A 47,667-nucleotide genomic window follows, 5' to 3' on the forward strand; every position below is an offset into this window, starting at 1 on the left:
CCCCTGTAGCTCAGCTGGTTAGAGCGGTGGACTGTTAATCCATGTGTCGTCTGTTCAAATCAGACCAGGGGAGCCACTTATTTAGATGTAATGGCACTTAGTTATAATTGCGGTTACTAGGCGAAAGCCAAAAGAATTATTCCCCTGTAGCTCAGCTGGTTAGAGCGGTGGACTGTTAATCCATGTGTCGTCTGTTCAAATCAGACCAGGGGAGCCACACAAAGAAAAGCCGCATTGTATTGCGGCTTTTTTTATGTCTAAATTTCTTTATTTTTTTCAACGTTGAAAGTTACCGCTAAAGCGGTGGACTGTACTGTTATTTAATTCGCATGTGCCCTCTGTTCAAATCAGACTAAGGAAGCCACATAAAAAAAAAGCCGCATTGTATTCAAGCCGTTCAGTTAACGTGGTGCTGACATAAGCTGCATTTAAAATAGCAACTGCATTTTAAAATATTTAATTTTAACTTGTAGTTGCTTCCTTACAAATGAAAGTATTTTAGGCTAATAGTGAATATATGAAGATCCATATTCACCCTTTTTAGCTTTACGAAATATGTAAAATGCAGCAAAGATCATAAATGGTCCTAAGAATAGGCCAACTTTGTTATCGCCTTCCCAAGCCTTTCTCACTTGCTCATAAGATCTAATAGTTTTGTCATCCACAACCACCTGATATACATCTATAAATTTCTTCCCTGTTACATAATTAGTATTAAAGTCATCTAAAACTGCCAGAATTGCTATAGTCTCATGGCCTGCGTTTGACAAAGCTGAATTGACTGCTGTAGATGAATTAGCTTTTGAAGGGTAATTAAACGTATTTTCTTTGTCAGCCAACTTAAACTTAACCCCGTATTTATGCTTTTTTACCCATTCAATTGTTCCCCTTATTTCCGTTAATTCATCTTTTTCTGGTAGACCGTTAACAGGATCGAGTAATGGTGTAACCAAAAAATAAATCCCCCCCACTAAGCCAAAAATTGCTAACCCAATATTTCTGTAATACAAAAAACCTTTTCTCAAAACTTCACCCTACTTGCTAATTATATTTCCCAAAGTAAATAATCTTTTCAAGAGTTACTGGCCCTTGCGCCATGCCAAGCCGCACTGCAGGCGTATCACCTTTGTCGTTTTTATTAACGTAATTGTAATATACACGATATATGTCAGCCATTTTAGTCAACATAGCTGGGTTATATGCTGAATAACCATGCCATGTTCTGGATTTGTTTGTCGCTGATGTAAAAGACCGCTCTAAAAGGCTTACACCTCTTCTACCACTCATAAAGAATCGGTCTACAGCGTGCACACAAGAGCGGCTTCATTTTTGCCAGTTCCTGTAGTGCCAAACAGAGGATGGTGTTTAGTTGTTTGACGAAGTGAATATTCAGCGTTAAGATTTTCGCGTAATGGTGCTCGTTGCGTAGCATCTTCAGGGGAAAATTCCAAAGTTCTCACATCTAGTAAATTTACAACAATTTACTTGCAATCCATTAAATGCTTCAGGGAAGGAAGGCCAATCTTTCTGGCAAGATTTCTTTCTCAAAAAAATACACCATAACTAAGTTAACCAACTCAATTATAGTGCTTTTTAAATTATTAAGCCGTTAGCACCACGTTAACTGAACGGCTTGCATTTTATTGCGGCTTTTTTTTATGTCTAAATTTCTTTATTTTTTCAACGTTGAAAGTTACCGCTAAAGCGGTGGCCTGCACTATTTTAAATAGTAAGTTACCAACCTAACTGATACAAAGGTAACGTTTCTAATCGTGTATCTATCTCCTTTAACATCTGCTGATAATCTTGATTATTGATATCACGATACGTTTGTTCAAATTCAGTTTGCGAAATTCCTTCATTAAGGCCTTGAATACTTGGCAATAACGCTTCATCGGTTATCGTTAATAATAATGACTGTGCGCGCTTAGCTTTATTTTCATTTGCAACGACTATCTGGGCAAAGCGAGTACCTGCCCTATCTGCCATTAAATCGGCAAAACTAAAGCCTGAACCACCTCGATTACTGTCTAAAAATTCTTTGTATTCACCAATAGCATCACTAGCACCTAGAGTACTAAACATTTGAATAGCCATCGAGTAAATGAAGTGTTTTTGTAAATCATTTCGTCCCCGCAATGTTGCGTTACTTCTCAACTTATTACGAACAACAAGCTGATCAAAATCATCATCGATGATATCTCCCACGAGCAATTCAAAACGATCAGCACCAAAATAAACAATGAGTGCCATTGCTGCAGATTGGTTTTGTACAGTGGCATTGGTATTAGCTATAGAATTAGAGCGCTTATTAGCTAGCGTAAACACTTCTCTAACGTAACCCGCCAATGAAGTATTTGACTGTTGTTGAGCTGCGTATTGAGCAATCGATTGATAATAAATAGCAATTTCCTTTGCGTTACCAAATAGTGCTAAATCATCTCTTAAACGCATTAGTAATGATTTATCATTATTTCTTTCAAGTAAACGAGTATCTAAGTACATCTCAAACTCAACAAATGATTCACTGATAGAGACACGTTTAACAATCGCCAACATATCATCAACTAAGTTTGGCTGAATAAAGAAATCAGACATCAAACTTACCAAGGTAATAAAATGATGTCCGGCTAGTGAAAGGTGACCTATATTTACTTGTTCAATCTTCAACCCACGTTCAGAAGGCAACACCTTTATAGATACATTTAGGTATTTGATTAATTCAGGTAATGGCAATGTCACTGACAATGAAGCATTTAATGCTTTGGGGGTAAGCGTTACATTAGCGGCAGATTGTGGCACCGCACGATGAAGCAGTGCAGCTAAACCGTCTAGTTCATCTTTAGTTATTCGAATTTTTTGCTGTCCCTGCTGTTTAGCGCTAGCAATTAATTTTTTAACTAATTTTTGGCTTTGCTTAGCTTTTTGTGCAGAAATTTGATGAAGTTGTACCGTTTTAGGCTGGGTTTGCAAAGACAACAAAACGAGTGCACAAAGGGCAAAAATAAAAATAAACGTAAAAATAACGAAACAACGAAAGAGAATTTTCAAAATACAATAATAGCTTGTTAAAAGTTAAGTGCTAGTGTACTAAAAACACAACAACATTAAAGGTTAAACATCTAGTAAATCCCAATAAATAACGCGATCAAATTTATGAGCAAGTTGGCGGTTCAGTGATTTAAACGTTGAAACTTTACCTGTGCTTGGTGCGAAACATTGCCAAATAAATTGATGACAATTATTTTCAATCAAATGATAATTTCGATACTGGTAAATTTGCTCAATTGCTCTTTGCGCAGCTTGTTCACTTGCTATTGGTTTAGCTGTAGAGTCGCACGCTATAAATACATTTTTTCCCGAACGTTCTTTCGTAAAGCGAGCCACTGAAACAGGTTTGATTAACCCCTCACCGCCAAGTTCAATAATAGTATCGTCGTCTACCCAAATACCAGTGTGATCAAGTACCCCACCAATTCCACAACATATTAGCGCACCAACAACTGGTTTCACTAGTTGCTCTGTCGCCATTAACTCAGATGGATATATAGCAATAGGCGATTCGTGCCGCTTTAAATCACGAATACGTTGTGGCAATAAATATTTTCGTCGGTGTTGTTGTTGCTTTTTTCGATCGTTTGACAGCTCATTTAATGTTAACGCAGAAACTGCTGCCGCACCTAACCAAACTAAGGGTAATGGCATACTCCCTCCAAAATACGCAGTGTTTAATAACAAGATGACGACCTTTTAATGAAAAGGCTATAAAAAAAATGCAAGTAACTGTTTCATTGCTGGAAATAGTTGGCACAATAGAGTGTAAATTCACACTAAATCAATTAATAAAAGTAGTAAATAATGCAGAGCGTCAAAAAATCTTCCAAACTCAATAATGTCTGTTATGAAATTAGAGGACAAATAGCGGCCGAAGCCCGTCGTTTGGAAGATGAAGGTCATAAAATTTTAAAGCTTAATATTGGCAACCCTGCTCCCTTTGGTTTTGAAGCTCCTGATGACATTTTAAAAGACGTTATTCATAATTTACCTACCGCACAAGGGTATTGTGATTCAAAAGGTATTTATTCTGCGCGAGTTGCGGTCATGCAATATTTTCAACAAAATGGTATTTTAGGCCTTAATGTTGATGATATTTTCATAGGCAACGGTGTCAGCGAATTGATTGTTATGTCGATGCAGGGCTTATTAAATGATGGTGATGAAGTATTGATTCCTGCACCTGACTACCCTTTATGGACGGCTGCCGTTTCACTATCAGGTGGAACTCCAGTACATTATCAATGTGATGAAGAAAATCACTGGTATCCTAACCTAGAAGATATAGAAAATAAAATCACTGAAAACACAAAAGCGCTGGTATTAATTAATCCAAATAACCCTACAGGCTCTGTTTACTCAGAAGAAGTATTACAAGGCCTTTTAGCGCTAGCAAGAAAGCATCAATTGATTGTTTTTAGCGATGAAATCTACGACAAAATTTTATATGACGGCGCTAAACATATTCCAACAGCCAGTTTAGCCAACGACGTTTTAATTATTACTATGGGTGGCTTATCAAAAAACTATCGTATCGCAGGGTTTAGAGCCGGCTGGATGGTGATAACGGGCCCTAAATTACATGCAGAAGATTTTTTAGAAGGGTTGAACATACTTGCCTCTATGCGATTATGTGCAAATGTTCCTTGTCAGCACGCTATTCAAACGGCATTAGGTGGCTATCAAAGTATCAATGAATTGATCAGCGATAATGGCCGACTAATTAAGCAGCGTAATATTGCCCATAAGATGATAAATGATATTGATGGGCTTTCATGTAATAACGCCATGGGGGCCCTGTATTTATTTGTTAAAGTTGATGCGGAAAAATTCAACATAACCAATGATGAGAAAATGGTACTTGATCTGCTTAAACAAGAAAAAATATTGGTAGTTCATGGTAGTGCTTTCAATATTCCGCAAAAAAATTATTTTCGTTTAGTTTTCTTACCGCATAAAGATGAATTAATTCCAGCTTTAGAGCGAATAAAAGACTTTTTTTCTACCTATAAACAAGCATAAATTGGAGTCAATATGGCTACGCTAAAACCGAAAAAACAAAGTACGTTTTTAGCATGGATGTTCCGCATGCCATTGATCAAACGATGGGCATTAATGTTTTGTGTTAAACCTGAAAACGTTGCTGAACATTCTCACCAAGTAGCCATTGTGGCGCACCTACTTGCGGTGATAAAAAATAAAAAATTCGGTGGTAATATCAATCCTGACAGAGCCGCAACGATTGCGCTTTATCACGAGGCAAGTGAAACCCGATATGGCGATATAGTGTCCCCTACTAAGTATGCAAATCCTGAAATTGCCCGAGAGTTTAAAAAAATTGAATCACATGCTGAACGCGAATGTTTGCAATCGTTACCTGAAGAATTTCAGTCCGTATTTTACGACATTATTGTTCAAGATCATGTTGAACCTGCTTACAAGGCACTAGTAAAAGCTGCCGACATACTTGTGGCGTATATTAAAGCCGTTGATGAGCTGAATCATAACAATCATGAATTTGATCATGTAGAGGAACGCCTAGGTCGTAAGCTTGATGACTTGAAAAAAGATTTGCCTGAGGTTGAGTACTTCTTGGCAACCTTTTTACCCGCATGTTCTGCTACGGTTGATAAGCTCGCAAAAGACGGTTAGCACACGTTGAAATAAAGCATACAAAATAGCCTTGCTAAGCACCTTCATTACTTCATCTAATCAAAGTAAAGGTTAGTTAAGCGGTTAGTGTTTGAAAAGGCGAATTGACCACAGTATTTTGCAAGGATTGTAACCACGCTTTAGCATCAAACTCTTTACGCTGTTTCGGTATAGCGTCTGATTTTTGATGCTTCAATTGACAATATAAGCTAGTGTTTTCAAGCACATTACTGGGAATATGACATTTATCATTTTTAAAAGCGATTGGCTTTTCCTTCAACATATTAGTCAAATGTATACTAGAAAATAAACCTTTTTCAGCCAACTCTGCTTGGCCATATTGGGAAATTTGCGCAAGCTGCGTTAGCGCAAGGGGTGCTTTATCGGGCAATGAAAAATGACGCCTTAAGCTATCATCACTTATCTCTGGTTCGGTAATTTCATCATGGGGTAGATGAAACTGACTATGCATTCGAACATCATCAACGAGCATTGCCAACATCAAAGAAAAGTCACTGTGCATAGGAACACGTACTGATTCATTCAGTCGCTGACCTAGCTGTGCTTCTTCTAAAAGTGGTTTAGTTATGCGTTCGGTGATAGTCAAAGTAAGTTCACTGCAATAATGTTGACAACTTACTATCGGCTAATGAACGAATAACTTTAGCGATATTTCAAATATTTAGTAAAAACAAGCATGCGCTAAAAACACATGCTTGTATAATATCAGCCCTAAACAATATGCTGATAGATTAGCGTTTGTTCTGGTGCACTTTCTGAAATAGTTACAGCATCAAGATAACCTTGGCTAGCTATCGCAAGAGCTTGTTTACTACTGGCATGACAACGAGCAATAACATCCCCTACATTAACTTTTGAGCCTATAGGTTTTATGGCGTTAAACCCTACACTATGGTCTATTTGTTGACCATTTGCAGTGCGCCCACCTTTCATTCCTACCACTTGCATACCTATTTCACGGGTATTCATTTCACTAATGTAGCCACTTTTATCTGCCACAATATCACCAACCTGTTCGGCCTTTTGCATTGTTTTCCAGGGGTATTCGATAAAGTCAGTAGGACCGCCCAACTGTGAAATCATCCGATCAAATCGTTCAGCAGCTTGGCCTGAAGACAGCGCTTTATTAACTAAGACTTCAGCGGTACCTTTATCTTGTGTAACACCAGCACTTATTAGCATTGAACACGCAAGTTCAACAGTTACGCCATGTAACCTAGGGCACCGACTTTTACCCGTTAAATAATCTACCGTTTCGATCATTTCTAAGGCATTACCTGCCGAAAAACCTAACACTTGATTCATGTCAGTAATAATAGCTTGTGTACGTACACCAGCACCATTGGCAACACTTACAATAGACTTGGCAAGTGCTTGTGCTCCTGCAAGATCTGCCATCATGGCACCATTGCCCACTTTAATATCCATCACTAATGAATCTAAACCTGCCGCTAGTTTTTTGGATAAAATAGAAGCAGTGATCAACGGAATGGACTCAACAGTAGAGGTAACATCTCGAATGGAATAGAGTCTTTTATCAGCTGGTGCTAAACGCTCTGTTTGGGTAATAATCGCCATATTATTTTGTTTAACTAGCTGCTTAAAGCGATCGACACTTGGCTGAACATCAACACCTGAAATACTTTCAAGCTTATCAGAAGTACCGCCGGTATGGCCCAAGCCTCTCCCTGCAATCATAGGTACATAAACACCACATGAAGCTACAATGGCTGCCAGCATAAAGCTCACTTTATCTCCGACGCCACCTGTTGAGTGTTTATCAACTATTGGACCATCTAATTCTGGCCATGACAAAACATCACCTGAACGCATCATATTATCTGTTAATGCAATCACCTCTTCTGTGGCCATTCCTTGTTGAAAGATCGCCATCGCCATCGCCCCAACCTGCGCATCATTAAAGGTGTTGTCTACTAACCCGGTGGCAAAAGCATTTATTTGAGCATTATTAAGCGGTTTTCCATCTCGTTTAAGGCGTATAATTTCTTGTGGTAGCATGTGTAATGTCCTTAGGTTAAGTCTTTCGATAAAAAGGCATCGGGTAACAGATCCGCTACCGACCAGTGTTTTTGTTGATTCAAGTGGTTCACTGAGGTAACTTTTCCATCCTCAGGCATGAACTCTGCTATCACTTGTCTACATGCACCGCAAGGAGGCGTGAGCTTCTCTTGCTCGGTATAAACAACAAGATGCTCAAACGTTTGATTACCGGTAACTACTGCATTCGCAATGCAATTGCGTTCAGCACACACACCTAAGCCATAAGAAGCGTTTTCAACATTACAGCCATTGAATATTTGCTGATCTTTGGTCAGTAAGCTTGCACCTACATGAAATTGGCTATAGGGCGCGTATGCATTCTTGTAAGCAACTTTTGCCGCAGCCACTAACTTATCAATGTTTTTTGTTTTGTTATTCTCTTGCATGTACAACCTTAAAATAAATTAACCATTTGGTCAGGTTTTATCTTAACGAATTCCATAAAAAAAGCCAACAGATAATCTGTTGGCTTTTTAGAAAGAGTTAACTCAATTTAGAATACGTACTTAATACCAATTTTCATTGACCAAGTAGACTCACGGTCTTTCCATTCAACTGGAGATTCACCTTGGCTGACATTAGCACTTTCATACACATATTGACCTGCGTCATTAATGCTGTAATCAAGTATTTCAGTTGCTGATTGACCATAAGGTAATTGATAAATTCGACCCGCATCTTCATCAAAGATAGCTAGCGCGTTTTTAATATCAAAGTAAATTAAACCTTTATGACCTTCCATAAACCCTGGAATTTCTTGCTCTAAACGTAAGTCCATCGATGTTGTCCATGGCGCACGATATTCATTCTTAGGTAAATAACCACCCGTTGAAGAAATACCTACTGTGTTTAACTCTGCCATAATTTCGTCATAGCTTAAGCCGTTAACAAAATCTACTGCGGCATCGTCTGCACCTGTTGGAATGTAAGGCAAGTTTGCACTGGTTAAGTCAAGTTCGCCTGAAATACCGTTTCTGTTGTTCCAACCCAATAAGTAACTGTATGGTCGACCTGATTTACGCTCCCAGAACATATGAAACGCAGTGTTGTAACCATCAAATATTTCAGTGTTATATGAAAGGTTTAACGTTAATCTGTGTTTTACTTCGTATGCAGAAGTACCCACTTCAGGGCTTTCTGGATCAATCACTGGGTTATAATTATACGCAGTATTGGTAGAAGTACCTGTTGCATCAATTTTATTACGAATTGATGAATGCGTATAAGAGAAGTTAGCTTTAAAGCCAGTATCCCAGCTTTTCGCTAAGCTTAATGTTTCAATTAATGAATGGCCACCAGAGGTGTTTGTTAGTAATACATCACGGTTATCACGATTAGGATCAGCTAATGTGTATATTGGGCGACCTTCTACAGTATAACCATTATTACCTTTAGACGTATCTAATGTGCGTGATAAATCAGACCACGTCATGTCTTTTTCATTGTCTTTATAAAGTATTTCCGCACTGATACGCCAATCATCACCAAGGCCGTAATCTGAAAGATCCGCAATATAATCTGCCGCTAAGCTATATTGCCAAGTTGTTGGTATTTCAAAATTCGGGTCTATGGCATCAATATTTGTATTAGGACCGCCAAGCACGGTATTAGCAACTTGATCTTGCGCATGCTGAGGAACACTATTTAAATCAGCATTTTGTAAAAAGGTATTTTCTGCAATGACATCATTAAAACTTTTATATGATGCGATTCGTGAACCGTCATTCGTGAAGGCATTTGAGATAAATACATTTGGACGACCACCACTAAAGCGACCAACACCACCACGAATTGTTAATTCATCCGTTGCATCCCATGTAAAACCAACACGTGGCATAAACACGTCTAAACCATCAAGGTTTTCATTGTTGCTATAACCGTAACGGTCAATAAAACCTTGGTTTGCATTTGGCTTATCATCATTAATAGTTAGCTCATATCGTAAGCCGTAAGTAACGTTTAATGTATCGGTTACATCCCAGCTATCTTCAATATATAATGCATGATTACCTAAACTAAATGCCGCTGCTGCGTCATCACGATTTAAGCTTGGGTTATTTTGATATTCAAACCAGTTTGCATTACCGTTTTCAAAGTCATCAATGCTGTCAAAATACCAAGAACCTAGATAATGCTGCATGAAAATGTTGTACACATCTACTTTCTCGTATTCCCAACCAAATGAAATGGCGTGATCTTCGTGAAGATATTCACCGCTAATTCTAAATTGGAATGTTTCATTAGTTAATTCGTTGGCATGACGACTGTCATCTGGACCAATCATGATTTGACCACCATTAACGGTGTCAATTTTCGCTTCACCAAATGCTAAGCCGCCTAATGGAATTTGACCATTGACTGATTCTTTATGAGAAATTTTTACTTCTGTTGAAAAGTTTTCACTCCAGTTAGAGAATACCTGCCCAACATACGTATCGAACTCATTTGAGCGATTATACCAGTGAGATGATAAATACAGCTGATCTGAGTAGCCAGAACCTTGGTTACCCGCACTGTTACTAAAACCGTGTGAATAAGTTAATGAAGCACGATGATCATCATTAATGTTCCAGTCAAGTTTTAAAGAATATTTTTCATCTTCCAATGGAATTGAATCATTCCAGCTACCTGCATCATAACCATATTTTGATTGAGCAATGTTTACTACACGATCAACCTCTGCTTGAGATATTTGGCTAACCCTATTTGCCACACTAGCATCTGATGGACCTTTATCAACGGAGCTTGGTGATTCAAAGGTTTCATATGATGCGAAAAAGAACAAAGTATCTTTGATGATTGGGCCACCTAATGTAGCGCCCCAAGTTTCTTCGTCAAAACTTAAATCAATATCCTCACCCGTTTCAGGATGCTCAGGAGTTCCAGCCCATGAATCTTTTGCTTGTTCAATGAACATTGAACCATGAAATTCATTGGTACCAGACTTAGTTACAACACTAATTTTACCACCAGAAAAACCACCTTCTTTTGCAGTAAAAGGTGCAATTGCCACACTTATTTGATCAATTGAATCAAAAGAGATTGGTGAACGTTCAGTTGGGTAGCCATTGCCTGCTAAACCAAAATCATCATTAAGGTTAACACCGTCAACTGCTAAGCTATTATATCTAGGGTTAGAACCGGCAAGAGATAATGACACACCGTCATTACCTACTACAGCCATAGGGTTTTGACGGACAATATCTTTCAAGTCACGATTAAACGCTGCAGACTTTGTTAAATCATCACCACTAAAAATACTTGAAGAACCTTTTGAAGGGTCAAAAAATTCACCTGCTCCTGTCACAGCAATTCGCTCGATATTTTCACTAGACAATGTTTCATTAATACGGAAAACATCCCCTAACGTAATATAAATACCTTCAAGTTTTTTATCTTTATGGGTATCAGAATCAATTGTGACACTGTATGGACCACCTACACGTAGCCCTCTAGCAGAAAAGGCACCTGCATCGTTTACTGTTAGTACTTTGGTAGTACCTGATGGTTCATGCACGATAGTAATAGTCGCGTCTTTAACTGCTGAACCTTGCGAAGTAAGTACATTACCACGCATAGAAGATGACGTATCATCAGCCATAGCCGGCGAGGACAATCCAAGCGCAAGAATTACTGCACCAGATATAAGCGAGAGGCGTTGGGTTTTCATGTTGTTAATTTCCCTTGGTGTATGTTTTATTTTATTAGTCATACATTTTGTTGACCAGTTGTTCAAAAAGCACAACAAAGATGTACGGTTCAAAGTCTTTATTTATTATAAATTAGAGCAGACTTTTTTTACACTTTTATTACACTATTTCACAAACATGATAAATACAAGTTAAAAAACAATTAAGTATCAAGGTTAAAAAACCAACTACCAAGATAAAAGATAATACAATACAACAACTTAAACAAACGCAAACTGAGTATCATTTATTTTGAATTTTTATCTATTTTAATATGATTTTTTTCTAAAGAATTACCACCTTATAATATAACCATTTAGTCAAGATATTCATAAATTATAATAAAAACCATATAAAACAGAAACTTATACTGATAAACTTAAATAACCAAATAATCATGTAATATTTAATTCACGATACCAATTATTCATTTCATGTCAAATAACTTAGCTTTTGTAAAAGTATGATTATAAGCGTTATAATCATCACTTTATTAACGCTATTTATTGCGATAAAAGCGAACTATCGCATTGTGATTGCATGCAGAATACAATCTCTGCTAGTGTAAGCTGCATTAAAATAGTCGACCGATTAGACAACCATAATAATAAGTAAACATATGACTGATACTTCAAACAAAAAGCAAGGAAAGATCCGCATCAAAAGCGAGCAAAAAATTTTAATTGCTGCGCAAGATGAATTCATAACCCATGGCTATAAAGGTGCTACCGTTCAATCAATCGCAGACCAAGCTGGATTGCCAAAAGCAAACGTATTGTACTATTTTAAAAATAAAGAAAATATTTACCATGCAGTATTAGAACAAACATTAGACATGTGGGATGAGGGAATTGGTGATATTATTTATGAAGATGGCCCAAAAGTCGCCATCGAAAAGTTTGTTGCTGCTAAAGTTAACATGTCATTTAAAGCGCCTAAAGCGTCTAAAATATATGCCATGGAGATTATTCAGGGCGCACAACATTTAAAAGAATTTGCTCGAACATATCTAAGAAAATGGGTTAGAGAAAAATCAAAAGTGTTTCAACAGTGGATCAACGAAGGAAGGATGACAGAGGTAGACCCCGTCAACTTAATTTTCTTAATTTGGTCAACAACACAACACTATGCTGATTTTGAAACACAAATTCTAACGATAATGAACCGTGCAGATTATGAGGAAGAGGATATAGAGCATGTTACGCAGTTTCTAACAGGCTTTATTTTAAAAGGACTAGGAATAGAATAAACATGAAACTACTTATTACAATTACGAGCTTTTTACTGCTAATGTCTACTCACGTACAAGCGAAAAAACCGATACGCGTTGCAACCTTTAATGTCAGTATGGAAGCGTTAAATTATATTCAACAAAACGATAACAGTAAGGTCACAGGTACAGAACTTCTTGATGCAATGAAAAATAAGCATCAACAAATCAAAAATATTGCCGAAATTATTCAACGTGTGAACCCTGATATATTATTAATCAATGAAATTGATAACTATGGAAATGTTGGCCGAGAAGCCATGCTAACTTTCATGGATAACTTTTTGTCGGTTGGTCAAAATGGACAACAACCAATCCATTACTCTTTTTCGTACCAATCGCCAGTAAACACAGGTGTATTATTACCAGCAGATGCTAATGGTGATGGAAAAATAACCCATCCTAGCGACACGCACGGTTTTGGATATTTTCCAGGCCAATATTCAATGGCTATTATGTCGCGCTACCCCATTGATGCTCAATATATTCGAACCTTTCAAAAGTTTAAATGGAGTGATATGCCTGGCGCATTAAAGCCAGTAGACCCTAAAACCGGTGAAGACTACTACTCTGAAGAAGTATGGCAAGCATTAAGGTTATCTTCTAAAACACATTGGGATATCCCTATTCGGATATACGATACCACGCTACACGTACTTGCCAGCCACCCTACCCCACCTGTATTTGATGGACCAGAAGACAGAAATGGTAAGCGTAATCACGATGAAATACGTTTTTGGCACGATTATATAACACCCGGTAAAAGTGATTATATCTATGATGACAACAAAAAATCTGGTGGCTTAAAGAAAGGCGATCTATTTGTCGTTGCTGGCGACTTAAATGCATCCGCTGTTGAAGGCGACGCTATCAATAGTAGTATAAGTGCGCTTATTAATCACCCTAATGTTCAAGATCCTAAGCCCAGTAGCAAAGCCGCAGCAAAGCATTCGCCAGACAACAAACATGCCGCTAGTCATACAGCCTATTGGCGTATGAGAGCAGATTATCTATTACCTTCTAAGCATGGTTTTAAAGTAGTTGATTCAGGTGTTTTCTGGCCAGAAAAAAATGATGAGAATTACCGGTTAATAGATTCTAGAAAGGCGTCTTCAGATCATCGTTTAGTCTGGGTTGATATTTTATTAACCGATTATTAATTTTATGGAAAAGCAAATGAAAAAACTTTTACTCTCTCTTGCCGTTGCCTCATTCACGTTAGGTTGTAATGCGACAAGTGAAACCACTAAACAGCCTGTTACAAAAACACCTGTAACTAATGTGATCATGATTGTTGCAGATGGCATGGGCCCAGCTTTCCCTACAGCTTACCGTTATTATGCTGACAACCCATTAACACCCAATATAGAGCAAACTATTTTTGACAAACACCTTGTTGGCATGAGCAGTACCTACCCCGCTCAAGAGTCTGGCCGAGTTACTGACTCTGCCGCTGGTGCAACTGCCCTAGCAGCAGGTGTTAAAACATATAATTCAGCCATCAGTGTTGATGTTAACAAACAACCCGTTGAAACTGTGTTACAGCGTGCTAAAGCATTAGGTAAAAAAACGGGTGTAGTGGTAACTTCACAAGTTAATCATGCAACACCAGCGGCATACATCACTCACAATGAAAGTCGAAAAAACTATAATGCTATTGCTGATAGCTATATTGATAATGGCATAAATGTCGATGTGTTACTTGGTGGTGGCTGGCAGTATTTCATTCGAGAAGATAGAAATTTAGTTAATGAGTTCAAACAAGCAGGTTTTGATTATATCGACAACTTCGAATTACTTTCGCAAACCAACTCACACAATAAACTACTTGGTTTATTTGCTGATGTTGGTTTACCTCCTGCTTTAGATAATGGCGGTGGTAAGTTATTAGAAATGACGAAAACCGCGTTGTCACATTTAGAAAACCCTAATGGCTTTTTTATGCTAGTTGAAGCAAGCCAAGTGGATTGGGCCGCACACAGTAATGACATTAATAGTGCAATGGCTGAAATGCATGATTTAGCACAAACATTAGCCTACTTAGAAAGTTATGTCGCTTCTAATCCAAACACGCAAGTTGTGTTAACCGCAGATCATAGCACCGGAGGCTTAACATTAGCGGCTAAAGGTGAATACCGATGGTCACCTGAAATGCTACGAGAAATGAAAACATCAACTTCTGCTGCCGCTCAAGCTTTAGCTGACAGTGAAATTACAGAAACAAGCTTAAGCGCTGCACTGGCAAATATAACGCTAGAAAATAAAGATATTACTAACGTTATTGAAGCGAAAGAAAAAGCGTTATCTAAGTTACAAGCATATTTACAGTTAACCCCTGAGCAACAAAAGAAGCAACGTAAACCAAGTGTTAAGTACGCGCTGTACCGTGCATTAAATAGTATTATTGATCACAACACCAATACAGGCTGGACAACCTCCGGCCATACGGCAGTAGATGTACCTGTTTACGCCATTGGTGCCCAAAGTGCTATTTTTGAAGGATTAATAGATAACACTGATGTTGCAAAAGGTGTATTTACCTTGATTGAAAAAAACTAAATAGTTGTGGTTTGAATGTTATCTAAATGATGATGTTCAATACTACGCTACGAAAATAATGCACTGATATTCAGCCAGCAAATACAACTGCTGGCTTTTTTACGCAAGTTTTATCAAGCACGCTTGGGTTCAACGCTTTAAAGTTGCTAAAAAATCATTCAGGATTACCAATGTCGCAATATTTTATCAAGATAAAAGCATTAATTAACTATATTGAAGAAAACCTCGCAGAGCCTCTTACACTTTCTGCGTTAAGTAAGAAATCGGCTATTTCACCTTTTCATTTACACCGATTATTTAGCGCGCAAGTAAAGCAACCACTTCGTCAGTACGTGCAAACAAGACGATTAATTCGCGCGGCTCATCAAGTGTATTTACGCGATCAAGATATTACCGATATTGCTTTTGATGCTGGCTATCAATCTTTAGAGGCATTTAGTAGAGCCTTTAAAAATAAATTTAAACAATCTCCTCGTGATTTTCGATTAAAACCGAACAGTCAGCCATGGCTAACTAACCCAACATTCGCTTCAGAGGAAACTCACATGACCCAATATAATCACAATGACGTATCCATTATCGATTTTCCACGTACCCTTGTTGCCACTTACAGACATCAAGGTGATCCCGCAAACATAATGGCAAGTGTGCAACACTTTATTCAATGGCGAAAAACACATCACACACCTCCTGATCAGTCTAAAACTTTTAATTTACTTTACAGCGATCCAGAACAAGCTGAACCAAATACGTTTATTTTTGACATTTGCGCAGAAACTAAACATGAGCTTTCTAATGAACAATATCAAATTTTCAGTCAAATAATTCCTAAAATGAAATGTGCAAAATTACATTATCAAGGGCCCGATCAAGGGCTAGCTGCTGCGCTTAATTTTCTTTACGGTGAGTGGTTAAATCATACTGATGAAACCCTTGCTGACTTTCCTTGTATTATTGAGCGATTAACAATGTACCCTGATGTAGCCCCGCATCAAGCAACACTCAATATATATTTACCTTTACAATAAGACCAATTCTATATATTTATTTGAGTTGGTATAACGCATAAAAAAACCGATAAACAACGTTTATCGGTTTTATATACCATTAAATTTAACGAATATTATTTATGCTCTACCGCGATAATTTCATATTCGACCAAACCTGATGGCGTTGTAATTTCAACCTCGGAATCAACCGTTTTACCAATTAGCCCGCGAGCAATCGGTGAATTAACTGAAATGCGATTATTTTTAATATCGGCTTCGTCATCACCAACAATTTGGTAAGTCATTTCTTCTTCCGTATCTATGTTTAATAGCGTTACCGTTACGCCAAAAATCACTTTACCATTATTAGGAATTTTAGTTACGTCAATAACTTGTGCGTTACCGAGTTTACCTTCGATATCTTGAATACGACCTTCACAAAAACCCTGCTGTTCACGGGCTGCATGATATTCTGCATTTTCCTTTAAATCACCGTGTTCACGAGCTTCAGCAATTGCCTCAATGATTTCGGGGCGCTTTTCTGATTTCAAATAGTTCAATTCATCACGCAAGGCTTCAGCGCCTTTAAGCGTCATAGGGTATTGATTCATTATTTCCTTTTCCTAAAAGATAAAGGTGGTCAAAACCACCTTTATATCAAACTTTAATATCAATGATGACTAGCTTAACAGAACTGTCATCATTCGACAAAGAATACTCTACACTAGCGTTTAGCACATAATGCATGTAATTCTTGAATAGAGTTAACCGTTTTAAGTGCATCTGCTGCATGTGCTTGACATGATGCATAAGCGGCATTCAATGTAGTAGTATAAGGTACTTTATAACGTAATGCTCCACCTCGCAATACCTTCGAGTCTTCAATGGCTTTACGCCCTTCAGTGGTATTAATGATGTAGTTATATTCGCTATTTTTAATTCTATCAAGAATATGTGGGCGACCTTCATGTACCTTATTTACAAGACGACAAGGTACATTGGCTTCACCTAATACAACAGCAGTACCGTGCGTAGCATCGATTTCATAGCCAAGCTCCACCATTTTTCTACCCAATTCAACAACACGTTCTTTGTCACTGTTTCTAACAGAAATAAGGGCTCTTCCTGATTTAGGCACCGAAACACCTGCACCAAGATTAGCTTTAGCGTATGCATCCTCAAAGGTTTTCCCTACGCCCATCACTTCACCTGTAGAGCGCATTTCAGGGCCAACAAGAGGATCACTACCATGGAACTTATTAAACGGAATAACCACTTCTTTTACAGAGAAATAAGGTGGAATGACTTCCTCAGTAATACCTAGCTCAGCGAGTTTTTTACCTGCCATTACTCGTGCACCAATTTTTGCTAAAGGCACTGATGTTGCTTTCGAAACAAACGGCACTGTACGTGCTGCACGCGGGTTAACTTCAATCAGGTAAACCTGACCATCTTTTACCGCCATTTGCGTATTCATTAAGCCAACAACGCCTAATTCAAAAGCAAGATCTGATACTTGCTTACGCATGACATCTTGCACTTCTTGATTCAAGCTATACGCAGGTAATGAACATGCAGAGTCACCAGAGTGAACCCCAGCTTGTTCGATGTGTTGCATAATTCCGCCAACAACAACGCTTTCACCATCGCATAACACATCAATATCTACTTCAATCGCGTCATCTAAGAAATGATCAAGCAATACCGGCGCTTCATTAGATACACTCACCGCCTCATTCATATATCGACGTAAGTCTTCTAGGTCATATACAATTTCCATTGCACGACCACCTAGAACATATGACGGACGAACCACTAAAGGAAATCCGATTGCTTCTGCTTTTACCAGTGCCTCTTCTACAGAGGTTACCGTTGCATTTTCTGGCTGTAACAACTCTAAACGTTCAACCGCTTGTTGAAAACGTTCCCTATCTTCTGCACGGTCAATAGCATCAGGAGAAGTACCAATAATCGGTACGCCTGCCGCTTCTAACGCTCGTGCTAATTTCAACGGTGTTTGACCGCCATACTGCACAATAACGCCAACAGGTTTTTCTACACGTACAATTTCTAATACGTCTTCAAAAGTGATGGGTTCAAAGTATAAACGATCTGAGGTGTCATAATCGGTAGACACGGTTTCAGGGTTACAGTTAACCATTATTGTTTCAAAACCATCTTCACGTAATGCTAAAGCAGCATGTACACAACAGTAATCAAACTCTATACCTTGGCCAATTCGGTTAGGACCACCACCTAAAATAATAATTTTCTTATTATCAGTAGGCGCAGATTCACACTCTTCATCGTAACTTGAATACATGTAAGCAGTGTCTGATTTAAATTCTGCGGCACAAGTATCAACACGCTTGTATACAGGGAATATTTCAGCACTATGACGTTTTTTACGTATCTCTGTTTCACTAACACCAATGAGGGAAGCTAAGCGTAAATCCGCAAACCCTTTACGTTTTAATTTACGCAAGTACTCAGGAGTTAATCCTGCCATACCGTTTTCAGCAACATTTTGTTCTTCAAGTACAATATCTTCAATTTGAACAAGGAACCAGCGATCAATTTTGGTTAATCTAAATACATCATCAACGGTAAGACCTAAACGGAAAGCGTCAGCAACGTACCAAATTCGATCTGCACCGGCTTCTTGAAGCTCATGCATGATCTTTGTTTTAGCACCTGGTTGGGTTACATCAACTTGAGGGTCAAAACCAGAAGCACCCACTTCTAAACCGCGCAATGCTTTTTGCATCGATTCTTGTTGGTTACGGCCAATCGCCATTACTTCACCCACAGACTTCATTTGCGTGGTCAAACGGTCTTCAGAGCCAGCAAACTTTTCAAAGTTAAACCGTGGTATTTTTGTAACAACGTAATCAATGGTAGGTTCGAATGATGCGGGTGTTGCACCACCGGTAATATCATTTGAAAGTTCATCAAGGGTATAACCAACTGCAAGCTTGGCAGCAATTTTAGCAATTGGGAAGCCTGTCGCTTTAGACGCTAGTGCAGACGAACGAGAAACACGAGGGTTCATTTCAATAATAACCATTCGGCCAGTATCTGGGCAAACGCCAAACTGTACGTTTGAACCACCTGTTTCAACACCAATTTCACGTAATACCGCCAAAGAGGCGTTACGCATTATTTGATATTCTTTATCCGTTAACGTTTGAGCAGGCGCTACTGTGATTGAGTCACCTGTGTGTATACCCATCGGGTCAAAATTTTCAATGGAACAGATAATAATACAGTTATCATTTTTGTCGCGAACCACTTCCATTTCATATTCTTTCCAACCAATTAATGATTCATCTATTAATAATTCGTTGGTAGGAGAAAGGTCTAAGCCTCGTGTACAAATGGTTTCAAATTCTTCTTGGTTGTAAGCAATACCACCGCCTGTGCCACCCATTGTGAACGAAGGACGAATGATACAAGGAAAACCAATACGCTTAGCCGTTGCTTTAGCTTCTTCCATTGAGTGAACAATTTCAGCACGTGGCGTTTCAAGGCCAATGCTTTTCATTGCTTTATCGAAACGACTGCGATCTTCGGCTTTGTCAATAGCGTCAGCTGTTGCGCCAATCATTTCAACATCAAATTCTTTTAAAACACCGTTTGCTTCTAATTCTAGCGCGCAGTTCAATGCCGTCTGGCCACCCATTGTTGGTAGCACAGCATCAGGGCGTTCTTTTTCAATGATATTACGTACAACTTCCCAATGAATAGGTTCAATATACGTTGCATCGGCCATATCAGGATCTGTCATGATCGTTGCAGGGTTAGAGTTCACTAAAATAACTCGAAAACCTTCTTCACGCAAAGCTTTACACGCTTGAGCGCCTGAATAGTCAAACTCACAGGCTTGACCGATTACAATAGGACCAGCACCTAAGATTAGGATACTTTTTATGTCATTACGTTTTGGCATAGTGTTTAAATCTCCACAATCTTATGAGTTACGAGCGTTGATAAGGTCAATAAAGTGATCAAATAACGGTGCTGCGTCGTGTGGGCCTGGGCTTGCTTCAGGGTGACCCTGAAAACTAAATGCAGGCTTGTCAGTACGGTGTATCCCTTGTAGTGAACCATCAAATAGTGATTTGTGCGTTATTTTTAAATTTTCAGGTAGGTTTTCTTCGTCGACAGCAAAACCATGATTTTGCGAAGTGATCATCACAACATCGCGATCAAAATCTTTTACCGGATGGTTTGCACCATGATGACCAAACTTCATTTTGGTTGTTTTTGCACCACTCGCTAAACCAAGTAATTGATGCCCTAAGCAAATACCAAAAATTGGAATGTCGGTTGCTAAAAAAGCATTAATTGCATCAATCGCATAGTCACACGGTTCAGGGTCGCCAGGGCCATTTGATAGGAATATGCCATCTGGGTTTAGTGCTAGTACTTCTTCGGCTGTTGTTTGCGCAGGCACGACCGTAAGCTTGCAGCCTCGGTCCACTAACATACGTAAAATGTTACGTTTCGCACCAAAATCATAGGCAACCACGTGAAAATCAAACTTTTCAGGTGTTACATGACCAGTACCTAATTGCCAACTTCCTTCCGTCCATTGGTAAGATTCTTTTACCGAAACCACTTTCGCTAAATCCATTCCTTTTAGACCAGGAAATGCTTTTGCTTTTTCTAAAGCGGTTGCTTCATCAATGTTTTCACCAGCAACGATGCAACCATTTTGAGCACCTTTTTCTCGTAAAATACGGGTTAATTTACGAGTATCGATGTCAGCAATTCCAACGATGTTATTACGAATAAGATATTCAGTAAGCGTTTCTTCGTTTCTGAAGTTACTAGCAAGTAATGGTAAATCCCGAATAACAAGGCCTTTAGCCCAAATAGTCTCTGACTCTTCGTCTTCTTTATTTGTGCCAGTATTGCCAATATGGGGATAAGTGAGGGTAATAATTTGTTCTGCGTATGAGGGATCAGTTAATATTTCTTGGTAACCAGTCATTGAAGTATTAAATACTACTTCACCAACGGCGGCCCCTTCTGCACCAATAGCGGTGCCCTTAAATGTTGTGCCGTCTTCTAGCACTAAAATTGCAGATTTAGTCAATTTAACCTCCGAAAAGAAGAAATAAATCTTAATATTTTACACCATCAAAACATGGTGATATTAAGCGCGAAAGTTGCGTTATTAATCTGCCAATCAGTTCACAAAAAACAAATTTTTGACAAATTCCGCGCATTCTACGCTGATTTAATAATTACGTCCAGCTTAAAATGTAAAAATTAGCCTTTAATCGCATAATTGTAACTAAAGGGTTAAAAAATACATTTTACTTAGTTAATACTCAACAATAAGTCGAATCTAAACGTCTTTTAATCCTAGAACATCTTGCATGTCATAAAAGCCGGGTTTTGCTGTGTTAAGCCATGTAGCAGCACGCATAGCACCTAAAGCAAAAGTCATGCGTGTGGTTGCTTTATGAGTAATTTCTAATCGTTCACCCAAATCAGCAAAAAAAGCGGTATGCTCACCAACAATGTCACCTGCTCTGACGGTAGCAAAACCAATAGTATCTGGTTTACGTTCGTCGGTAATACCTTCTCGGCCATAAACTGCAACTTGATTAAGATCACGGCCTAACGTATCCGCAATTACTTGACCCATTTTGACTGCAGTGCCTGACGGCGCATCTTTTTTAAACCTGTGGTGTGCTTCAAAAATTTCGATGTCGGTATAATCACCAATTGCTTTGGCTGCCATTGCTAATAGTTTAAATAAAACATTCACCCCGACACTGGTATTTGGCGCTAGAATGACCGGAATATCTTGAGCATATTCTTTTATTTTCTCTACTTGTTCATCACTAAACCCCGTAGTACCAATGACTATCGCTTTATTATGCTGTTTGCACCAGGCTAAGTGTTCAAAGGTTGACTCAATAGAAGTAAAGTCGATAAACACATCTGCAGCAAGTAATGATGAAAGTTCAGTCGTTGCCTTTACGTCTATCTTGCCTATGCCAGCTAATTCGCCTAAATCAACTTGAGAAAAAGAAGAGCTTGCTCTAACTGTGCCACCCACCAACGAGGTTTGTTGATGTTCTACTGCAGCCTGTATTAAATTTCTACCCATTCGACCGCTGCTTCCCAAAACAGCTACGTTAACATTCATAGTATTGTTCATTTCCAAAGATTAATTATTACCAATATTAATAGTTGTGCTCAGATGCTTTAACTCACTAAGATCATGTGAAATCACATGACGAATTTTTGCCTTCCCTTGAGAAGTCGATTCTATATGATAAAAAGCACAAAATTCTGCAAACGTTTGTTGGCTTTGATCAATAAACTGCCAATGCAAACAAACTAATGCAAGTTCAGTATTTATGTTATCAAAACTGCCATACGGCACTTTTATTTCTGCAACATTAGCAACAGATAACTGAGAAAATATTTCAAGCAGAGTACATTCTAATTGCGCATCATCAACAATATATTGCATTTCTTCTGGCGTGGTTAACGTGCAAGGCGTTTGATAGCAACTCGCTACCACAGCAAGATCTTGCTGAATAAAACCGGCAAGGTAACGTTTAAACAATGCGTTTATGTCTGCTGCAACTAACATAATATTGATCCCATAAAAAAGCCGGGAACACCCGGCTTATCATTTTTTTTTATTAGCTGATGATGTCTAATAATTCAACATCAAACACTAAAGCAGCGTATGGAGGTATTGCTCCTTGAGAGCCTCTTTCGCCATAAGCTAAATTATAAGGTACATGTAAACGCCATTTAGAACCTACTGGCATTAATTGTAGTGCTTCAGTCCAACCTTGAATTACGCCACCAACTGGGAACTCTGCAGGTTGACCTCTATCATAGGAGCTGTCAAAAACATCACCGTTAATGAATGTACCATGGTAATGCGTACGCACTGTACTTTGAGCTGTTGGTTTTTCCCCTTCACCTTCAGTGATCACTTCATATTGAAGACCAGACTCTAAAACAACAACATCATCACGCTTAGCGTTTTCTACTAAATAAGCTTCGCCTTCAGCCGCTTTTACTTTTGCTTCTTCTTGCTCTTGCTCTTGAAGTTTTTTTGAAACAACTGAAAAGGCTTCATTTAAATCAGCTTCAGATACTTGGCTATCTGCAGCTGCCATTGCGTCAGCTAAACCCGCTTGAACGGCAGTAACATCAAAATCTTTAAAAGGGTTATTACGAAGTTGATCACCCAGTTGACGGCCTACACCGTAGCTTACGCGTTGTTCAATAGTTTCAAATAATTTATCAGACATAATATTCACTTTTTTAGCTACCTACCTTTTACAGTAGATATGGATAGAAAATTCGCGCTAGGATAGCACAAACCATTGTATGTCTGTAGTCACAATCGGGCTCATTTTGTTATTTATTATAATTAAACTGGGCACAACGCTTTATCGCGGTATTGACGCCAAATAGGATTGGTTATTTGCTCCACCTAAAATATTTGTATAGAAAAGTCATAGACATTTAGAAAAAAAACTTTATTGTTGGCAATAATAAAAACAATTCTTTTGAAATATTCCAATGACTGAACACACCGCTACAACTGCGCCTACTAAAAACTTATTCAGCCTGTTTCCATTTGCTGTTTTTCTCGGCATCTTTTTAGGTACTGGTATCGTGCTAACGTTGCAAGGAGTTGAATTTGCCTTTTATCAACTTCCTGCGAGCATCGCTATTATTCCTGCCATCATTATTGCCATTTTTATGGGTAGGCAGCCTATTACTGAACAAATAGGACAGTTTATTAATGGCGCGGGCCACCCGAATATTATTACCATGTGTTTTATTTATTTATTAGCTGGGGCATTCGCTGTCGTTGCAAAAGCGACAGGTAGTGTCGATGCGAGTGTGCAACTTGGTCTTTCATTATTCCCAGACTTTTTACTGTTACCTGGTTTATTTTTAGTGGCCGCTTTTATTTCAACGGCCATGGGCACATCAATGGGTACGATTGCAGCAATTGCGCCTATTGCATTAGGCTTGGTTGAAGCTTCAGATGTCGATAGTAGTGTTATAGCAGGGGTGATTATATCTGGCGCTATCTTTGGTGATAATTTGTCTATTATCTCTGATACAACAATTGCATCAACCCGCTCTCAGGGTGCGAAAATGAAAGACAAGTTTAAGGTGAACTTCACTTTTGCTGTACCGGCTGCAATTTTATGCATTATTTTATTTGCCAGTATGGGGGTTACAATGCCTAGTATCGCCGCAAGTGAAACAAATCTCGTTGGTCTACTTCCTTATATTGCCATTCTTATACTGGCACTACTTGGCGTCAATGTATTTATCGTTTTAGTCATAGGTATTGTATTAGCTGCTGGTGTTGGTATGTGGCAAACAGATTACGCTTTATCAACCTGGATCAGTGATATCAATCAAGGATTCGCCAATATGCAAGATTTATTCATTTTAGCACTATTCATTGGTGGCTTAAGTGAATTAATCAAACGACAAGGTGGCTTAGCGGCATTAACAGACCTGGTTGAACGTATTGCAAGACGTATTTATCGCAACAATAACAAGCGCGCAGCTGGCTTTGGTATTGCTTGCTTAGCATTCATTTGTAACTTTTTTACCGCAAATAACACCGTATCTATTATTGTAACGGGTGAAACGGCTAAAGAGCTCGCAGAAGATGGCGCGTTATCACCAGCACATTCTGCAAGTATTTTAGATATATTTGCCTGTATTAACCAGGGCTTATTGCCATATGGCGCTCAAGCGTTACTGCTTGGAACAACATTGCAATTATCCCCATTAGCAGTAGTTTCACACGCTTATTACCCAATGATTTTACTGTTTGTAGCAAGTATTGCATTTTGGCGAGTGACAAAGAAATAACGTGATAGCTTATAAAATCAGTTATTTCTTTAATAAATTTTTGACACAAAAAAGGCCAGTAAACTGGCCTTTTAACAATAAACTATCGTTCAATTAATAAGTGTCACGAAACGATAATGCCGCTTCCATCACTGGGAAAATACGCGTTAAGGTTTCTTGATCTAACGCATTTCCTTGTTCATCAATAATAGTCACTGTTGTTTTACTATCATCTTCAATCGACTCGAGCACAAATTGATATTGTTGATCTGACAACTCAAGTACAGGAATGTCATCACCCCATAATTTGTCCCATAATCCAATATCTGGTTTAACAAAGTCAACATAGTAGATTTTTTTAGATTCATTAAGATCTGTAACAGTAAAGCCATAGTCTTCAAAGAAAATAGGCATATTCGGCCAGAGAGAATCTAAAGGCATTTCAACCGTATATGCGGGTTGCCCTTGAGCATTCTCAGCCATAGAAACTAGCTTTTGATTAGCACGCATTAAGCGATTTTCACGCTGTTGTTTTCGGTATTGAAAATCAACTTGTGCAACAATCTCATTTAGCATAGCCATTTCAGCACGTTCTTGATCAAGTAATGCCATTTTTTTCGAAGTACCAGATTGATCCGTACGCATATAGTCAACTAGCTCGACAGATAAAGCGACACTTCTTCCATGAGGTTTTGTTTCAAATTGATAGCGAAACCTAAAACTCTCTGTTAACTCGACTTCTTCAAATAACCAAACTCCTGATTCTTTCTCACGGTTATACCACTGAGATTCATAAATCAGGTTTTCTGCATCAATCACGTCTAGACCAACACCATCATCTTCAAGCTGAGTTTTAAGCGCCTGATAGATAAAATCAAGCAAATCGCGCTCTTCAAGAACTTGATCAAACCAAATTTTCGCGTTATGCGTATTTGATTCAACACGCGAAGAAGTGGCAACTGGCAAAACTAAAGAAGGCGCTCTTACGTCAACTTCACGACCAATAGAGCCCTGATGATTAATATTATCTGGCACCTCAAAGTCTGGCTTTTTTTTCGGTGCAGATAAATCTTTAGGAATTGATAATGTTTTTGCTTCCTTTATTTCGGCGTATTCAAAATCGCCGCTGGCTTGTTTTTTACTAACGTTACTACATCCTGCTACAGCTAATGCTACTAGCGAGAAACCAAAAAGCTTACGATTCATTCATACTCCAAACGTATACACTATACATGTTTATCAATCTTATTAATGTAAGTGACAAGATAGACGCTTTGTTTAAGACAAAGTTCATTTATTATATGGTTTAATTAAGGCTACATGGTACTTGTAGAGCTATGCAAACTCAAGAATTATTCTTGAGCTTAACATTAAATAAACTTAGGCACCTGAATCTTCAATTAATCTTAAAACATGTTGTTAAAGCGCGCTGACTCGCGGACATAGTGGTCTACATCAAAGGCCATCGAGTCAATTACTGACCAATGCAGAAATCAGAAATATTGACGGGTGCACTATTGTGCAATTTTCGGTACAATGCTGCCCCCTTTTCAACTGATATAGGTAAAAAATGTCATCACAGTATTTGGTACTAACTGTTATGGGACCTGATCGAACAGGTAGCGTTAGTAATTTAACAAAACTTGCTAGTGAATGTAGCTGTAATATTGTTGACAGTAAAATGGCAATTTTTGGCCTAGAATTTACCATGATCATGTTACTAAAAGGTAGCGCAAAAGCCATAAATCAGCTTGAAAGTAAATTGCCTGCTGTTGCCATCAAGCGTGATTTGATCACCATGATGAAACGAACCTCTGACTATAAACGGCAAGACTATACAGAACATTATCAAGTTGACTATGCTGGTATTGATCAGCCGGGTCTTTTAAAAGCTGTCACCGCTTTTTTTGCAACCCGAAGTATCGATATTTCTTCATTAAAATCAGAGATAGACCCTGAAACAAATCATATGAGTGCCATGGTACATATCGCGCTTAATGAAAAAATGCCGATTGAAGAATTAGAGAAAGACTTTTTTGCATTATGTGAACAAATTGATGTTCAAGGGCGTATTAGAAAAGTCACGCAACACTCTTTATAAATAGGAACTAAATTATGAAAACATTAACCGTTGGTGAAACTGCTCCCCAGTTCTCTTTGTTGAACGAAAATGAAGAAACAATCAATTTAGCCGATTATATTGGTAAACAGCAGGTGTTAGTCTATTTTTATCCTAAAGCCATGACACCTGGCTGTACTGTACAAGCACAAAATTTAAGAGACAGTAAAGCTGCACTTGAAAAGCACAACACGGTTGTTTTTGGAATTAGTCCTGATGCCCCTAAAAAACTAAACAAGTTTTGCCAACGTGATGAATTAAATTTCACCTTACTTTCTGATGAAGATCACCAAGTGGCGGAAGAGTTTGGAGTATGGGGCCTAAAGAAATTTATGGGTCGTGAATATGATGGCATTCACCGTATTAGCTTCCTTATCGGACTAGATGGTAAGATCAAACATGTTTTTGATAAATTCAAAACTAAAAACCATCACGAAGTAGTGTTAGACGTTCTTGCAAGTTAACTGCACCGCGTATTATCGCACTCCAAATCAGGGCAGTTATCTACTGCCCTTTTTAATGTGCTTAATATGTTATTGAGGCGTAGCAAACTCAGCACTTGGCCATGCATTTAGAACGGCTTTTACCAATGTTGCTAACGGAATAGCGAAAAACACTCCCCAAAAGCCCCACATACCACCAAAAATGATCACCGCAATAATAATGGTAACAGGGTGCAAATTTACCGCTTCTGAAAACAATAACGGTACTAATAAATTACCATCTAATGCTTGAATAATGGCATAAGCAATCATCACATAGCCAAATTCTGTCGTTACACCCCATTGAAAAAGTGCAACAACCATCACCGGAAAAGTCACTAACGTTGCGCCAACATATGGTACTAATACTGACAGCCCTACTAACACCCCTAACAACAATGAATAATTTAATCCTAAAATAGTAAATGTGATCGTCGATACTGCGCCAATAATAATTATTTCAATCACTTTACCGCGGATATAATTCATAATTTGTAGGTTCATTTCATCACCTACTTGAGATGCCATTCGACGTTCTTTTGGAAAAAATGACATAAAACTGGCAAATAATTCCTGTTTATCTTTAAGAAAGAAAAACACCATTATGGGTACAAGTATTAGGTAAATCATTAAGGCAACAACGTCTGAAATAGAGTTCAATGACGCTTGTAAAATCAACTGTCCCCAATCAATAAACTTTTCTTTCGTAAGCGTTAATACTGATTCAATTTGATCCGCTTTAATAAACTCTGGGTATCTTTCAGGTAAGGTTAATAAGTATTCTTGACCATGCGCCAACATCGCAGGTACTTCTTGTAATAAATTACTACTTTGTCGCCAAATAATCGGCATCAGGCCAAGCATGGTTACAAGGGTTATCCCGACAAACAAACAGACTACAATCACAGAAGACCATTTGCGCGAAAGTCCTAAATGCGATAAGCGATTAACCGGTAAATCCAACAGAAATGCAATCGCTATTGCAACCAGTATCGGCATTAATAAACCTGATAGAAAGTAAATAGCGATAAACGCAATCAATAAAATAACCACAAGTGTTACTGCTTGAGGATCAGAGAATTTATTTTTGTACCATTGAGAAAAGAAAGAAAACATATACTCACTTACCTGTTGTTATACGAAGTTCCGTCACCTTAACGTTAAGCTGTGACTGCTGAAAATGATAACCTTTTTGTTGAAGAAACTTTGGAATATCCGATAAAGAACCAGGATCAGATATTTGAATAATACAAACATCGTGTTTTGTTAATTTTTTTAACAAAACACGCATCTTCACTAAAGGCAAAGGACACTTGTCATTTGTGCCATCGTATTGATAAATCGTCAACGTTTAAACACCAAACCACACTTTCGTTTGATTATCTTATTTGCGACAATTGATTACAATAACATATATAATATATATTTAATTAACGATATGGTTTGATAAATGAATGATGCCCCCTCACCCTTCAATTTGAAAACGATCAATGCGAAGAAAAAGCAACTTGCTTGGGGAGACGTTCCACCAATTTATCAGCTAACCAGTAATGCCCTAAGCGATTTAGAAAGTATACTCACACACGGGTTTGAAAGTGCTTACCGGCAAATATTGGATAGAAACAGTTGGAATTTGTCATTATTAAAAGCCTATCAAAATGAAAAAGGCGATATTGTTGTTAAACATAAGCCTAAAATTGCATTACAACATGTTTACACAAAACACGATTACGAATTGCATTGTTTCCCGGTGATGAATGGTGAAAAGTTAGCCGTTACCTTGCACAAACATCCTAGGTGCCCTTTTATTCATTGGGTACCCGAAACGATGCAAATGCTATTTCGTATCAATGCTATTGTGTCTTTTATCATTTTTTCATATAAAAAAGGTGATCAAGCCGACTTAGCGCTAATTCGTTTTGCTCATAACAAAACAATGGAGCTAATTGATATTTTAACGGAATCATTTGAGGTCGTTGACGTCATAGGTTATAACATTGCTCAATTTTGCCAAGAAATTGGGCACCGAAGCCAAGTAGAAAAATGAGCGCTAATTTGAATAAAATCATCTCTTCAATGAAATCATCCCGCAGTATTCATCGTTTCTGTATAAAACCGATTTTACATTCTGCCCTAATTTCTTATGCACTTTTTACCACGCATATACACGGACAAGAAAATAATCGAAATGCGTTACCAGATATAGGTGCAGCAGGGATCAGCGTGTTATCCATCGAAAAAGAACGGCAAGTTGGCGATGCAATGATGCGTCAATTGCGAGCTACACAACCTATCGTTCATGATCCTATTCTAAATGAATACATTAACGATCTTGGTAATCGCATGGTACGCAATGCCAACGACGTAAATTACAGTTTCAAATTCTTTTTTCTAAACAATCAAGAGTTGAACGCCTTCGCCTTTTTTGGTGGTCACATAGGTATTCATACCGGTTTATTAGCTGCCGCAGATACAGAAAGTGAACTTGCGTCTGTTGTTGCGCATGAAATATCTCACATAACCCAGCGCCATTTAGCACGTAGAATTGAAACACAACAGCAAAACCAAACATTATCAACAGCAGGATTAATTTCAGGAGTGTTACTAACGCTCATTAACCCAACCGTCGGTATGGCTGCTTTAAGTACCAGTATGGCTGCTTCACAACAAGCGGCAATTAATTATACTCGCGGTAACGAAAAAGAAGCGGATCGCGTAGGCATTAGATTATTAGTAGATAGTGGTTTTGACCCAATGGGCGCACCTAATTTTTTTGGTAAAATGGCTGAAACGTATCGTTATACCAGTAAACCGCCTGCAATGTTACTTACACACCCTTTGCCGGAATCTCGTATTTCTGACGCACGCGTTAGAGCACAAAATTACAACACCCGTAACGTCAGACCTAGCTTAGCTTTCCACCTAGCTAAAGCGCGAATAGAAGCGCGCTATCAGGGTGAAGCGAAGAATAATATTTTAACGTTCAAAAAACGAATAAACAAAAAACAATATGCCTTCAAAGCCGCAGCCGAATATGCCCTCGCTGTCGCTTACTTTGAAAATAAAGAGTATGAAAAGTCACAACAGATATTGTTAGATTTACTTGCTGCTGATGAACATAACTTATTTTATATTGATGTATTAACGGATATCTATATCAACACCAAGAAATTTGACGCTGCATTTGAATTGTTAAGCAAATTAAATAAGCTCATGCCAAATAACCAAGTTGTTGCACTTAATTATAGTAATGCGCTTATTGAAGCTGAAAAATACGCAGAGGCTGAAACACTTTTAGAAGACTATCTAATTTTACAACCAGACAGCTACATTGCTCACGATTTGTTAGTCACGGTGTACCGAAAACAAAAGAAAATGGCAATGATGCATGCTACAAAAGCTGAAATTCTTGCTTTATTAGGGGGGTTTTCGCGTGCCGTTGATGAACTGCAAACAGGCTATAATTTCGCTGATGAGTCACCTTTGATTAGAAAGCGCATTAAAGCCAGAATTTTACAATTTCAATCTCAAGAAGAAAAACTTAAACGCTTAAGTAAATAGGACAATTATGTTAACCATTTATCACAACCCAAGATGTTCAAAAAGTCGCCAAACGTTACAACTATTAGAACAGAATAATGCAGAATTCACTGTAGTTGAATATTTAAAAACACCGCTCAATGCATCGGAAATTAAAGACTTATTATCTAAGCTAGAGGTTTCAGCTATTGAAATGATGCGTACTAAAGAAGCTGAATTTAAAGAACAACAGTTAAAAGATGCCGATAGTGAAACATTAATTAATGCAATGGCAAATACGCCGAAATTAATCGAACGTCCTATTGTCGTTAAACAAAACAAAGCGGTAATTGGCCGCCCGCCTGAAAATGTTTTAACCCTTTTATAAGTAGTGATTGATGAAGCAATTTTTTTCAACTCAACAACACAAAAAAATAGCCTTAACAGGCTATTTTTCGTTATTAATTTATATACCGTTATGGTTATTATGGTTAAATCCTTCTGACGAGCTTTCACCTACGCTAAGCTTAATATTTTTTAGTTTGCCTTTACTGTTTCCTCTGAGAGGACTCATAAAAGGCAACCCTTACACCTTTGCATGGTCAAATTTTATTGTCATGTGGTACTTTCTCCACGGTTTAACCACGCTTTGGGTTTCAGCCAGCGATTTTTGGTGGGCTATTATTGAACTAACCTTTGCCACCATGATGTTTATCTCTGGTACTTACTATGCGAAATATCGCGGACAAGAACTCGGTCTTAGTATTCGTAAGAAAAAAGATACAGATCAGACTAATTAAATGAAACATCAGTTATTAACAGCACATTAACAAATGTGTTAGTATTTTATCGCTAAATTTAACAAACATATGAAGTATTAAACGATGAAAAAAACTCTTATTACAATATCGTTAGGACTCGCACTTACCGCATGTGGCGGTGGTGGTTCCTCATCAACAAAAGCACCTACAACACCTACAACACCGCCGGTAAGTAGTACATCGGCAGAAGTTGTACAAGCAGAACAAACAGTCGCACTAGGTCAATCCACTGAATTAGTACTGTTAGCACCAGGTAGCACAATCAGTGATATTCAATGGCAGCAAACGGCAGGTAATACCCTTGAAGTTTATGCAACTACCAGTAAGGTTATTGGCTTTACACCAACGGTTGCCGGTGATTATAGCTTTGAAGTAACTTTTCGCGAAAATGGTGAACAATTTTCATTAACTAAAGATTTTAGCGTTACCAGTAGCGTGGCTGCATTAACTGCTCGACTTGGCCATGCGGTAGTTGAAGGTAATAGCGTTTCATTAATCTCATACGCACCTCAATTAATTGATTTAACAGAACAAGAGCAAGCAAGTTTAACGTGGACCAAAACTCAGGGCCCTGATGTTGAATATACTGCAGAAAGCACTGATGGTAAAGTTGCCGTTTTTTTTGATGCGCCGGACGTAAGCGAAGATACCCTGCTATCTTTTACCGTATCGGGCACGCTTAACGGTGAATCAGTTTCTGATGATATATCAATATTAGTTGAAAGCAGTACCACTGCCCTTGGCGAAAGAAATTACGTTCCATTTGACGAACGTATCGCTGATGTATTCTTATACAACGAAAATTCACCGGCAGGTCAAAAACTTATTGATTGTGTGTATTCAAATAAAGCGACTTACGGCAACTCATGTAATTTCAACCAAACGCCATTAATAGCACATATTTCTGAAACACCAACTGTTGACGACATTATGGATCGCGTGGTGGTTTCACACCAATGGATGGGCGATCAATTTAAAAAGTTCCTTGAACAGTATGACGAGCACGATGATTTTAAAAACCTATTAAGAGCTACAACTGCAGTTGTGCTGTCTTATGACATTCGTCCGTCATTTTATCACCCATATACTGGCGCAATTTATCTTGATCCAAGTGATTTATGGGAAACGCCTGCACAACGTGACACGATAAACCAGGCTCCTGATTATCGCGCCGGTTTTGGTAGCGAATTGCAATTTGAAATTCCATGGCGCTATGTTAAAGACAATCAATATGCCAGCTTCTACTACCCTATTAGGCAGCGTATTACTCGTAATATGTCAGCAGCAAAATTTGATTTTGCGTCATTACTGTACCATGAACTTGCTCATGCAAATGATTACTTCCCATCAACGAGTTGGGACGAGTTAAATGATAATAACATTACTTTCTTAACCCTAGTTAATCGACTATTCACTGATCAAGAAATTCAATCTGATGATTTACAACGAGCATTACCGCTAGATCAAGGCTGGGCAACAGGTCAGCAAAATGAAATGACCAAACTTGGTCAAGTACGTTTTCAAGATCCGACGTTAATTGAACCATACCAAAAAGACTATACTATGGAAAATGTCGCCAACTTGTTTAAAACAGAAGGTGCACCACAATTTTACAGCTATAGTTCAACACGTGAAGATTATGCGATTTTATTCGATGGTTTTATGATGAAAGCACGCTACGGTGTAGACCGTGATGTTGCGGTAAGCGACCAAGACTACGATGAGATTGTGTGGGGCCAACGTGGCCGTGAAGGCGAAACACAAATAAAGCCGCGCGTGCAATTTGTTACTGAACGTATAATTCCTGAATTTGCTAGCGAAGCAGCAAACACACTTGCAAACATGCCAGCAGCAACCCCGTTAGATCCATCTAAAAGCTGGTCAGAAAGTATCAATGTACCAGAAGATGCTAGCATTAGCGCTCACTCTTTAGCAGGGCAATTAGCCACTAAAGCTAAACAAATTGATACTAGGTTGATCCCAAAAGATGGGGAAAAGCGCCACGGTAAAGGTCGTAAATTTGTTTACTAAGCTTAACCGTTAAGTAACACTTCTTTAATAAAGGGAATAGTGATACGTCGCTGTTCCCTTATTGACGCTTTATCAAGGGTATCTAACGCAGTCAATAAGCTGGTCATGTCACGGTTTATTCTTGCCAATAAGAACCGCCCCACTTCATCACTAATATATAAACCACGTTGTTGTCCCCGACATTGTAAGGCTTCAAGCTTTTCATCGTCATTCAATGGTTTTATTTGTAACACATGTCCCCAACTCAAACGAGAAGTTAGATCTGGTAAAGTCAGGCCTAATTCATTTACCTCTCTATCACCTGAAATTATGATACGTTTATCATATTCTATGACTCGGTTATACAAATCAAAAACCGCTTGCTGCCATTGCGTATCTTGATTAATACATTGAATATCATCTAAGCAGATCACATCAATGTTTTCTAACCCCTGAAGCATCTCGGGAGATAACTGTTCTTTTTCAGTAAAAGAAAGACAAACTGACGATAAGTTCACACTTTGTGCAAAGGCGCAACAAGCATGCAGTAAATGCGATTTTCCAACATCGTTTAGGCCAAATAAATAGGTACTATGAATACTTGAATCAATTAACTGCTCTTGTGCAATAAAGCTTGAAAGTAACCTCGTTGCAGGCTCATTAATCGATGAACGATAACTCTCAAACGTTTCGTCGTCAGGTAATTGTACCGATAACGAGAGTTGTGGTGTTGGGCTCAAAGCGACTCCCAATAAAACAAAGGGGTACCTTGTAATGAACTAGGATCTAACGGATCAGCATAACGTTTAAGCGACTTGTTTAATTTAAGTGCCGCCAAAAAGGCTTGCTCTGAACCAAGTAAAGACAAGCTGAAACGTCGCTCATTGCCATGCGCTTTAACGAGTTTAACCGCTTTAACAGCAGAAAGTTGCGATAAAAACTGAGTAACCTCAACATACTTAGCTAAGCTATCAATGTTAGCCACGTCAATCACGTAATCTAAATTCATATCTGTCGTTACAGCGTAACGTTTTGCCACCATATCACTAATCTGACTTAACGTTTCAGCTAACAGTGTTTGTTTATTTTGACCATAAACACGTTCACCAAAATGTGGCAGTTGATCAGTATTCAACATTGACAAAAAGCTCCAATCTAGTGCCACCGTTGGTTGACAATCTTCGCTACAGTTAGTGTCTGGTGATAATTGTTCTTCTGACAACAAACTGTTATCCGATAAACGAACAACTACAATTGCTTCGGGTTGATAACGCATAGAAGCGCGTACAATTGGTCGTGTAAATCGGCCCCAAAGTTCATAGGTTGTGATTTGATTGCTATCAAGTAAATCCATTATCGGCAAGGTAAAGGGTAAACCTCTATTATCTTCAACCGCCTTGACAGTTTCATTAATCGGGTTGTTTGTATCGGCACTGATGATACGACGGGTTAATTGTTGTTCTTCAATTATCCATAAAACAATTTGCGGTCGTAAACTCCCCCATATGGGTAAGTTTGCACCAACAAATAATTGATTAATTTTACTTTCATCGAAAGTAACAACCAGCAAACTTTTACCGTTTTTTCGCTCATAACGAAAGTTATTCACGAAAGACTGATACCGAGCTCGTTGTTGTTTAATTATTGGGTGTTCTAAGATATCTGTTTGACCACTAATTTTAACCAACACAATATCCAATGCTTTTTTAAATGCAGTATTTCTTGCTTGTACACTTTGACTCGAAACTTCAACACTAGCTAAATATAGATCTTTTACTTCAACAGCATTAACGTGCTTAACGATAATTGTATTGAACAACATCACTAATAAAAACGGTATACAGCGCATAGTAAAGCCAACAAAAATTTGTTTCATAACCATTATGTTACCACAACAAATTGTCGCTAAAAATCGATAAATATCGCAAAGAAAAAAATAATTCATTGAAAAGATTCTCAGGGCGCTTTTGCACTGGTAGAATATGCGCTCTTTATCTCTGCTCGATGCAGCAGGCAATATCAAACGGTTATAAATGAGGTTTCTCCCGTGAGTGAAGAAAAACAGTCCCTAAGTTATAAAGATGCTGGTGTAGATATCGATGCAGGTAATGCACTAGTTGAAAATATTAAAGGTGCGGTAAAACGTACCACTCGTCCAGAGGTGATGGGTGGCTTAGGTGGCTTTGGCTCAGTTTGCCAACTTCCTAGCGGCTATAAAGAGCCTGTTCTTGTTGCAGGTACAGACGGCGTTGGTACTAAACTTCGTTTAGCAATTGATCTAAACAAGCACGATACCGTTGGTATTGATTTAGTAGCAATGTGTGTAAACGACTTAATCGTACAAGGTGCAGAGCCATTATTTTTCTTAGATTACTATGCAACGGCTAAATTGGATGTAGACGTAGCATCATCGGTTGTTAGTGGTATTGCAGAAGGTTGTGTTCAATCTAATTGCGCATTAGTCGGCGGCGAAACTGCTGAAATGCCTGGTATGTATCATAAAGGCGATTACGACATTGCAGGATTTTGTGTTGGTGTTGCTGAAAAATCACGCCTACTTGACGGAAGTAAAGTAGGCGCTGGTGACCAACTCATTGCTTTAGGTTCAACCGGCGCACATTCAAACGGTTATTCACTTATTCGTAAGGTATTAGAAGTCAATAATACCGATACAAATGAACTATTAGACGGTAAATCAATTGCTGAACGACTATTAGCACCTACCAAGATTTACGTAAAATCAGTGCTTGAACTACTTAAACAAGTTGATGTTCACGCGTTATCTCACATTACTGGCGGTGGCTTTTGGGAAAACATTCCTCGCGTATTACCCGATAACGCACAAGCAGTAATTAATGGTAATAGCTGGGAATGGCCCGTCATTTTTAACTGGTTACAAGAAAACGGTAATATCACACAGCATGAAATGTATCGCACCTTTAACTGTGGTGTTGGAATGATTATCGTCGTGCCGGCAGATCAAGTTGAAAACAGTTTATCAATATTAAACGCACAAGGTGAGAATGCTTGGCATATTGGTGAAATAGCAGAGCTAGGCCAAGGTGATGAACAAGTTGTGATCAACCAGGACTAATTCCACCATGACCTCTCGAATTCTTGTACTTATTTCGGGTAATGGTTCTAACTTGCAAGCAATCATTGATGCTTGCAAGTCACCAGATTATCCCGGGGAAGTTGTTGGTGTTATCTCTAATGTTGCCGATGTATACGGCCTGACAAGAGCTGCCAATGAAAACATCGATCATAGCGTATTATCCCACCGTGACTTTTCTTCGCGAGAAGAATACGACAATGCATTAATTAAGCTTATTGACAGTTACCAAGCAGATGTGATTGTATTAGCTGGTTTTATGCGAATTCTGACAGAAACATTTGTTAATACTTTCGCAGGAAAATTATTGAACATTCACCCTTCTTTATTGCCAAAGTATCAAGGATTGAATACTCACCAAAAAGCAATAGAGGCTGGAGACACCACTCACGGCGTTAGCGTACATTTTGTCACTGAAGAATTAGACGGTGGTCCGGTAATTTTACAGGCAAAAGTACCCGTATTTGAAACAGATACCGTGCAAGTGTTAGCAAGCCGAGTGCACGAACAAGAACACCGTATCTACCCGTTAGTGGTAAAATGGTTCTGTTCTGGAAGATTAAAAATGCAAGGAGATGCTGTAATATTAGACGGTGAAGTATTACCTGCTAGTGGTTACGCTAGTGAATAATAATTAAAACATAGAGGTAAATATGATTAAAAAGCTATGCTTAGCAACAACCATGTTATTTTCTTTATCAACGTTAGGTGAGCAAGTTGTAAACGAGACTAAATACAATGAGAGTATAGCTATATCGCCGTTTACTGCACAATACAGCATTCTTCATAAATCATCTCCTGTTGGAAAAGGCAGTCGTTCACTAAAAGCGCTCAGCAACGGTTTATTTGAATACAGTTATCAAACAAGCATTGAATGGCTGATCTTTTCTGATGAACGTGAAGAGCGCTCAATATTAACAGTAAATAATAATCATGTTACTCCGCTTGAATATCATTATGAACGTTCAGGTACTGGCAGAGATAAATCATATTTTTGGCGCTTCGATGTTGCAGAAAATAAAGCAACCGATGAAAAAAATAATCAACTGCATAACATTACTTTCCCTGAAAATATTCAAGATAAACTTAGTTATCATTTGCAGACGCGTTTACAGCTAAAAGAAAGCCCCGAGCAGAAAGTATTTGTATACCCGGTTATTTCCACCTCTGGTAGTATAAAAAACTACGTTTATCAATATGATGGAACCGAAGAGTTAATGCTACCCTACGGCAATTTACACACCATTAGATTAAAGCGTGAGGTAGTTGAGAAAAAACGTATTACCTATGCTTGGTTTGCCCCTGAACTTGATTATGCATTGGTGAAATTATATCAATCAAAATCAGGAGCCGAGCAATTCGAGGCCCAGCTGACAACCTTCACTAAACACTAAGATCATCACTTAGTCATGACTTTTTATCAAGGTTGGAGTCTGTCCCTTTAAAATAGGCTCCCCTAATTTAAACAACAACCATTCACCTGCTTGCATTTTATGCCAACGTTCATCACCCGTTAACGGCTGTGTTGCAATCACAGTGACAACATCATTTGCTGTGGTTACTTGTTGAAAATCAACCGTCATTTCTGCATCAATCAAATTTGCCTCACCAAAGGGTGCTCGACGAGTGATCCAGTGTAAGTTATTTGAGCAGTATGAAAATAAGCAATCGCCGTTTGATAACAGTAAATTGAATACACCCAATCGGTTTATTTTCTCACTCAGTGTAGCAATATATGCAAATAGCGCTTCATCATTGGGTTCTTCAATACCAAAGTGCAAGTGAATTTGATCAAGAATCCAGCAAAAGGCGTGCTCACTGTCGGTAGTACCTACTGGTAAATGGTATTTTACCGGTAATGTTTCTTTAAAGTCTTTCAACTGTCCATTATGAGCATATGTCCAGTGCTTCCCCCACATATGTCGCGTAAATGGGTGAGTATTTTCTAAACACACAGCGCCAGAATTAGCTTGTCTAATATGACAAATTACCGCCTCACTTTTAATCGGGTATTCTGTCACTAAGGTAGCAATAGGAGATTGAGCACTTGGTAACGGATCTTTAAAACTTCGACAACCTTTACCTTCATAAAAGGTAATACCCCAACCATCTTTATGAGGGCCGGTATTACCTCCTCGCTGCATTAAACCACTAAAGCTAAAGCAAATATCCGTGGGGACATTTGCACTCATCGCCAGTAACTCACACATAATATTAATAAATCAATAAGATAACTTAAAAAAGATTATAACACTGCAAAGGAAAATTTTACCGCTATATTATAAAAGAAAGCATTGAAAATAATTAAGAAGCGATCTATGCTTACTTAGTGGTCAGACCTCTAATTTATATAAAGGTGTAATGTGGAATTATTAACTTGGTTTATTTGCGCAATCGCCCTAACAGGCTTTATGGCGTACAATCGTGCCTCACTATCAACCTATACTCTATCATTTGCAATTTTGATGGTGTTAGGAACAGTATTTCAAGTAGTGTCATTTTTCGGCTGGCTTTTATTTGTCATCATCGCACTACCTTTCAATATTCGTGACTTTCGAAAGACATATATCAGTAAACCTTTACTTACTATGTTTCAGAAAATCATGCCTGAAATGTCGCGGACAGAAAAAGAAGCGATTGATGCAGGTACAACATGGTTTGAAGCAGATCTATTTCGCGGAAATCCAGATTGGCAAAAATTGCACAATTACCCTGCCCCTCGTTTAACAGCCGAAGAACAAGCATTTCTAGACGGTCCTGTTGAAGAAGTCTGTAAAATGGTTGATGACTGGGAAACAACTCACGACCGTGCTGATATGTCGCCTGAAGTTTGGCAATACCTTAAAGACAATAAGTTTTTCGCCATGATCATTAAAAAAGAGTATGGTGGCCTCGCTTTCAGTGCTTTTGCGCAATCACGTGTGTTACAAAAACTTTCTGGTGCAAGTACTGTACTTGCTAGTACAGTTGGCGTGCCGAACTCTTTAGGCCCAGGCGAATTATTACAGCACTATGGAACCCAAGAACAGCAAGATCATTACTTACCAAGACTGGTTAAAGGTGATGAAATTCCTTGTTTTGCCTTAACCAGTCCAGAAGCTGGTTCAGATGCCGGCGCAATCCCTGATTTTGGTGTGGTATGTAAAGGGGAATTTAACGGTGAAGAAGTGTTAGGTATGAAGCTAACATGGAATAAACGTTATATCACTCTAGCACCTGTTGCGACCGTGCTAGGCCTAGCATTCAAACTTCAAGACCCTGACGGGCTGCTTGGAGAAACAAAAGATTTAGGCATTACCTGTGCATTAATCCCTACAGATATAGAAGGTGTAGATGTTGGCAGGCGCCACTTCCCGCTAAACGTTCCTTTCCAAAACGGTCCAACTAAAGGTAAAGATGTTTTCGTACCGCTTGATTTTATCATTGGTGGGCCAAAAATGGCTGGCCAAGGCTGGAGAATGTTAGTTGAGTGTTTATCTGTTGGCCGCGCAATAACATTACCGTCAAATAGTGCTGGTGGCATAAAATCTATCGCACTTGCTACAGGTGCATATAGTCGAATTCGTCGACAATTTAAACTACCCATCGGTAAAATGGAAGGTGTGGAAGAAGCGTTAGCACGTATCGGCGGTAATGCTTATTTAATGGATGCCGTCACTACCATGAGCACAGGTGCTATTGATCTCGGTGAAAAGCCATCCGTTATTTCGGCAATTGCTAAATATCATTTAACAGAAAAAATGCGAAGTTGTGTTAGTGACGCCATGGACATTCATGGGGGTAAAGGCATTTGCATGGGGCCAAATAACTATTTAGCACGTGGCTATCAAGGTGCGCCTGTTGCTATTACTGTTGAAGGTGCCAATATTTTAACCCGCAGCATGATTATTTATGGTCAAGGCGCAATACGTTGTCACCCCTACGTACTAGCCGAATTAGGCGCCGCAAATAACCCTGATCCAACAGAAGCACTTGAACAATTCGATCACGCTTTATTTGGTCATGTTGGCTTTGCGATGAGCAACATTGTTCGCACCAAATGGTTAGCGCTAACGGGTGCACGTTTCACAAGCGCACCTTTTAATGACCATACTCGTCGTTACTACCAATTAATGCAACGCTTTAGCGCTAATTTAGCCATGTTATCTGATATTGCAATGTTAACCCTTGGTGGTGACTTAAAGCGTAAAGAACGCATATCTGCACGATTAGGCGACATTTTAAGTTACCTTTATCTTGCCAGTGCGAGTTTAAAGCGCTTCAATGATCAAGGTCGTCAACAAGGTGATATTCCTTTAGTTAATTGGGCAGTAGAAGATAGCTTGTATCGTACCCAGCAAGCAATTGATGAACTAATTAGCAATTTCCCTAACAAAGCCGTTGCCGTGGCCTTACGTTTGATGATTTTTCCGTTTGGCACTTGGTTAACTAAACCTTCTGACCTTACTGATCATCAAGTTGCTAGACTTTTACAAACACCAAGTGAAGCAAGAGATAGATTAGGTGCCGGACAATACCTCACCGATGACGGTGCAAATAACTTCGGCGCACTTGAAAGCGCACTTACTTTATTAATTGCTTGTGAGCCAATTTATGACAAAGTATGTAAAGCACTCAATGAGAAACTACCTTTCTACTACTTAGATAAGCTGGCTGAAAAAGGCTTAGCAGAAAAAGCGATTTCTCAAGAAGAAGCAGACATGTTGATCAATGCTGAAAAAAGTAGGTTACAAGTGATCAATGTAGATGATTTCGATAACAGTGAATTGGTTTCTGGCCCCTTTGCTAAAAGTGAATCATGAAATAAACTCAGCAACTAAATAGTTGTATAAAGCCTAAAATTAGCAATACGCTATTTTAGGCTTTTTTGTCTCTTTAACCTCTCTATGATCCTAAAAAGCAATACCCAAGTCGATAAAAAGCCAGTAGAATAAAGCGAAGTAGTGGTTGCTATAAACTTTGTAAGATGTTGTCATTTCTACCTTCTTTTATCTTAATGCCGTTCAGCTTTTCGCTATTTTGTTTAAATTTAGCGTTGTGCGGTTCATTTGTTTTTCTTGGTGGGCTCTGTAAATTATTACTGCCTTTTACCGCTTTTCATCGTGCTTTAGTGTACCCAATGAATTTTTTCTATCGCTTTTGGGCGCTTAACAATTACCTGCTCATCATTATCTTTAATCGGGTTTCTTGGACTATAAAGGGTGATGCAGCGTTGGATAAAAACGCTTGGTACCTGTTAATAGCCAATCATCAAAGTTGGTTAGATATCTTTATTCTTTCTCATTTTGCCCGAACACGAATTCCAGCCCCAAAATATTTTCTAAAAAATTCATTAAAAAAAGTTCCCTTTGTTGGCATGGCCTGCTGGGCACTTGATATGCCGTTCATGAAAAGGTATAGCAAAAGCTATCTTAAAAAACACCCACACCTTATTGGCAAAGACATAGCAACAACTAAGCAGTCTTGTGAAAAGTTCAAAAACCAACCTACAACCATTATAAATTTTGTTGAAGGTACACGCTTTACCAAAGAAAAGCATCTAAGACAAAAAAACAACTTTAAGCATTTACTTACACCTAAGCCCAGCGGTATTGCATTTACTGTTCAAGCAATGGGCGAACAATTTGATAAGGTATTACTGGTATCATTGATTTACCCTCAAAACCCAGGGCATATTATGAAAGATACGCTTCAAGGAAAGTTAAAAGAGGTGATCATCGACATCGAACAAATTAATCGCAACGAATTATTACAAGGCGACTATAATAACGATGTAAACTACAAACGTAACTTTCATCGATGGCTAACACAACTTTGGCATCTAAGCGACATAAAAATTAACAAATATTTGACAAAGTAAGCGCTTCCAAAGTACCGGTTTCATTGAACTAATACGCAAAAAACGTTAATTTACTGTTACATGAATTACACTGGAAGGTCTAATGTCGCAAATACAGGAACACAACGTTGTTAAACGCCGCTCAAAAGGTGAATTAACACGTCTAAAAATACTTAATGCAGCTATTGAAGTGTTAGCAGCAAACGGTATAAAAGGAACGACTCATCGCGCGATTGCAAACCAAGCACAACTTCAACTTTCACTGACAACATATTATTTTAAAGACATTCAACAATTGGTGAACGAAGCATTTTTACTCAGTTCAAGCCGCACCATTACAACGGCAACGAATGCTTGGCAACAAGTCTTTGAACTATTAGATAGCTACACGAAAACACGATTGAAAAACATGTCTGTTCGACGAGATCTTGCCACCACTTTATCAACCATAGCGTGCAATTATCTTGTCAGTAAAATTCAGGAAAATTCGGTTGATTTAGCAGTTGAACAGTTTATGTTTACCGAAGTTCAAGTGTCGCCTGAATTACAGCAACTAGCTGCTACACACAGAGCTGCCTTAATGGCCCCTTTTGAGAAGTTATGTGCTTATTTTTCACCGGAAACATCGACAATAGATGCCGATATAATGCTCACGGTGTTTACACAACTAGAATATCGTAATCTTGTTAATCCTTCAGCTGTAAACACTGCATATATCTATAGTGTTGTAGAGCGATTAATTATGGCGGTACTACGGGTCAAAAGAAAATAATTAACACGATTGTCTTTGTACAAAAGTTCAAAAAGAAGTAAAGTGTTTTTATACTATTTTTAGTTTTCGACAGAGGGTTTTGTGACATTTAAACAACTTGTAGCGGATCAAAAGGCATATTTTAATACGCTTGTCACTCGTGATATACAATGGCGTAAAACCCAATTGCGCCAAATAAAAAAAATGGTTCAAGATAATGAACAACGTTTCTTAGATGTCTTATCTGAAGATCTTGGTAAGCCGTCCTTAGAAAGCTGGATGACAGAAGTTTCCTATGTCGCAGGTGACGTTGATCATGTGATCAAACGATTAAATAAATGGTCGAAAAAACGAAAAGTGTCCACGCCTATTGTTGCACAGCCAGGCCGTTCATACATACAACCTGAGCCTTTAGGTAGCGTGTTAATTATTGGTGCATGGAACTATCCAGTGCAACTTGTATTAGCGCCACTTGTTGCAGCAATTTCTGCGGGTAATTGTGCAGTTATAAAGCCTTCAGAGCTTGCACCAGCAACCTCTGCACTTCTAGCTTCACTTGTACCACAGTATTTAGACAGTAACGCTATTTCAGTTGTTGAAGGTGCTGTTGACGAAACAACTGCGTTACTCGAACTGCCATTTGACCATATTATGTACACAGGAAACGGGCAAGTTGCACGAATAATCATGGCGGCCGCAGCTAAAAACCTGACACCCGTTACCTTAGAGTTAGGCGGAAAAAGCCCTGTATTTGTTGATCAAAGTGCTGATCTAAACATCAGTGCTCAACGTATTGCGTGGGGTAAGTGGCTCAATGCAGGACAAACGTGTATAGCCCCTGATTACATCATGGTTGAGCATTCTGTATTACCTGAACTCATTACTGCGCTAAAAAACCAACTTCAAACGATGTTTGGCGCTAATCCAAAAGAGAGTAAGTCTTACGGACGTATTGTTAATCAACGTCACTGTGAAAGAATTGCGAGTTATCTCACCAGCGGTGACATTGTTCATGGCGGCGATATTGACATTAATGAACGATTTATTTCACCAACGATAGTCGTCGATCCCGATTTAGACAGCCCATTGATGACAGAAGAAATCTTTGGTGCGATTCTACCCATTATTACGGTGAAAAATTTCGAAGCAGCGAAAGCAACGGTAATATCAAAAGATAAACCATTAGCTGCGTATTTATTTACCCGTGATAAAACTCAAGAACAACAGTGGTTAAACGAGATCAGTAGCGGCAGTTTATGCGTAAATGATGTGATCATGTTTAACGCTGTACCTGATCTGCCATTTGGCGGTGTTGGGCCTAGCGGAATGGGCCAGTATAGTGGTAAAGCAGGGTTTGATAATTTTAGTCATTTAAAATCAGTCCTTAAACGACCATTTTTAAAAGATTTACCTGTTCGTTTTGCACCTTTCACCTCTTTTAAATTTAAGTTATTGAAGCTTATTAGACATTTATAAAGTCACAATCACTAGATTGACGAACATGCAGCTTATCTGTTGATAACTCGTTGTTGTATCAGTAAGTCATTTGTTAAACATGTTGCAACCACACAGAAAATATAAAAGCGCCAAAGGCGCTTTTATATTTTCTGATAGTTTATCTACTGATAATTGTCTACAGTAACTCTTGGTCTAATTGCATCAATGTTTTTGGATCAGACATCATCGTTGCAGCAAGCGATTTAGTTCTAGGCAAAATTCGCTCAAAATAAAACTCTGCTGTTTTGATTTTTGCACGGTAAAAATCTCTGTTTTCAACATCACCAGCTAGCTTTTCATAAGCAGACTGCGCCATTTGCGCCCAAAAGTATGCCATGACGATATAACCTGAATACATTAAATAATCTACCGATGCTGAACCAACAAAATCGCGATCTTTCTTCGCTTTAAGAGAAAGCCTGAGCGTATATTGTTGCCAGTTGGCTACTGCTTTAGTCAACGGCCAGATAAATTTATTCATTTGGCGTTTATGCGGGTTACTAGAAAGCATACTTTTATCTTTACACCAACCAAGTACTTCCATTGAAAAGCTTTTCAACGATTTGCCTCGGCTTAATAAAATTTTACGTCCAAGCAAGTCAAGCGCTTGTATCCCTGTTGTTCCTTCATACAAAGTGGCTATTCTAACATCCCGTACTATTTGCTCCATGCCCCACTCTTTTATATAGCCATGACCACCAAATACTTGCACACCTAAATTTGCACTTTCTACACCAACCTCTGTTAGAAACGCTTTCAAAATTGGTGTGATAAAGCCAAGTCTGTAGTCTGCACGTTTACGTGTTTTTTCATCTTTTGCATGCTCTATTTCATCTGCAAGTTTCGCTGCATAATAGATCATAGCACGACCGCCTTCAGCAAACGCTTTTTGCGTCATGAGCATTTTTCGTACATCAGGATGAACGATAATTGGGTCTGCCACTTTGTCTGGTGCTTTTTTACCAGAAAGTGAGCGCATAGATAAACGCTCTTTTGCATACATTAAGGCATTTTGATATGAAAGCTCTGTGGCACATACGCCCTGTAATGCAGTGCCTATTCGTGCAGTATTCATAAAGGTAAACATACACTCCAAACCTTTATTAGCCGGACCAATCAACTCTCCTTTAGCACCATCAAAGTTAAGTACAGCCGTCGCGCTACCTTTTATCCCCATTTTATCTTCGATAGAGCCACATTCAACAGCATTTCTATCGGTAATGTCACCTGATTCACTAATGTTCATTTTAGGCACGATGAATAATGATATACCTTTGGTTCCAGTGGGAGCATCAGGTAAACGTGCTAAAACAATGTGCACAATGTTTTCAGTCAGATCATGCTCACCAGCAGAAATAAAAATTTTTGTTCCTGTGATTGCATAAGTGCCGTCATCATTAGGGATAGCTTTCGTTTTCACTTGACCTAAGTCAGTACCGCATTGCGGCTCGGTTAAGCACATAGTGCCGGTCCAAACCCCTTCTGTTAACCGTGTAAGGTACGTTTCTTTTTGTTTATCGCTACCATGTATATCAATCGTATTCATGGCACCATGACTAAGACCTGGGTACATTGCCCACGACCAATTCGCAGTCCCCATCATTTCTGATTTGATCATACCCATAGAAGGAGGCAACCCCTGCCCGCCGTATTCAGTGCCATGAGATAACGACTGCCAACCACCTGCAACATATTGATCGTACGCTTCTTTAAATCCTTTTGGCGTTTTTACTGCTCCATTTTCAAATTGACAGCCTTCCTTATCACCAGATTGGTTTATCGGTAATAGCTCTTGTTCACAAAATTTCGCGCATTCTTCAAAAATCGCATCAACAAGATCCGGAGTCGCTTCTTCAAACTCTGGAAACTTTTCATAATGTGGATAAAAGCTTAAAACGTCTTCAAATAAAAATTTTATGTCTGTAATTGGTGCTTTATATGTCAGCATAAAAGCTCTCCATTCTGGTATGACCTGTTATAATTATCCCAATACTAGATAACTCTACGAGATAAATCAACTGGTCTTACCTCTATATTTTAATCAAGCACTCAGCAATGAGTATTTTCTAAACGAAAAATTAAAGACTAATAGGCAAAACATTTTATAGAACCTGTAACGTTAACAGCTAAAGCATAGCAGGCATTAAGCTGAAAATAAGCGTGTTAGTAATACAAGAACTAATGTTTAAAGAGTATAGATGCTTTATAGAAAAGCGAAGATTAATATCAGTGATGATATTGAAAGAAATATTCGTAATATAAGGATATAAAAAATTGGCGGAGTGGACGGGACTCGAACCCGCGACCCCCGGCGTGACAGGCCGGTATTCTAACCAACTGAACTACCACTC

At 38.6% G+C, this 47,667-nt stretch carries 41 protein-coding genes and 1 tRNA gene; 22 read left to right on the forward strand and 20 right to left on the reverse strand.

Annotation, left to right across the window (positions count from 1 at the left end; translation table 11 throughout):
* Positions 1–140: 140 nt before the first annotated feature.
* Positions 141–217 (forward strand) — tRNA-Asn (locus Q4489_RS15275).
* A gap of 286 nt (positions 218–503) precedes the next feature.
* Here Q4489_RS15275 and Q4489_RS15280 read toward each other — a convergent pair.
* The 3 genes from Q4489_RS15280 to Q4489_RS15290 all read right to left on the reverse strand — a co-directional run bounded on the left by Q4489_RS15280 (position 504) and on the right by Q4489_RS15290 (position 3,705).
* Complete coding sequence (locus tag Q4489_RS15280; protein ID WP_303481894.1) at positions 504–1,025, reverse strand: hypothetical protein; 522 nt, start codon at positions 1,023–1,025, stop codon at positions 504–506.
* Positions 1,026–1,734: 709 nt separating this feature from the next.
* Entirely contained in the window at positions 1,735–2,979 is a 1,245-nt protein-coding gene (locus Q4489_RS15285) for a hypothetical protein (protein ID WP_303481896.1), read from the reverse strand.
* A gap of 135 nt (positions 2,980–3,114) precedes the next feature.
* Positions 3,115–3,705 carry a hypothetical protein gene (locus Q4489_RS15290; RefSeq protein ID WP_303481899.1) on the reverse strand — a complete coding sequence of 197 codons (591 nt, stop codon included), beginning with the start codon at positions 3,703–3,705 and terminating at the stop codon, positions 3,115–3,117.
* Between the two features lie 153 nt (positions 3,706–3,858).
* Between Q4489_RS15290 and Q4489_RS15295 the strand changes: the two genes are divergently transcribed.
* Both Q4489_RS15295 and yfbR read left to right on the forward strand, forming a co-directional pair.
* Complete coding sequence (locus Q4489_RS15295; RefSeq protein ID WP_303481901.1) at positions 3,859–5,076, forward strand: pyridoxal phosphate-dependent aminotransferase; 1,218 nt, start codon at positions 3,859–3,861, stop codon at positions 5,074–5,076.
* A 12-nt stretch (positions 5,077–5,088) separates the two neighbouring features.
* Positions 5,089–5,706: a 5'-deoxynucleotidase gene (yfbR, locus tag Q4489_RS15300; protein ID WP_074496674.1), complete on the forward strand. Its 618-nt coding sequence runs from the start codon at positions 5,089–5,091 to the stop codon at positions 5,704–5,706.
* Between the two features lie 76 nt (positions 5,707–5,782).
* Here yfbR and Q4489_RS15305 read toward each other — a convergent pair whose 3' ends face one another.
* The 4 genes from Q4489_RS15305 to Q4489_RS15320 form a co-directional block, all read right to left on the reverse strand.
* Positions 5,783–6,313: a VC2046/SO_2500 family protein gene (locus tag Q4489_RS15305; RefSeq protein WP_303481904.1), complete on the reverse strand. Its 531-nt coding sequence runs from the start codon at positions 6,311–6,313 to the stop codon at positions 5,783–5,785.
* Between the two features lie 125 nt (positions 6,314–6,438).
* Complete coding sequence (gene deoA / locus Q4489_RS15310) at positions 6,439–7,746, reverse strand: thymidine phosphorylase (RefSeq protein ID WP_303481906.1); 1,308 nt, start codon at positions 7,744–7,746, stop codon at positions 6,439–6,441.
* Positions 7,747–7,757: 11 nt separating this feature from the next.
* Positions 7,758–8,174, reverse strand: coding sequence for a cytidine deaminase (locus Q4489_RS15315; protein ID WP_303481908.1), 417 nt, complete (start codon positions 8,172–8,174; stop codon positions 7,758–7,760).
* A 107-nt stretch (positions 8,175–8,281) separates the two neighbouring features.
* A complete protein-coding gene (locus Q4489_RS15320) occupies positions 8,282–11,458 on the reverse strand; it encodes a TonB-dependent receptor (protein ID WP_303481910.1) in 3,177 nt (1,058 codons plus the stop codon).
* 638 nt (positions 11,459–12,096) lie between these two features.
* Here Q4489_RS15320 and Q4489_RS15325 point away from each other — a divergent pair.
* The 4 genes from Q4489_RS15325 to Q4489_RS15340 all read left to right on the forward strand — a co-directional run bounded on the left by Q4489_RS15325 (position 12,097) and on the right by Q4489_RS15340 (position 16,334).
* Positions 12,097–12,726 carry a TetR/AcrR family transcriptional regulator gene (locus Q4489_RS15325; RefSeq protein ID WP_303481912.1) on the forward strand — a complete coding sequence of 210 codons (630 nt, stop codon included), beginning with the start codon at positions 12,097–12,099 and terminating at the stop codon, positions 12,724–12,726.
* A gap of 2 nt (positions 12,727–12,728) precedes the next feature.
* Positions 12,729–13,907 carry an endonuclease/exonuclease/phosphatase family protein gene (locus Q4489_RS15330; protein ID WP_303481915.1) on the forward strand — a complete coding sequence of 393 codons (1,179 nt, stop codon included), beginning with the start codon at positions 12,729–12,731 and terminating at the stop codon, positions 13,905–13,907.
* A gap of 16 nt (positions 13,908–13,923) precedes the next feature.
* Complete coding sequence (locus Q4489_RS15335) at positions 13,924–15,306, forward strand: alkaline phosphatase (protein ID WP_303481917.1); 1,383 nt, start codon at positions 13,924–13,926, stop codon at positions 15,304–15,306.
* 170 nt (positions 15,307–15,476) lie between these two features.
* Complete coding sequence (locus Q4489_RS15340; protein WP_303481920.1) at positions 15,477–16,334, forward strand: GyrI-like domain-containing protein; 858 nt, start codon at positions 15,477–15,479, stop codon at positions 16,332–16,334.
* Positions 16,335–16,429: 95 nt separating this feature from the next.
* Here Q4489_RS15340 and greA read toward each other — a convergent pair whose 3' ends face one another.
* The 6 genes from greA to Q4489_RS15370 all read right to left on the reverse strand — a co-directional run bounded on the left by greA (position 16,430) and on the right by Q4489_RS15370 (position 23,590).
* Positions 16,430–16,906, reverse strand: a complete 477-nt coding sequence (gene greA / locus Q4489_RS15345; RefSeq protein WP_074496682.1) for a transcription elongation factor GreA — start codon at positions 16,904–16,906, stop codon at positions 16,430–16,432.
* Positions 16,907–17,019: 113 nt separating this feature from the next.
* Positions 17,020–20,244, reverse strand: coding sequence for a carbamoyl-phosphate synthase large subunit (carB, locus tag Q4489_RS15350; protein ID WP_303481925.1), 3,225 nt, complete (start codon positions 20,242–20,244; stop codon positions 17,020–17,022).
* 21 nt (positions 20,245–20,265) lie between these two features.
* Positions 20,266–21,396 (reverse strand): glutamine-hydrolyzing carbamoyl-phosphate synthase small subunit, encoded by a 1,131-nt coding sequence (carA, locus tag Q4489_RS15355; RefSeq protein WP_303481927.1) that lies wholly within the window; start codon positions 21,394–21,396, stop codon positions 20,266–20,268.
* A 255-nt stretch (positions 21,397–21,651) separates the two neighbouring features.
* Entirely contained in the window at positions 21,652–22,461 is an 810-nt protein-coding gene (gene dapB, locus Q4489_RS15360) for a 4-hydroxy-tetrahydrodipicolinate reductase (RefSeq protein ID WP_303481929.1), read from the reverse strand.
* Between the two features lie 21 nt (positions 22,462–22,482).
* Positions 22,483–22,914, reverse strand: coding sequence for a hypothetical protein (locus Q4489_RS15365; protein ID WP_303481932.1), 432 nt, complete (start codon positions 22,912–22,914; stop codon positions 22,483–22,485).
* A gap of 52 nt (positions 22,915–22,966) precedes the next feature.
* Entirely contained in the window at positions 22,967–23,590 is a 624-nt protein-coding gene (locus Q4489_RS15370; protein WP_074496687.1) for an FKBP-type peptidyl-prolyl cis-trans isomerase, read from the reverse strand.
* Positions 23,591–23,864: 274 nt separating this feature from the next.
* Between Q4489_RS15370 and Q4489_RS15375 the strand changes: the two genes are divergently transcribed.
* A complete protein-coding gene (locus Q4489_RS15375; RefSeq protein WP_303481934.1) occupies positions 23,865–25,187 on the forward strand; it encodes a Na+/H+ antiporter NhaC family protein in 1,323 nt (440 codons plus the stop codon).
* 93 nt (positions 25,188–25,280) lie between these two features.
* Here the strand turns inward: Q4489_RS15375 and bamC are convergent, their stop codons facing one another.
* Positions 25,281–26,372 carry an outer membrane protein assembly factor BamC gene (bamC, locus tag Q4489_RS15380; protein ID WP_303481937.1) on the reverse strand — a complete coding sequence of 364 codons (1,092 nt, stop codon included), beginning with the start codon at positions 26,370–26,372 and terminating at the stop codon, positions 25,281–25,283.
* Between the two features lie 364 nt (positions 26,373–26,736).
* On the opposite strand from bamC, the gene Q4489_RS15385 reads away from it, so the two are divergent.
* Both Q4489_RS15385 and bcp read left to right on the forward strand, forming a co-directional pair.
* The gene (locus Q4489_RS15385; RefSeq protein WP_074496690.1) at positions 26,737–27,267 is read left to right on the forward strand and encodes a glycine cleavage system protein R; all 531 of its coding nucleotides are present in this window, start codon (positions 26,737–26,739) and stop codon (positions 27,265–27,267) included.
* 14 nt (positions 27,268–27,281) lie between these two features.
* Positions 27,282–27,749, forward strand: coding sequence for a thioredoxin-dependent thiol peroxidase (bcp, locus tag Q4489_RS15390; RefSeq protein WP_303481942.1), 468 nt, complete (start codon positions 27,282–27,284; stop codon positions 27,747–27,749).
* Between the two features lie 69 nt (positions 27,750–27,818).
* Here bcp and Q4489_RS15395 read toward each other — a convergent pair whose 3' ends face one another.
* A complete protein-coding gene (locus Q4489_RS15395; RefSeq protein WP_303481947.1) occupies positions 27,819–28,883 on the reverse strand; it encodes an AI-2E family transporter in 1,065 nt (354 codons plus the stop codon).
* A 4-nt stretch (positions 28,884–28,887) separates the two neighbouring features.
* Positions 28,888–29,115 carry a sulfurtransferase TusA family protein gene (locus tag Q4489_RS15400; protein ID WP_303481949.1) on the reverse strand — a complete coding sequence of 76 codons (228 nt, stop codon included), beginning with the start codon at positions 29,113–29,115 and terminating at the stop codon, positions 28,888–28,890.
* Positions 29,116–29,217: 102 nt separating this feature from the next.
* On the opposite strand from Q4489_RS15400, the gene Q4489_RS15405 reads away from it, so the two are divergent.
* The 5 genes from Q4489_RS15405 to Q4489_RS15425 all read left to right on the forward strand — a co-directional run bounded on the left by Q4489_RS15405 (position 29,218) and on the right by Q4489_RS15425 (position 34,138).
* A complete protein-coding gene (locus Q4489_RS15405) occupies positions 29,218–29,814 on the forward strand; it encodes a hypothetical protein (protein ID WP_303481951.1) in 597 nt (198 codons plus the stop codon).
* Positions 29,811–31,328: a M48 family metalloprotease gene (locus tag Q4489_RS15410; RefSeq protein WP_303481952.1), complete on the forward strand. Its 1,518-nt coding sequence runs from the start codon at positions 29,811–29,813 to the stop codon at positions 31,326–31,328. The genes Q4489_RS15405 and Q4489_RS15410 overlap by 4 nt, the downstream gene beginning before the upstream one ends.
* 7 nt (positions 31,329–31,335) lie before the next feature.
* Complete coding sequence (gene arsC, locus Q4489_RS15415; protein WP_303481954.1) at positions 31,336–31,674, forward strand: arsenate reductase (glutaredoxin); 339 nt, start codon at positions 31,336–31,338, stop codon at positions 31,672–31,674.
* A 10-nt stretch (positions 31,675–31,684) separates the two neighbouring features.
* Positions 31,685–32,086, forward strand: a complete 402-nt coding sequence (locus tag Q4489_RS15420) for a DUF2069 domain-containing protein (RefSeq protein WP_303481957.1) — start codon at positions 31,685–31,687, stop codon at positions 32,084–32,086.
* Positions 32,087–32,170: 84 nt separating this feature from the next.
* Positions 32,171–34,138, forward strand: coding sequence for a hypothetical protein (locus tag Q4489_RS15425; RefSeq protein WP_303481960.1), 1,968 nt, complete (start codon positions 32,171–32,173; stop codon positions 34,136–34,138).
* A 2-nt stretch (positions 34,139–34,140) separates the two neighbouring features.
* On the opposite strand, the gene hda is transcribed toward Q4489_RS15425, so the two are convergent.
* Complete coding sequence (gene hda / locus Q4489_RS15430) at positions 34,141–34,857, reverse strand: DnaA regulatory inactivator Hda (protein ID WP_303481963.1); 717 nt, start codon at positions 34,855–34,857, stop codon at positions 34,141–34,143.
* Positions 34,854–35,993: a DUF2066 domain-containing protein gene (locus tag Q4489_RS15435; protein ID WP_303481966.1), complete on the reverse strand. Its 1,140-nt coding sequence runs from the start codon at positions 35,991–35,993 to the stop codon at positions 34,854–34,856. The genes hda and Q4489_RS15435 overlap by 4 nt, the downstream gene beginning before the upstream one ends.
* Positions 35,994–36,164: 171 nt before the next feature.
* Here Q4489_RS15435 and purM point away from each other — a divergent pair, with 171 nt between their 5' ends.
* The 3 genes from purM to Q4489_RS15450 are packed head-to-tail and all read left to right on the forward strand — an operon-like array spanning position 36,165 to position 38,623.
* Complete coding sequence (gene purM / locus Q4489_RS15440) at positions 36,165–37,211, forward strand: phosphoribosylformylglycinamidine cyclo-ligase (protein WP_303481969.1); 1,047 nt, start codon at positions 36,165–36,167, stop codon at positions 37,209–37,211.
* Positions 37,212–37,218: 7 nt separating this feature from the next.
* Positions 37,219–37,860 carry a phosphoribosylglycinamide formyltransferase gene (purN, locus tag Q4489_RS15445; RefSeq protein WP_303481971.1) on the forward strand — a complete coding sequence of 214 codons (642 nt, stop codon included), beginning with the start codon at positions 37,219–37,221 and terminating at the stop codon, positions 37,858–37,860.
* 22 nt (positions 37,861–37,882) lie between these two features.
* Entirely contained in the window at positions 37,883–38,623 is a 741-nt protein-coding gene (locus tag Q4489_RS15450; RefSeq protein WP_303481973.1) for a DUF3108 domain-containing protein, read from the forward strand.
* 9 nt (positions 38,624–38,632) lie between these two features.
* Here Q4489_RS15450 and Q4489_RS15455 read toward each other — a convergent pair whose 3' ends face one another.
* Positions 38,633–39,439 carry a class II glutamine amidotransferase gene (locus Q4489_RS15455; RefSeq protein ID WP_303481975.1) on the reverse strand — a complete coding sequence of 269 codons (807 nt, stop codon included), beginning with the start codon at positions 39,437–39,439 and terminating at the stop codon, positions 38,633–38,635.
* A 153-nt stretch (positions 39,440–39,592) separates the two neighbouring features.
* Between Q4489_RS15455 and fadE the strand changes: the two genes are divergently transcribed.
* The 4 genes from fadE to Q4489_RS15475 all read left to right on the forward strand — a co-directional run bounded on the left by fadE (position 39,593) and on the right by Q4489_RS15475 (position 45,295).
* The gene (gene fadE / locus Q4489_RS15460) at positions 39,593–42,031 is read left to right on the forward strand and encodes an acyl-CoA dehydrogenase FadE (protein WP_303481977.1); all 2,439 of its coding nucleotides are present in this window, start codon (positions 39,593–39,595) and stop codon (positions 42,029–42,031) included.
* Positions 42,032–42,195: 164 nt separating this feature from the next.
* Positions 42,196–43,089 carry an acyltransferase gene (locus tag Q4489_RS15465; RefSeq protein WP_303481978.1) on the forward strand — a complete coding sequence of 298 codons (894 nt, stop codon included), beginning with the start codon at positions 42,196–42,198 and terminating at the stop codon, positions 43,087–43,089.
* A gap of 82 nt (positions 43,090–43,171) precedes the next feature.
* Complete coding sequence (locus Q4489_RS15470; RefSeq protein WP_303481980.1) at positions 43,172–43,840, forward strand: TetR/AcrR family transcriptional regulator; 669 nt, start codon at positions 43,172–43,174, stop codon at positions 43,838–43,840.
* An 81-nt stretch (positions 43,841–43,921) separates the two neighbouring features.
* A complete protein-coding gene (locus Q4489_RS15475; protein WP_303481983.1) occupies positions 43,922–45,295 on the forward strand; it encodes an aldehyde dehydrogenase family protein in 1,374 nt (457 codons plus the stop codon).
* Positions 45,296–45,452: 157 nt separating this feature from the next.
* On the opposite strand, the gene Q4489_RS15480 is transcribed toward Q4489_RS15475, so the two are convergent.
* Complete coding sequence (locus Q4489_RS15480; RefSeq protein ID WP_303481985.1) at positions 45,453–47,264, reverse strand: acyl-CoA dehydrogenase C-terminal domain-containing protein; 1,812 nt, start codon at positions 47,262–47,264, stop codon at positions 45,453–45,455.
* Positions 47,265–47,667 lie beyond the last annotated feature (403 nt).

The organism is Thalassotalea sp. 1_MG-2023 (assembly GCF_030546745.1).
In the GTDB taxonomy this organism is placed as follows: domain Bacteria; phylum Pseudomonadota; class Gammaproteobacteria; order Enterobacterales; family Alteromonadaceae; genus Thalassotalea_C.

Bases quoted from the DNA above. Each gene is read 5' to 3' on its own strand.
- Q4489_RS15290 (WP_303481899.1), bottom strand. From the start codon at position 3,705: ATGCCATTACCCTTAGTTTGGTTAGGTGCGGCAGCAGTTTCTGCGTTA.
- Q4489_RS15295 (WP_303481901.1), top strand. From the start codon at position 3,859: ATGCAGAGCGTCAAAAAATCTTCCAAACTCAATAATGTCTGTTATGAA.
- yfbR (WP_074496674.1), top strand. From the start codon at position 5,089: ATGGCTACGCTAAAACCGAAAAAACAAAGTACGTTTTTAGCATGGATG.
- deoA (WP_303481906.1), bottom strand. From the start codon at position 7,746: ATGCTACCACAAGAAATTATACGCCTTAAACGAGATGGAAAACCGCTT.
- Q4489_RS15315 (WP_303481908.1), bottom strand. From the start codon at position 8,174: ATGCAAGAGAATAACAAAACAAAAAACATTGATAAGTTAGTGGCTGCG.
- Q4489_RS15320 (WP_303481910.1), bottom strand. From the start codon at position 11,458: ATGAAAACCCAACGCCTCTCGCTTATATCTGGTGCAGTAATTCTTGCG.
- Q4489_RS15325 (WP_303481912.1), top strand. From the start codon at position 12,097: ATGACTGATACTTCAAACAAAAAGCAAGGAAAGATCCGCATCAAAAGC.
- Q4489_RS15330 (WP_303481915.1), top strand. From the start codon at position 12,729: ATGAAACTACTTATTACAATTACGAGCTTTTTACTGCTAATGTCTACT.
- Q4489_RS15335 (WP_303481917.1), top strand. From the start codon at position 13,924: ATGAAAAAACTTTTACTCTCTCTTGCCGTTGCCTCATTCACGTTAGGT.
- Q4489_RS15340 (WP_303481920.1), top strand. From the start codon at position 15,477: ATGTCGCAATATTTTATCAAGATAAAAGCATTAATTAACTATATTGAA.
- greA (WP_074496682.1), bottom strand. From the start codon at position 16,906: ATGAATCAATACCCTATGACGCTTAAAGGCGCTGAAGCCTTGCGTGAT.
- carB (WP_303481925.1), bottom strand. From the start codon at position 20,244: ATGCCAAAACGTAATGACATAAAAAGTATCCTAATCTTAGGTGCTGGT.
- dapB (WP_303481929.1), bottom strand. From the start codon at position 22,461: ATGAATGTTAACGTAGCTGTTTTGGGAAGCAGCGGTCGAATGGGTAGA.
- Q4489_RS15365 (WP_303481932.1), bottom strand. From the start codon at position 22,914: ATGTTAGTTGCAGCAGACATAAACGCATTGTTTAAACGTTACCTTGCC.
- Q4489_RS15370 (WP_074496687.1), bottom strand. From the start codon at position 23,590: ATGTCTGATAAATTATTTGAAACTATTGAACAACGCGTAAGCTACGGT.
- Q4489_RS15375 (WP_303481934.1), top strand. From the start codon at position 23,865: ATGACTGAACACACCGCTACAACTGCGCCTACTAAAAACTTATTCAGC.
- bamC (WP_303481937.1), bottom strand. From the start codon at position 26,372: ATGAATCGTAAGCTTTTTGGTTTCTCGCTAGTAGCATTAGCTGTAGCA.
- Q4489_RS15385 (WP_074496690.1), top strand. From the start codon at position 26,737: ATGTCATCACAGTATTTGGTACTAACTGTTATGGGACCTGATCGAACA.
- bcp (WP_303481942.1), top strand. From the start codon at position 27,282: ATGAAAACATTAACCGTTGGTGAAACTGCTCCCCAGTTCTCTTTGTTG.
- Q4489_RS15395 (WP_303481947.1), bottom strand. From the start codon at position 28,883: ATGTTTTCTTTCTTTTCTCAATGGTACAAAAATAAATTCTCTGATCCT.
- Q4489_RS15405 (WP_303481951.1), top strand. From the start codon at position 29,218: ATGAATGATGCCCCCTCACCCTTCAATTTGAAAACGATCAATGCGAAG.
- Q4489_RS15410 (WP_303481952.1), top strand. From the start codon at position 29,811: ATGAGCGCTAATTTGAATAAAATCATCTCTTCAATGAAATCATCCCGC.
- arsC (WP_303481954.1), top strand. From the start codon at position 31,336: ATGTTAACCATTTATCACAACCCAAGATGTTCAAAAAGTCGCCAAACG.
- Q4489_RS15420 (WP_303481957.1), top strand. From the start codon at position 31,685: ATGAAGCAATTTTTTTCAACTCAACAACACAAAAAAATAGCCTTAACA.
- Q4489_RS15425 (WP_303481960.1), top strand. From the start codon at position 32,171: ATGAAAAAAACTCTTATTACAATATCGTTAGGACTCGCACTTACCGCA.
- Q4489_RS15435 (WP_303481966.1), bottom strand. From the start codon at position 35,993: ATGAAACAAATTTTTGTTGGCTTTACTATGCGCTGTATACCGTTTTTA.
- purN (WP_303481971.1), top strand. From the start codon at position 37,219: ATGACCTCTCGAATTCTTGTACTTATTTCGGGTAATGGTTCTAACTTG.
- Q4489_RS15450 (WP_303481973.1), top strand. From the start codon at position 37,883: ATGATTAAAAAGCTATGCTTAGCAACAACCATGTTATTTTCTTTATCA.
- Q4489_RS15455 (WP_303481975.1), bottom strand. From the start codon at position 39,439: ATGTGTGAGTTACTGGCGATGAGTGCAAATGTCCCCACGGATATTTGC.
- Q4489_RS15465 (WP_303481978.1), top strand. From the start codon at position 42,196: ATGTTGTCATTTCTACCTTCTTTTATCTTAATGCCGTTCAGCTTTTCG.
- Q4489_RS15470 (WP_303481980.1), top strand. From the start codon at position 43,172: ATGTCGCAAATACAGGAACACAACGTTGTTAAACGCCGCTCAAAAGGT.
- Q4489_RS15480 (WP_303481985.1), bottom strand. From the start codon at position 47,264: ATGCTGACATATAAAGCACCAATTACAGACATAAAATTTTTATTTGAA.